This window comes from Micromonospora sp. RTBAU3-60 (genome assembly GCF_054963695.1).
The window spans coordinates 1-53,242 of sequence record NZ_JBUEGB010000046.1; the positions used below are offsets into that span (position 1 = coordinate 1).

Annotated in this window: 40 protein-coding genes and 1 pseudogene; 6 read left to right on the forward strand and 35 right to left on the reverse strand. The window is 70.9% G+C overall.

The features are described 5' to 3' along the window. The 21 genes from ACY34I_RS29470 to ACY34I_RS29570 all read right to left on the reverse strand — a co-directional run. The coding region (locus tag ACY34I_RS29470; protein ID WP_462758315.1) for a hypothetical protein at positions 1-2,675 on the reverse strand (2,675 nt) is incomplete at its 3' end. Positions 2,676-2,777: 102 nt separating this feature from the next. Then, on the reverse strand, positions 2,778-3,107 hold the full coding sequence (locus ACY34I_RS29475; RefSeq protein ID WP_462758316.1) for a hypothetical protein: 330 nt from the start codon (positions 3,105-3,107) through the stop codon (positions 2,778-2,780). Next, positions 3,104-3,517 (reverse strand): YbaB/EbfC family nucleoid-associated protein, encoded by a 414-nt coding sequence (locus tag ACY34I_RS29480; RefSeq protein ID WP_462758317.1) that lies wholly within the window; start codon positions 3,515-3,517, stop codon positions 3,104-3,106. The genes ACY34I_RS29475 and ACY34I_RS29480 overlap by 4 nt, the downstream gene beginning before the upstream one ends. Positions 3,518-3,592: 75 nt before the next feature. Then, the gene (locus tag ACY34I_RS29485; protein WP_462758318.1) at positions 3,593-6,508 is read right to left on the reverse strand and encodes a hypothetical protein; all 2,916 of its coding nucleotides are present in this window, start codon (positions 6,506-6,508) and stop codon (positions 3,593-3,595) included. Between the two features lie 2 nt (positions 6,509-6,510). Continuing rightward, a complete protein-coding gene (locus ACY34I_RS29490; RefSeq protein ID WP_148804831.1) occupies positions 6,511-6,882 on the reverse strand; it encodes a hypothetical protein in 372 nt (123 codons plus the stop codon). Between the two features lie 232 nt (positions 6,883-7,114). After that, the gene (locus ACY34I_RS29495) at positions 7,115-7,402 is read right to left on the reverse strand and encodes a WXG100 family type VII secretion target (RefSeq protein ID WP_148804830.1); all 288 of its coding nucleotides are present in this window, start codon (positions 7,400-7,402) and stop codon (positions 7,115-7,117) included. 70 nt (positions 7,403-7,472) lie between these two features. Further along, a complete protein-coding gene (locus ACY34I_RS29500; RefSeq protein WP_462758319.1) occupies positions 7,473-7,787 on the reverse strand; it encodes a WXG100 family type VII secretion target in 315 nt (104 codons plus the stop codon). A gap of 120 nt (positions 7,788-7,907) precedes the next feature. After that, positions 7,908-9,239 carry a type VII secretion protein EccB gene (gene eccB / locus ACY34I_RS29505; RefSeq protein WP_462758320.1) on the reverse strand — a complete coding sequence of 444 codons (1,332 nt, stop codon included), beginning with the start codon at positions 9,237-9,239 and terminating at the stop codon, positions 7,908-7,910. A 1-nt stretch (position 9,240) separates the two neighbouring features. Continuing rightward, a complete protein-coding gene (eccD, locus tag ACY34I_RS29510; RefSeq protein WP_462758321.1) occupies positions 9,241-10,647 on the reverse strand; it encodes a type VII secretion integral membrane protein EccD in 1,407 nt (468 codons plus the stop codon). A gap of 376 nt (positions 10,648-11,023) precedes the next feature. Then, positions 11,024-12,445: an RNA-guided endonuclease InsQ/TnpB family protein gene (locus ACY34I_RS29515; RefSeq protein ID WP_462758323.1), complete on the reverse strand. Its 1,422-nt coding sequence runs from the start codon at positions 12,443-12,445 to the stop codon at positions 11,024-11,026. A gap of 127 nt (positions 12,446-12,572) precedes the next feature. Next, entirely contained in the window at positions 12,573-12,992 is a 420-nt protein-coding gene (locus ACY34I_RS29520) for a WXG100 family type VII secretion target (RefSeq protein WP_462758325.1), read from the reverse strand. 214 nt (positions 12,993-13,206) lie between these two features. Next, entirely contained in the window at positions 13,207-13,623 is a 417-nt protein-coding gene (locus tag ACY34I_RS29525) for a hypothetical protein (RefSeq protein WP_462758327.1), read from the reverse strand. Between the two features lie 259 nt (positions 13,624-13,882). Further along, on the reverse strand, positions 13,883-14,335 hold the full coding sequence (locus ACY34I_RS29530) for a WXG100 family type VII secretion target (protein ID WP_462758328.1): 453 nt from the start codon (positions 14,333-14,335) through the stop codon (positions 13,883-13,885). Between the two features lie 215 nt (positions 14,336-14,550). After that, a complete protein-coding gene (locus ACY34I_RS29535) occupies positions 14,551-14,961 on the reverse strand; it encodes a WXG100 family type VII secretion target (protein WP_462758329.1) in 411 nt (136 codons plus the stop codon). Between the two features lie 18 nt (positions 14,962-14,979). Then, entirely contained in the window at positions 14,980-17,133 is a 2,154-nt protein-coding gene (locus tag ACY34I_RS29540) for a hypothetical protein (protein WP_462758330.1), read from the reverse strand. After that, on the reverse strand, positions 17,130-21,104 hold the full coding sequence (eccCa, locus tag ACY34I_RS29545) for a type VII secretion protein EccCa (protein ID WP_462758331.1): 3,975 nt from the start codon (positions 21,102-21,104) through the stop codon (positions 17,130-17,132). Before eccCa ends, ACY34I_RS29540 begins: the two co-directional genes overlap by 4 nt. A 95-nt stretch (positions 21,105-21,199) precedes the next feature. Continuing rightward, entirely contained in the window at positions 21,200-21,700 is a 501-nt protein-coding gene (locus ACY34I_RS29550) for a hypothetical protein (RefSeq protein ID WP_462758333.1), read from the reverse strand. Between the two features lie 51 nt (positions 21,701-21,751). Further along, positions 21,752-25,240, reverse strand: a complete 3,489-nt coding sequence (locus tag ACY34I_RS29555; RefSeq protein ID WP_462758334.1) for a right-handed parallel beta-helix repeat-containing protein — start codon at positions 25,238-25,240, stop codon at positions 21,752-21,754. A gap of 4 nt (positions 25,241-25,244) precedes the next feature. Further along, the gene (locus ACY34I_RS29560) at positions 25,245-27,095 is read right to left on the reverse strand and encodes a hypothetical protein (protein WP_462758335.1); all 1,851 of its coding nucleotides are present in this window, start codon (positions 27,093-27,095) and stop codon (positions 25,245-25,247) included. Next, positions 27,092-28,351 carry a hypothetical protein gene (locus tag ACY34I_RS29565; protein ID WP_462758336.1) on the reverse strand — a complete coding sequence of 420 codons (1,260 nt, stop codon included), beginning with the start codon at positions 28,349-28,351 and terminating at the stop codon, positions 27,092-27,094. Before ACY34I_RS29565 ends, ACY34I_RS29560 begins: the two co-directional genes overlap by 4 nt. A gap of 87 nt (positions 28,352-28,438) precedes the next feature. Further along, the gene (locus ACY34I_RS29570; RefSeq protein WP_462758338.1) at positions 28,439-29,854 is read right to left on the reverse strand and encodes a glycosyltransferase family 2 protein; all 1,416 of its coding nucleotides are present in this window, start codon (positions 29,852-29,854) and stop codon (positions 28,439-28,441) included. 322 nt (positions 29,855-30,176) lie between these two features. On the opposite strand from ACY34I_RS29570, the gene ACY34I_RS29575 reads away from it, so the two are divergent. Together ACY34I_RS29575 and ACY34I_RS29580 are read left to right on the forward strand one after the other, a co-directional pair. Next, entirely contained in the window at positions 30,177-30,725 is a 549-nt protein-coding gene (locus ACY34I_RS29575) for a sigma-70 family RNA polymerase sigma factor (protein WP_462758339.1), read from the forward strand. A gap of 154 nt (positions 30,726-30,879) precedes the next feature. Continuing rightward, positions 30,880-31,905, forward strand: a complete 1,026-nt coding sequence (locus ACY34I_RS29580) for a sensor histidine kinase (protein WP_462758341.1) — start codon at positions 30,880-30,882, stop codon at positions 31,903-31,905. Between the two features lie 46 nt (positions 31,906-31,951). On the opposite strand, the gene ACY34I_RS29585 is transcribed toward ACY34I_RS29580, so the two are convergent. Both ACY34I_RS29585 and ACY34I_RS29590 read right to left on the reverse strand, forming a co-directional pair. Continuing rightward, positions 31,952-34,312: a hypothetical protein gene (locus tag ACY34I_RS29585; RefSeq protein ID WP_462758342.1), complete on the reverse strand. Its 2,361-nt coding sequence runs from the start codon at positions 34,310-34,312 to the stop codon at positions 31,952-31,954. 4 nt (positions 34,313-34,316) lie between these two features. Further along, on the reverse strand, positions 34,317-34,979 hold the full coding sequence (locus ACY34I_RS29590; RefSeq protein ID WP_462758343.1) for a response regulator transcription factor: 663 nt from the start codon (positions 34,977-34,979) through the stop codon (positions 34,317-34,319). 156 nt (positions 34,980-35,135) lie between these two features. Here ACY34I_RS29590 and ACY34I_RS29595 point away from each other — a divergent pair, with 156 nt between their 5' ends. Together ACY34I_RS29595 and ACY34I_RS29600 are read left to right on the forward strand one after the other, a co-directional pair. Then, on the forward strand, positions 35,136-37,322 hold the full coding sequence (locus tag ACY34I_RS29595) for an Hsp70 family protein (protein ID WP_462758344.1): 2,187 nt from the start codon (positions 35,136-35,138) through the stop codon (positions 37,320-37,322). A 120-nt stretch (positions 37,323-37,442) separates the two neighbouring features. Then, positions 37,443-38,282, forward strand: a complete 840-nt coding sequence (locus ACY34I_RS29600) for an SAM-dependent methyltransferase (RefSeq protein ID WP_462758345.1) — start codon at positions 37,443-37,445, stop codon at positions 38,280-38,282. Between the two features lie 5 nt (positions 38,283-38,287). Here ACY34I_RS29600 and ACY34I_RS29605 read toward each other — a convergent pair whose 3' ends face one another. The 3 genes from ACY34I_RS29605 to ACY34I_RS29615 form a co-directional block, all read right to left on the reverse strand. After that, positions 38,288-39,778, reverse strand: a complete 1,491-nt coding sequence (locus ACY34I_RS29605; RefSeq protein ID WP_462758347.1) for a helix-turn-helix transcriptional regulator — start codon at positions 39,776-39,778, stop codon at positions 38,288-38,290. Positions 39,779-39,872: 94 nt separating this feature from the next. Continuing rightward, a complete protein-coding gene (locus tag ACY34I_RS29610) occupies positions 39,873-41,171 on the reverse strand; it encodes an ATP-binding protein (protein WP_462758349.1) in 1,299 nt (432 codons plus the stop codon). Between the two features lie 457 nt (positions 41,172-41,628). Then, positions 41,629-41,838, reverse strand: coding sequence for a zf-HC2 domain-containing protein (locus ACY34I_RS29615; protein ID WP_148799776.1), 210 nt, complete (start codon positions 41,836-41,838; stop codon positions 41,629-41,631). A 364-nt stretch (positions 41,839-42,202) separates the two neighbouring features. On the opposite strand from ACY34I_RS29615, the gene ACY34I_RS29620 reads away from it, so the two are divergent. After that, positions 42,203-42,754: a sigma-70 family RNA polymerase sigma factor gene (locus tag ACY34I_RS29620; protein ID WP_462758350.1), complete on the forward strand. Its 552-nt coding sequence runs from the start codon at positions 42,203-42,205 to the stop codon at positions 42,752-42,754. A gap of 135 nt (positions 42,755-42,889) precedes the next feature. On the opposite strand, the gene ACY34I_RS29625 is transcribed toward ACY34I_RS29620, so the two are convergent. The 8 genes and pseudogenes from ACY34I_RS29625 to ACY34I_RS29660 form a co-directional block, all read right to left on the reverse strand. Next, a complete protein-coding gene (locus ACY34I_RS29625; protein ID WP_462758351.1) occupies positions 42,890-44,125 on the reverse strand; it encodes a histidine decarboxylase in 1,236 nt (411 codons plus the stop codon). Next, the gene (locus ACY34I_RS29630) at positions 44,122-44,835 is read right to left on the reverse strand and encodes a hypothetical protein (RefSeq protein WP_462758352.1); all 714 of its coding nucleotides are present in this window, start codon (positions 44,833-44,835) and stop codon (positions 44,122-44,124) included. Before ACY34I_RS29630 ends, ACY34I_RS29625 begins: the two co-directional genes overlap by 4 nt. Before the next feature lie 471 nt (positions 44,836-45,306). Next, on the reverse strand, positions 45,307-46,758 hold the full coding sequence (locus tag ACY34I_RS29635; RefSeq protein WP_462758357.1) for an APC family permease: 1,452 nt from the start codon (positions 46,756-46,758) through the stop codon (positions 45,307-45,309). A gap of 481 nt (positions 46,759-47,239) precedes the next feature. Continuing rightward, entirely contained in the window at positions 47,240-47,641 is a 402-nt protein-coding gene (locus ACY34I_RS29640) for a hypothetical protein (protein ID WP_462758353.1), read from the reverse strand. Positions 47,642-47,915: 274 nt separating this feature from the next. Continuing rightward, complete coding sequence (locus ACY34I_RS29645) at positions 47,916-48,407, reverse strand: hypothetical protein (RefSeq protein WP_462758354.1); 492 nt, start codon at positions 48,405-48,407, stop codon at positions 47,916-47,918. Between the two features lie 5 nt (positions 48,408-48,412). Continuing rightward, positions 48,413-49,054: a hypothetical protein gene (locus ACY34I_RS29650; RefSeq protein WP_462758355.1), complete on the reverse strand. Its 642-nt coding sequence runs from the start codon at positions 49,052-49,054 to the stop codon at positions 48,413-48,415. Next, positions 49,051-50,283 (reverse strand): globin domain-containing protein, encoded by a 1,233-nt coding sequence (locus ACY34I_RS29655; protein WP_462758356.1) that lies wholly within the window; start codon positions 50,281-50,283, stop codon positions 49,051-49,053. The genes ACY34I_RS29650 and ACY34I_RS29655 overlap by 4 nt, the downstream gene beginning before the upstream one ends. Positions 50,284-50,286: 3 nt before the next feature. After that, positions 50,287-51,509 (reverse strand): annotated as a pseudogene (locus tag ACY34I_RS29660) (nitric oxide synthase oxygenase). A 478-nt stretch (positions 51,510-51,987) separates the two neighbouring features. Between ACY34I_RS29660 and ACY34I_RS29665 the strand changes: the two are divergent. Beyond that, complete coding sequence (locus ACY34I_RS29665) at positions 51,988-52,371, forward strand: WhiB family transcriptional regulator (protein ID WP_462758359.1); 384 nt, start codon at positions 51,988-51,990, stop codon at positions 52,369-52,371. A gap of 8 nt (positions 52,372-52,379) precedes the next feature. On the opposite strand, the gene ACY34I_RS29670 is transcribed toward ACY34I_RS29665, so the two are convergent. Continuing rightward, positions 52,380-53,143 (reverse strand): IS5 family transposase gene (locus ACY34I_RS29670; RefSeq protein WP_462758360.1). Its coding sequence is split into 2 segments (ribosomal slippage): positions 52,380-52,846 and positions 52,846-53,143, totalling 765 coding nucleotides; the frame shifts between segments, so codons are not numbered across the junction. Positions 53,144-53,242: the final 99 nt, after the last annotated feature.

The following is a 53,242-nucleotide window of genomic DNA, read 5'->3' on the forward strand; positions in this document are numbered from 1 at the left end:
CCGATGGCCGGCCCGGTTGCCGCGACAGCCGGCTCGCCAAGCTTGCCGGGGTCGCCACTGACCGGTTCACCCCGCAAGAACACGTCACTCAACGAACCCGTGTCGCCGAGTCCAGGCTTGCCAGGCACCCCACCAAGCGACTCGTCCCGCAAGAACACCTCACTCAACGAACCCGTGTCGCTGGTGTCGAGGTTGCTGAACACGTCATCGCTGGAGACAGACGTGTCACTGCCACTGCCACTGGCGCTGTCGCTGGCGCTGTCACGGTCGCTGGCGCTGTCACGGTCGCTGGCGCTGTCACGGTCGCTGGCGTTGGCGTTGTGGTGGATCGGCATGTCGTCGACGCGGGAGGCAGCACCAGCCGGCACCGTGCTACGGGCGCTGGCCGCGTCCGTCGTGCCGGGCGTTCCAGCCGTGCCTGGCGTGCCTGGCATGCCGGGGGTGCCGGGAGTGGCGCTGCCGGCGGCCTGGGTGAGGACCTGGTGGTAGCCGTCCACCCAGTCCCGCTGGAAGGATCCGGCGAGAGTGTCGTGGTTGGCCGGATCGACGCCGTACTTTTCGGCCAGGGCGGGGAACTGGGTTTCTGCCAGGCTGGTCGCGGCTGCGATGTGCTGCTCAGGGCTTACCGGCACCGTCGGCACGTCGGTGCGCCGGTTTGCCGGGGTGTCCGCGAGGAACGGGATGGTGTGCGGTGCGGTGGTGTCGGGAATGGTCACGGCCGTGAAACGGGCGGGCAGGTCGGTGACCGTCTGTCGGACCACGTTCGCCACGGCGTTGACCTGCGCGGCGTCGGGACTGGCCACCACAGCGGGCAGCACGGCCGGCAGCACGGGGGGCAGTGCGGAGGTACCGAGGATCGCACGGACGCTTCGCTCCACCTGAAGCTCGACCGCCGCGCGCACGGCAGCGGACGGTACCGCCGCCCCGGCGCCTGCCGGCACGCCGGCGCCCCCCGACGTGCCAGCGGCCGACGACGTGCCAGCGGCCGACGGCGTGCCAGCGGCGAGGTACCGGTCGATGTGGTACTGGGCGGCCAGGTGCGCGCCCGCGCCCAGCGCCTCCCGGTCAAACGCCGCCGGCAGCGCGGCGATCACCTGCTCCGACCGCACCTCGTCCGGGATCTGCTCGCCCGCGGACGCCAACGCCTCGGCCATCCGGGCCACCGCCCGCTCCCGGACACCGGTCAGATACTCCTCGGTGAGCGCGGTGTCGGGCAGACCGACCGCAGACAGGAAAGCCCGAACAGCGGGATCACCCTGCCGGGCGTCGACCCACTCGGCGAAAACCCGCTCGACCGGCACGGCAAGCGCGGCCATGCTCTTTTCCGCCTGAGCCACCCCGGCCAGCAGCCCACCGTAGCGGTCCACAAGATCCTGCTGGAACCGTTGCCACTGCTCGACCACCGGCACACCAGCTGCCGCGACCCACTCCGGCGCCGGCGCGGCCGGCATCGACCACGACACCGACCACGACGGCACCGACAGGTCCAGGTTCGGCGTGGGCAGGTTCAGGTTCGGCGTGGGCGGCGTGGGCGGCGTGGGCGGCGTGGGCAGGTTCGATGCCGGCAGCGGCGGGGTGGGCGGCGGGGTGGGCGGCAGGGCCTGCGTGCCGCTACCCACAGCCTTCGGATCGTCGACCCCGGTCTGGTCCCCCGTGGACGGGTCCACACCCGGTGTCGACACCACCGGCAGGACCGGCCTTCCGTCCGACGTGAGACCGATGTGAGGCACCTGCACCTGGGGCTGTTTCACGCCGCGACCGGCCGCGCGACCGGCCGCGGCCCCGGCCGCGGCCCCGAGCGATCCCGCTGCCCCCGAGAGCGCCCCGGAAGTAAGGTCCGCAGGGAGATTACTGAAGTCGTAGTACCCCTCGACCATCAAGCTGGCACCGATACCGAAGAGCCCCTCCCCGAGGGTCTCCGTCACGGGCCGCGTCAGCACATCGGTCAACAGAATCTTGGTGGCATCCGACACGCCCAGCTTGCTGACAGCGCCGGCGACAGCGCCAGCGACCTTGCCCAGCGCCGGCCCGGCCACCGTGCTGAGGAACGCCACCGCCCCCGCGAACGCCGCCTGCTTACCGACCACACCCCAGTTCACCCCGGACTGCAGACCGTCGGTCATCATCGACACCTCGGCCAGCAGCGCGGAACCCGGCATGAACAACATCTGCATAGCCGTGCCGCTCGCCGCCGAGCGGACCAACGCCGAACGCAGGATCGTCTGGATGATCGACCGTGTCTGGGCGAGGCGTGCCGCCGCCCCCACGGGATTCCAGAACCACATCGCGAAAATGCTGGCGAACTCGGCCATCATGAAGGAAAACATGGCGACCGCCGTACGCTTGCCCCTCTCCGTCTCGAGGAAGAACTTCTTCTCCGCCTCGATCACGGCGAGTATCAGGTCGGCCGTCTCGGCCAGCTTCTTCACAAACGGAGCGGTCTGGGCCACGAACCGGTCGAAAACCTCCCCCTCCCCCGCCTCCCCGACCGCCTTGATCGTCTGCTCCAGCAACGGGCCCAGCACCGTACGCACCCGATGCTCCAGCACTTCGGCCGTGCCGATGTCATTCCACAACAGCGGCAGCTTCGCCCGGGACAACTTGAACCCGGTGAAGCCTTCCAAAACCCGCAACGCACTCTCGTCGAGCTCAACGGTCGAAAAGGCGCCGGCCAACGCGCAACGCTCCTTCCCCGCCCCGAATCAGGGCACCCCGCGCGGAACAGTCAGCCGCGCTGACCGCCACCCCCGCTTCCGACCATCTCGTTCCAGTGCGGATCAGCCGCGGTAACCGCCGCCGATCTCCGGGACCGCCTCCGTGTTGGTTGCCTCAGTGTTGACCCCGATTTGACGGGTGATGCCCACCTTCTCGCCCTGGAATCCGGCCGCGTTAGCCAGTTGGCCGAAGACCCCGAGCACCAGATCCCCGAGGAGGTGCAGCACGGCCGCGCGAACCAGCTGGCTCTGCTCGTCGTCCCCCGCCCACCGGCACTCGGCGAGGAGCTTTAGCGGGTCTATCGTCCCAACCAGCTCATCCCTGAAATCCCCCAGCAACTTCACCCGCTGGGCCAGGGCATCCCCGTTGAAGGTGATCACTTCTGCACTCATGACGCCGCCCTCCCCCGCTGCCGGTCATCCTTGCCGGAAGCCAGGCCGATGATGCCCTCGAAAAGTTCCTCCATGCTCGTGGCCGACCGCGCGACGTCGCCGAGCCCGGCATGGTCAGCCAGCAACTTGGCGGTACCGGCCATCGTCTTCCGCTCGGCGCCCTCGCGAGCGGTGCGCACCGTGGCCACGATCAGGTCGGCCAGCTCGGCCGGCGCGAGTCGCTGGTAGGCGTCCCCGTTGAAAGTGATCCGGGTCAGCTCGCCCTGCCCACCCACGGTCACCGACAGCAGCTTCTTCCTGTCCTCCACAGTGGTCTTCGACCGAGCCACGCGCCGGCGCACCCGGTCGGCCGCGGCCTCAGCCTCATCCAGGGCCGCCCGCATCTCGGCCAACAGTTCCTCGTCGCCCAAACTGCTCATCCCACTACCTCCTCTGCCATCTCACGGCTGGTCCGTAGCAGCCGGTTCACTCCGGCGCAACAATGTTCAACGGCCCCGGTACCGGCGGCGCTCGTCCGGGGTGCCGGGACGCTCGTCAGGCGTGTCGAACTCGTCGTCCTCGACCCGGGTGTCACGACCGCGCCGGCCAATCACCGCCGGCGCACAGTCGGGGTCGGTACCCCAGACCTTCTCGTCCTCCTTCAGCCAGGTGCTGCGCTGGCGATCGCGGTCCTTCCCCTGATGGGGGGCGCCGCCCATGCCCGGCATCATGGGGGGCATGAACGGCATACCGCCCGAGCCAGGCTGCGGCATAGCAGCGCCAGCAACCGTGCCTGTGGGCACGCCGCCACCCGAGCCGGCCCCACCCGGGCCGCCGACGGGCAGCCCCAACCTGTCCGGGCTCAGCGCCCCGGCCGAGCCGGACACGCCGGGCACCGACGACAGGCCGCCGGTACCGACCTGCACCCCAGGCATGTGCGGGAATACGGCCGCGCCGGGTTTGGTGACGTTGCCGAGCACCGGGGGAGTGATGCTCCCGCTCGCGCCCGGCGTGGGCAACACAGCCTTGCCGTCGACCGTGGTCGGGAACAAATTTCTGTCCACCGGCGCCGTCGGCCCGGTGTCAGGCCACTGCAGCCTGCCCGGCTCCCTCAGCCCCGGTACGGATCCGCCCCCGCCAGACTGCCCCGACGGGTTGGGCAGCCCGAGGTCCGCCCGCTGGGCGTCGCTGATCGGGATCCGGTCCAGCAGCCCGCCCTTCTGCAGCGCGGCAAGCTGATCCGGATTGAGCTGACCGAGCGTCTTCGTACCGTTCGGCGCCGCCATGCCGTTCTTTCGCAGGTAGGCGGCCTGCTCAGGACTGAGCGGCACATTGTTCAACAGCCCGGCCGAATCCAGCTGCCGCAACTGGGCCGGTGTCAGATCACCCAACGCCTGCGGCTCGGGCAGCCCGAGGTTTGCCCGCTGGGCGTCGGTGATCGGGGTCCGGTCCAGCAGCCCGCCCTTTTGCAGCGCGGCAAGCTGATCCGGATTGAGCTGACCGAGCCTCGTCGCGCCGTTCGGCGCCGCCATGCCGTTCTTTCGCAGGTAGGCGGCCTGCTCAGGAGTGAGCGGCACATTGTTCAACAGCCCGGCCGAATCCAGCTGCCGCAACTGGGCCGGCGTCAGATCACCCAACGCCTGCGGCTCGGGCAGCCCGAGTTTCGCCTGCGAACCGCTGGTCGGAAAGCGGCTGCCCGGGCCGCCGGTGAACGGATTGTCCACTCCGCCGCCAGCAGACGGCTTGACCGACTTGGAGATCAGATTTTGTGGAGAAAGAACGCCCGCGGCAGGTGGACCATCCGCGCCACCATTGGTGAACGGGTTATCCACACCGCCACCACCGGTAAAGACACCACCCGGGCCACCATTGGTGAACGGATTATCCACACCGCCACCACCGGTAAAGACACCACCCGGGCCACCATTGGTGAACGGATTACCCACACCGCCACCACCAACAAAGGCACCACCCGGGCCACCATTGGTGAACGGATTACCCACACCGCCACCACCAACAAAGGCACCATCCGGGCCACCATTGGTGAACGGATTATCCATGGCACCATTGGCGAACGGGTTACCCATGCCGCCGCCCATGTTCGCGAACGGGTTGCCCATGTTCGCGAACGGGTTACCCATGTTCGCGAACGGGTTACCCATATTCGCGAACGGGTTACCCATATTCGCGAACGGGTCACCCCAGTTGGCGAAGGGGTTACCCCAGTTGGCGAAGGGGTCTGGCATGTTCCCGAACGGATTGTTGGGGAATCCGTTTGGCATCGCCCCGACGTCGTTGGGCATCGGCAGGGGTGCTACCGGCTTCGGGTCGGTGATGCTTATCGGGTTTCGCGCATCGACGAACACCGACATGAGGATCTTCGCCGCGACCAACGCCGGCATGAAGGCTTCGAGGGCGTGGTTGGCCCACATCTGGCGCAGATGCTGGTCCAGCTTGTTCCACTCGGGGACGCTGAAGGCCTCGAACGGGTGGTAATTCACCCACGCCGGCGGCGTCCACAGGACGGGCTTATCTGGTTGTTCTCCTCCACGTGTTGGGTTTTGTTGCAGCTTGGTGTTGGCGTACTGCTGGCCCAGGTCCCAGGCGTTCGACTGGCCATCGTGCAGGTCGCCATACTCGAGAGTGCTCTCGTTGAACATTCTGGCGATGAGCCGGTACGGGTGCTGCCAGGTGCCGCTCGGGTAGATCTTGTACCACCTGTCGAAGGTGTCCTCCACCGCGTGGATGAAGTCCCACATTGCCTGCTCGACCTGGGACAGCGTCGTGTCCCAGATTTTGAACTGGGGATCGACGTCGACGAGGAACTTGTTCGCGCCCTGCACCCGACGGATCCAGGCCGATTCGGCGGAGCCTTTGAATTCGGGGTTCTTGACGTTCACCGACTTGATCTGGTCGGTCAGCGAACCCGAGATCCCCATCGCGTGGGTCGTCAGGTTGCCCAGGATCTCGCGAACGGACCCGATCGAGTCCGGGTCGAACGCCTTACCCGGTCCGGCCACCTTGGGCAGGTCGGCGATCAGGCGTTCCCACGCATTGCCGAGCCTGACGACCGGGTTGCCAGCGGCGTTGGTCACGTCCCCCGGGTTGGTGGTGTTGTGCGTCTGCCCCTGAGGAGTTTCGTTGTTGGTCACGCCCACCCACACCGTCAGCCGGGTGACGTGCTTCATCGCCCCGTCCTGCCTCCACTTGTAGAAGGTGACGGCGTCCTTGTCGTAAGCGGGCATGTAACCGCCGACACGGGTGTGGTGGCTGATCTGGTTGACCAGCCAGTAGCCGGGGCCCTTGATGGTCCGCGGTCGGTACTCGTTGTTGATGGAACCCGCGTCCCCGCCGTCTCCGCCGCCGAGTACCAGCCCCAGAATGCTCGCCAGGGCGTCCTCGAACGTCGCGGTGTTCGTCATCACTAACTCCCAGAAGTGGGCATGAAGTAATCGAACTGCTCGGCGCTCAACGTGCTCGCCTGTTCGACGGCATCGGAGTCGGCCAGCAGGAATTTGATGCCGTACTCCAGGATGTTGATTTCGCCCCGCGCGCCCTTGAAGCGCGCGGCCAGGCCCGCCCGAACGCCATCGATCCTCCCCGTCAGGCCCTCCGCCTCGGTGAAGCCCTTCCCGCCGAGGCGCAGCTTGAACGGCTTCGTGAAGTCGACCGTCGAATCCGGCAGGGAGCCGTACGGGTAGTCCTTGCCGTACATCAGGTCGATCTCATCGACCTGCTTGGTGTAGATGCCCTGCAACTTCCGCAGGTAGTTCTCGTTGATGACGATGTTCTTCATCGTGCATTCCTCTCGACGGAGTCGGCGCAGCGGGGACTCGGCTGCATTGATTCGGGGAATCCAAGGTCTGGGCAAGCCCATGGACAGCGGTGGGTCAGATGCACTGGTCCACCCGGTGGTGCTGCGGACCAGTGCATCTGACCCGGTATCGGCTCGGCAGGATTGCCGTCGCGTCAGTTTCGCTGGACAGGCATCAGATGCACTGGTTCAGGACACGGCGCCCAGCGGTCTCCTAAGTGAAGATGGCCGCGCCCTTGTTGTCGCCGAGGACGTAGTTCTGGACGATCTCCACAAGGCGAGTCTGGCCCAGTGCCAGGGCCTGCCGCATTTCCTGCTGGCCCTGGTTCCACAGCTGCTGAGCCAGCGCGTAGGCCTCCGGTGCCTGGCCGTTGTTGGCGTCGATGAACCGCTGCACATGCTGCTGGAGGTTCTCCAGCGATCGGTCGAGGTCGCTGGTTTCCCTGCGCATTTCCTCGGCGACGTTGTGTACCAGGGCGGGATTGATGGCATAGTTGGCCATCCTCGGCCTCCTTAACGTTCGTCGGTCCGGGTTTTGTCGGCCCGGGTTTCGTGGGCGGGACGTTCGGCGGTCAGGCTGCGGCCCAGCCGCCGGACCGCATGGCGTTGTCGTCTTCGGTCGTGGTGGTCAGTTGCGAGTACTGCTCCATGTTCTGGTTGAGCATGTTCAGGCCCTGCTGGACCTTCGCGAAGCCGGCCAGCCACTGGTTGACGGCCTCAAGGAACCTCCCCGCGGCCGCGTCGCTCTGCCACGCGGCGGCCAGGTTGCCCTGTGCGGCCGTGACGTTCCGATAGCTGTCGCTGGCCTCGGTCTGGGCCTGGGCGAACGCCATGACCATGCCGGTGATGGTCGCCTGATCGGCGACGATCCCGTTGAGGTTTGCCATGGCTCTCCTTCCTTGTCATCCGGCGCGCGTCGCCGGAGGCGGTGTGATGTGATCTCGCCAGCCGCGCCCGTCCGGTGGGTCAGCCGCGGGCGGCGGATGGGTTTGGGCACCTCGGCGGCCTCACCCCCCTTCCGGCCGGACCAGTGCCGGCCCGGCGGGCAGCATGGCGACCAGCGCGGTGGGCATGACCACCGCCTGGTCGAGGGAGTACCCCAGGGTGGTGACATCGCCGCCCATGATCGGGTAGGCGATGCCCCGCTCGTTGACCAGCAGGCCCTGCTGCCGCCACCGATCGGTGTCCGCGCTCGCCCGGGGCATCAGCAGTGCTCCCCCGCCCGGCGTCACCCGCACCGTCACGGCAGTCTTTCGGCCGCTGCCGCCGGTCGGCGTACCGGTCGCGGTGGCCAGGACGACCGTGGGTTTCTCGCCGGCCTTCCCCGCGAACTCCACGCAGGCCATGGCACCCTCGGGTGGGGATGGCGGTTCGGGCGGGGTGGCCGGAAGCGTGGTCAGCGGGCGCACCGGGCTGCGCTGGCCGGCGGCGACCAGATCGGCCGCGGTGATGGCGGTCTCCCTGGCCGAGCCCGGCGTGGCCCGCCGCAGCAGGTACTCGGTCTCGGTCAGCGGGGCCAGCCCGTCGGTGGTCATCAGGTAGTGGCCGACCGTGCCGTTGCCCATGTTCACGGCGAACAGCTGGCCGATTGACGTCGGCCGGCCGGCCACCCTCGGCCCGGCGCCGCCGGCCCCGGTCACCTTCGGCGGGCCGACCGTACCGCCCAGCGGGATCAACTCCAGCCAGGTGGTCGCCACCGGCACGGGAACAAGCAGCCCCAGCCCCAGCACGTCGGCCATCCAGGACTGGGGAAGCAGCAGCCGCCGCCCTCCCCACAGCAGGTAGGTCTTCCCGCCCGCGGTGACCGGCAGCGCCTGCCCGCCGCCGAGCGGCTCGCGGGCCGCCGGCACGTCGACGTCCAGGACGATCCGGCCGGTACCCCGGCTGCAGGCACGCCACACGCCCTGGTTGACCCGGTTGGCCGCGGGCAGGACCTGCGGCCCGGCCGGGGTACCCACCGCCGCGCCCCGCGGCAGCTCGGCGAGCTTGGACGAGGAAACGGTGACCGGGGTGAGCCGACCACCGGCCAGCAGGGTGGCCGTTGCCACGTCGTTGACCGGGCGCAGTTGGCCATTGATCAGCACGTACCGCGCCCCGGTCGAGGAGTCCACCACCAGCATCCGCGGCTGCTGCCAACTGGTCGAGCCCGATCCCGGCAGCAACGCCCAGATCGCGACCACGACCAGCAGCAGGATCCCGAACACGAGGCCCGCGAAGGTACCGGTGCGGTCCCGGCGGGTCGGTGACTCCGCAACCTCCGGCTCGGCCCGCACCAGCGCACCGGTCACCCGGGCCATCATGTACCGCTGGGCGTCCACCTGGTCCCGACGCGACGACATGTCAACCCACCCGCGCCCGGATCACGTCGATCAGGCCGGTGATGACCACGACGGTCGGCGCCAGGGCGGCCACCGCCGCGGTATGCGCCAAGTCGCCCATCCGGCCCCAGATCGGGTTGAACCGCCGGCCGACCGGGATCCGCGCGGCCAGCCCGCACACCACCACCATGATCAGGCAGCAGCCGATGGCCAGTTGGGCGGCGAGCTGACCCCGATCCGTGATCGCGGTCAGGCACCAGATCGAGATGGCGGCCAGCGCCGGGCCGGCCAGCGCCAACCGGTGCCAGGTGCTCGTCATCGGGCGGGTGACCAGGATCTGGGCGGCGGCGGCCAGCCAGGCGGCCAGCGGCGCGGCCCAGCCGGGCGCCGCCGCCAGCCACACCATCGCGGCCCCGGAGACCAGCCCGAATGCCGCGTACAGGGCGGTCATGAACTGGTCCGCGGCGGCGGCCTGGGTGAGCACCCCGGCGGCCGGTTCCGGGTCGATGTTCTCCTGCAGGTCCGCCGGTTCGGCGGGCGTCTCCGGCAGGGCGAACCCGGCGAGCTTGAAGGCGGCCGCCGGTACCGCCGGGCGCAGCGCCGTGGTGACAACGACCACGATCGCGGCGATCGTGGTCCAGTCCAGCGTGGCCCTGGTGCGCAGCAAGAGCGCGGCGACGACCAGCAGCCACGCCACCAGCAGGCCGACGGTGACCGGCCGCCAGCCGGTGCGCGGGAAGACGAACGCGGCCACCAGCAACGCGGCGACGGTGCCAGCGCTGGCAACCACGAAGATCAGCCGGGGTAGGAAGGCGCCGGCCGCGCCAGCCAGCGGGGAGTGCGGCGCCACCGCCTCCAGCACGGCGAGCACCGTCCCGGCCACGCAGGCGGCGCCCAGGATGCCGGCCGTCGCCCGGTCGGCCAGCTTGCGTACCACCGCGAAGCCCGCGACGAAGCACATCGCCGCTATCGCCGCGAGCAGCACCGGGCCCCGAGGCGCGCCCGGCCACATCCGCGCGGCGGCCAGCCAGGCGGCCAGCCAAGCGCCGAGCAGCAGCAGGGCGGTGACCCGCGTCGTCTGCGGCCGCCACAGCCCGGACCGCTTGCGGATGCCGGCCGAGACGCCATCGACAAGGTCGTCGTAGGCCAGCGGCGGAATCTGGTCGGTACGCGGGCGTACGTGGACGACCTCGCCGTCGAGCAGGTCGAGATCCCCGACAGAGCTCGACTCGTCGAGGGCCGGCCCACCCAGCCGCTGGACGATCCAGCCGCTGTGCTCCAGCCCACGATCGGCGAGATCCGGTCCCAACGCGCTCAGCAGGGCCGGCATCATGTCGGCCAACGGAATGTGGGTGGGCAGGCTCACGTCGACCTGGCTGGTCGGTCCGACGACCAGCAGCCGGCAGAGTTCCCCGCGCTCGGCGCTCATATCCCGAACACGCCTGCACTGTCACTGGAGTTCACGGATTTTTTTGGGCCCTCCCGCGGGTGGCCGCCCGCGCTCGGCCGGGCGGCCCGCAGCAGCCGGGCCGGGACCGTGCGCTCGCCGAGGAACCAGTACTCCCGGCCCGCTCTGGCCTCCGGTCCAACCGGAACCCGCCACCGGATCCCATCGATGAGCTGCTGTTTACTCCACTTCGGCCGACGGCCTGGCCTCGTGACCCTCGTCAGCAGGGGCCCCGCTCGGCCGCTGATCCATCTACCGGAGACCTCACTGCGTATCGACCACCGACCCGCCCACGACCCTGATCAGGGCCAACCGTCAGCCCCCGCTATGAAACACCTAGTGCGGTGTCCACTAACGTTCACCGGGTTTCCGATGCACTGTTGTGGATCCTCGCCGTGTGGGCGAGCGACTCCCCACCGGGTGGTGGTGGGGCGGGCCTCCGCGGGCCAACTGATCCTCTCGCCGCCACGGGTGGGCGGCGGGGGTCACGCCGGGACTGGCCGGCACCGGGCAGGTGCCGTCCGGCTCGACGGTGCGTGACCACCTCCGGCAGCACAACGGCTGTCGGGGTGGTGGGTCCGCCGCCCGGGGTGCGGGTGGCGATGATGGCGGCCGCGATCAGGTCGCGGTGCCCAGAAAATGCGCAGTGCGGGCAGGTCAGGGTCCGGCCGCGGGGTTTCGGTACCCGCCGTAGGCAGGCGGGGCAGGTGGAGGAGGTGCCGCGCTCGTCGACGGGGTCGACGGTGATGCCGGCCAGGGTCGCTTTGTCGGTGAGGACCTGCAACAGCCGGCCGATCTGCCATTGCCGTAGCCGCAGGTTGTGCCGCCGTCCCGCATCGATGTCCAACACACCGCGCGGGTCACCCACCCTGAGCACACCGACCCGCTGCTGCACCGCCCACGACACCACCGTGCGGGCGGCTTCGTGTTGGGCCTGCCGGACCCGGCGCCGATGCCGGCCCTCCACCAGCCGCGCCCGGCGGCGGTATTTCCGCCACCGCCGAGACCCTCGCTGGCCCGGCTTCGGTGCCCTGCAGGCCACAGCGCGGCGGCGGGTTTTGGTGTCGGCGAGGTGCATGCGGTGCTCGGCGCGGATCGCCCGCCCCGACACCAACAAGCCTTCCCCGTCACGGCTGGCCACCGCGTAGGGGTGGATGATCCCCAGGTCGACTCCGGCCACCCGGCCTGGGTCCGGTCCCTCGCCCGGCGGATAGGTCGCCACCGGCACCTCGGCGGTCACGTCGAGGAACAGCCGGCCACCCTCGCACAGCAGGGTGACCGAGCGGACCTGCTCGGCCGGATACGGCACCTCCCGCGCCAACCTGACCCACAACGGCGGCCTGCCCTTGGCCACCGGGATACGCACCCGCAGCCCGTCGAGGGTGAAGGTGCCGTGATGCCAGCGCACTGGCATCAACGCCCGCCGACGACGCGGGAACCGCGCCGACAGGTCACCGTCCTTGCGGGCTTTCGCCGCCGCGAACCACGCATCGGAGAACCGCCGCAGCACCGACCGGGCACCCGTGGTGTCCAGTTCGGCGAAGGTGCCAGGACCCGACGCGGACAGCTCCCGGCACAACGCCTGATAACCGGTCAACGGCACATCCCGGCGGCGGCGCCGCCACCCGTTGACCTCCAACACACACGCCCACACATCACCAGCAGAACGCAGCAGCCCGAAACACCGCCGCCGCTGCCCAGGAGTCACCCGCAGAGCCACGCGAGCGGTCCGATACACCACCCGCGGCGCGGCAGGATCCCGACGACGAGGCACAACCACACCCAACCCGACGGGTCCGACAATTTCCCGGGGTGGCCAACCCGGCAAACGTTACGGCCAGGTCGGTGCGCACTGGCCCGACGACGGCACCGTCCAGTTGCGGCAACTGGACGGTGCCGGCGCCAGGTCACGCACCGTCTGGAGATGGGACCCGCTTTTCGTAGGTCACAATGGAACTGACCGGAGTGCGGGGGACCCAGCCGTTGGCGGGACCGTCCGGGACACCGCCGGTCGCTACGGCCCAACTGCCGGCCTGCATGGCGTTGTCGTCTTCGGTCGTGGCGGTCAGTTGCGCGTACTGCTCCATGTTCTGGTTGAGCAGGTCCAGGCCCATCTGGACCGTGTTGAAGCCGGTCAACCACTGCCTGATGGCCTCAATGAACTTCGGCTCGGCCATGTCGCTCGACCACGAGGCGGTTAGCGCCTTGGTTGCGGCTACGACGTTCCGATAGCTGTCCTTGGCCTCGGTCTGGGCCTGCGCGAACGCCATGACCATGCCGGTGATGGTCGCCTGATCGGCGACGATCCCGTTGCTGGGGGTTGTCATGACTCTCCTTGTCTGTCATCCGGCGCGCGTCGCCGGAAGGCGGATGATGTGGCCGCGTGTACCGCGTCCGGCCGGTGGGTCGGGCCACGGCGGCGGATCGGTTGGGCAACCGGCGGCCTTACCCCCCTTCCGGCCGGGACCGTGCGCTCGCCGAGGAACCAGTACTCCCGGCGGGTGGTCAGGCAACGCCTGCGGTTAGTGAGCCAATTGGCGGTCACTCACCTTTGATCCGTCCGAGTGGGGCCATCGGCATTTGGACCCTCTGGGCCCTGCCGTACAGCAGGCCGTCCCCTGCAGCCCAACTGCCGGCCTGCACGGCGTTGTCGTCTTCGGTCGTGGTGGTCAGTCGCGCGTATTGCTCCATGTTCAGGTTGAGCATGTTCAGGCCGTGCTGGACCTTCTGGAAGCCGGCCAGCCACTGCTGGACGGCCTCAAGGAACCGATGCACGGCCACGTCGCTCTGCCACGAGTTTTGCAGCGTTATGCCTGCGGCTTGGACATTCGCGCTGCTGTTCTTGGCCTCGGTCTGGGCCTGGGCGAACGCCATGACCATGCCGGTGATGGTCGCCTCATCGGCGACGATCGGGAGTGTGATGCCTCGCGCGTCGTACCCGTACTGTTTCTCTGCCATGACTCTCCTTGTTCGTCATCCGGCGTGCCGTCGCCGGAAGGTGGGTGATGTGGCCGCGTGTACCGCGTCCGGCCGGTGGGTCGGGCTGCGGCGGCGGATCGGTTGGGCAACCGGCGGCCTTACCGCCCTTCCGGCGAGGAACCAGTGCCGGCCCGGCACTGGTTCCTCGGCGAGCGCACGGTCCCGGCCCGGCTGGCTCACAGCATGGCCTGGGCGATGGCGAGCCGCTGTCCGCAATCAGGTCACGCGATGCCTGCGGCTAGTGACTCATTTGACGCTCCTCGTAAACAGTTTTTTCCACCCAGCGCGGTTGCGCGGGGACGATCGGCATCGGCTGCCTGGGCGTGGGCGTGACCGGGGCGGGGCCATCTGGTGTGGCCCAGGCGCCGGCCTGCATGGCGTTGTCGTCTTCGGTCGTGGTGGTCAGTTGCGCGTATTGCTCCATGTTCAGGTTGAGCATGTTCAGGCCGGGCTGGACCTTCTGGAAGCCGGCCAGCCACTGGTTGACGGCCTCAAGGAACCGCAGCGAGGCCGCGTCGCTCACCCACTGGGCGGACAGAGTGCCCTGTGCGGCTGTGACGTTCCGATAGCTGTCGCTGGCCTCGGTCTGGGCCTGGGCGAACGCCATGACCATGCCGGTGATGGTCGCCTCATCGGCGGCGATCGGGAGTGTGATGCCTTGCGTGACGTACCCGTACTGTTTTTCTGCCATGACTTTCCTTGTTCGTCATTCGGGGCGCTGCCGGCGGAAGTCGGGTGATGTGGCCGCGTGTACCGCGTCCGGCCGATGGGTCGGGCCGCGGCGGCGGATCGGTTGGGCACCCGGTGGGCGGTCAGCCGTGACGCCGCCCGGTCGGGTCCGGTCTTGGGTTGTGCCACGCGGATGCGGCCAGCGGCTACGCCCGTCAGGTCACGCAATGCCTGCGGTTAGTGAGCCGGGTGACGGTCGAGTGGAGTCGGCGGCCATTGGACACGATTGCCGCTGACGAACTGGTGGTTGGGCGCTGTGGCCCAGCTGCCGGCCTGCATGGCGTTGTCGTCTTCGGTCGTGGTGGTCAGTTGCGCGTACTGCTCCATGCTCTGGCAGAGCTTGTTCAGGCCCTCCTGGACCTTCTGGAAGCCGGCCAGCCACTGGTTGACGGCCTCAAGGAACCTCTGCGCGGCCGAGTCGCTCTGCCACTGGGCCCGCAGAGTGCCCTGTGCCTCAACGACGTTCCGAAAGCTGTCGGCGGCCTCGGTCTGGGCCTGGGTGAACGCCATGACCATGCCGGTGATGGTCGCCTCGTCGGCCATCAGGCCGAACTCGCCGCCCACGACCCCTCTGTTGGGGGTTGCCATAATGACTCTCCTTGTCTGTCATCCGGCGGCTGTCGCCGAGAGGTCCGTGATGTGGTCGCGCCCGCCGCGTCCGTCCGGTGGTTCCGGCACCCGCTTTGGCGGCAGCAGCCGGGCCGGGACCGTGCATTCGCCGAGGAACCAGTACTCCCGGCCTGCGGTGACCTCCGGTCCGGCTCCGCCAGCGTCGCCGGAGCGGGTGCCGGAACCGAACCAGGTGGCCGGTGTCGCGGCACGATCCAGCAGCGCCTCCGCCTCGGGCGGCAGCACCACCACGTCGAGGGTCCGGTCCTGGTTGCGTCGCCGATCGGTGACCGACGTGACCGGGCCGAGGTCGACGGACAGGTACCCGAACGCGAGCAGCAGCGCGGTCCACGCGGTGTCCGGCTCGGGCAGCCCGCGGACCAGCGGAGCGACCGCGGTGAGGCACAGGTCCCCGGAGCGTGACAGGTGCTGCCAGCGCAGCAGGTCCACGCAGGCGACCAGCGTCGGCAGCGGGTCCGGGTCGGGGCAGGCGACCGGCGGCTGGCCGTCGACCGGCGGCAGCCAGCTCAGCTCGCTGTGCCCGCGTACCGCCGGTGCCGGCTTGACCAGCTCGGCCGCGCCGATGCCCAGCTGGGCCAGCAGCCAGTGGTGCACCCGCCCGGTACGCATCGCCGTGACCGCCCAGGTCCAGGAGGCCGGCTCCCCCCGCCACCCCGACGCCCCCGCGACCGGCGGGCCGGCCTCGGCCTGCGGGTCCGACGTGCGCGGCGGGTCCGACGTGAGCGGCGGGTCCGACGTGAGCGGCGGGTCCGACCCGGCCGGCTGGGGGGCGCCGGCGGCGTACAGGTCGCGCGGGTCGCGCAGGTAGTTGTGCCGCGCGCCCTCCAGCCACAATGCCAGCGCGGGATGCCCCGCCGGGGCGAGGATCACGTCGTTGAGGACGATCTCGTCGGTGAGCGCGTGCACCGTGAACCCGTGCGCCGACGCGGCGACCCGGTCGAACAGTTCCGGCAACCGGGCCGGCCCGTCGGCCTCCGGCGGCCCGTGCCACCGGCCACGGAACAGCCGGTACCCACCGTCCGCCGGGCCCTCGGCCCGCTCATCCGGCGGGCTGCCGGCCCGCTCATCCGGCGGGCTGCCGGCCCGCTCATCCGGCGGGCTGCCGGCCCGCTCGTCCGGCTGGAGCGCGCCGTCCGGGAGGAAGTGCAGGTCACCGTCGGCGTAGAGGCCGCCGAACCGGTGTACCACCTCGACCCGCAGGTGGTCGCTGGCCGCGGCGAAACCCTGCGGCAGCCCCCGGCTCAGCTCCAAAGCGTACGGGGTGTGCAGGGTCATCGGCGCGTTCGCGTGGAACAGTTCGGCCACGCTCACCAGGTGGATGCCGTGGGTGCTGGCCCAGGCCAGCAGGGCGCGTACCGGGGCCAGCGGATCGGGCCGGCCGGCCCGCGCGGGCGGGGTGGCGCGGGCCGCGTCGAAGCGGGCCCGCGGGATGTCCGTCCACAGCACGAAGTCGACCTGGCCGGCGTAGCTGTCGGCCGCTGCGCCGTAGTTGGCCCAGAAGCCGTTCGACTCGGGCAGCGGCCGGCCGAGCCAGATGCCGTGCACGATGTGCGGGATGGCGGTGGTGTCGGGCAGCGGCGGCGTGTGCTCCGGTTGGCCCCAGAGCCGGGCGGCGCCGTCGCGCCGGAACGTGCTGACCCGGCCCGCGTCGGCGGCCAGGGCCGCGGGCGCCAGTTCGGCGGCTCTCGGGGCCGGACGCGTCATGCTCACCCGCCGCAACAGCGGCGCGACCAGGTGCGGGGCGAGACGGCGGACATCGGTGCCGGCGAGGAACTCCGGTGCCGGCGGCAGCTGGCGGCAGCCGAAGATGTCGCCGCCGATCCAGTGGCGCGCCAGGTTCTCCTCGGCCGTCCAGGTGTACAGGCTGGGGTAGGTCATCCGGCGCAGCCAGGCCAGCAGCGCCATGTCGCACGGCCAGGTGGTCGGCGCCGCGGACGGCCCGGGCAGGCAGGCTGCGGCCCGCAGCCGCCGCGCCAGTTCCACCGCCGGCTCGGGCACTGCGGCCCGCTCGGCCCGCTCGGCCCGTTCGGCCGGCTCGGCCCGCTCAGCCGGCTCGGCCCGCTCAGCCGGCTCGGCGGTGCGGGCCGGTGGGGTGGGCGTACGACGGGGGCGGGTGGCGGTGCGGGTCATCGGCTGGCCTCGGTGGTTACCGCGGGCTCGGGTGCCAGAGCCGTCTGGATCAGCCGGCTGCCGCGCCGGGTGCACAGCAGCGCCCGGCCCGGGGGCAGCGGCCGCGGCTTGGTGCCACCCAGCAGCGGACCCTCCGTCCGCGGGCAGGACAGCGCCACGTCCGGAGTATTCAGTTCCTGGATGCGCCGCAGCAGCGGGTCCATCGACAGCCGCATCGCCCCGGCCGCAGCCCGCGCGACGACCACGTGCAGGCCGATGTCGCCGCCCTGGGGCAGCAACGGGATCAGGCCGGCCAGCGGATTGTCATGCCCGGCGAGCAATTCGTAGTCGTCGACCAGGACGTACAGCTCGGGGCCGGCCCACCAGTCGCGGGCACGCAGTTGCTCCGGGGTGATGTCGGAGTCGGGCACCCGCGGCTTGACGCCGGCCACCGCCTCAGCCGCGGTGTCCCGGGTGCTGTCCGGCGAGACCGAGTAGCCCAGCCGGTAAGCGGCCGGTACGTCGTCGAAGAGCTGCCGCCGGTAGTCGACGGCCATGATGCGCGCCTGGGCCGGGGTGTGGCTGGCGACGATCGCCCGGGCGATGACGCGCAGCAGGTTCGTCTTGCCACTCTCGCTGTCCCCCAGCACGGTCAGGTGCGGCATCGCCCGGAAGTCGTGCCACACCGGCGCGAGCTGGTCCTCGTCCACGCCGAGCGCGATGCGGGCGTCCTGCGGCGCCGGCAGCTCGGCCATCGGCAGCAAGGCCGGCAGGGTGCGTACCGCAGCGGCCCGTTCGCCGGTCCAGCTGTCCGCCACCGCGGACACCAGGTGTTCGGTGGCCGCGGCGATTCCCTCGGCCGACTGGACGCCGTCGATGCGCGGCAGCGCGCCGAGGAAGTGCAGCTTCGCGTCGGTCAGCCCGTGCCCCGGCCGGCGGGGCACCTGGGCCGCCGCGCGCAGGTCGATCCCGGACTCCACCGGGTCGCCCAGGCGCAGTTCGAGGCGGGTCCCGATCTTGTCCCGCATCGACATGTGCAGCTCCGACCAGCGGCCCATGGAGACCATCATGTGTACCCCGTAGTTCAGGCCGCGGGCCGCGATGTCCCGGGCCATCTCCTCGACCGGCTCGAACTCCTGACGCAGCACGAACCACCCGTCCACGACCAGGAACACGTCGCCGAACCGGTCCTCCGGGATGCGGCCGTCGGCCTGCGCCTGCCGGTAGGCGTCCCGGCCATGGATGCCCAGGTCCGCGCAGCGGCGTTCCCGCTCGACCAGGATCGAGCGGACCTCGGCCACCGTGCGGCCCACCCGCTCCGGTTCGTGCCGGCCGGCCACGCCGCCGATGTGCGGCAGGCCGGCCAACCCGGCCAGCGAACCGCCGCCGAAGTCGAGGCAGTAGAACTGCACCTGCCGCGGCGAGTGGGTCAGAGCCAGCCCGCACACCAGCGACCGCAGCAGGGTGCTCTTGCCGCTCTGCGGCCCGCCGGCCACGCCCACGTGCCCGCCGACCCCGGCCAGGTCCACCACGAGCAGGTCGCGTATCTGCTCGAACGGCTTGTCGATGAGACCGACCGGTACCTGCAGGTACGCCTGCTGGCCGGCGTCGATCGGACGCAGCCCGTGCTCGGGGTCGGGCAACAGCGGCGGCAGCACGTCGTCCAGGGTCGGCGCCTCCTCCAGCGGCGCCATCCACACCTGGTGTGCCGGCGGACCCTGGTCGACCAGCCGGTCCACCAGCGCGTGCAGCACGGTGGTGCCGGTGTCGACCGGCTCGTCCGGCGCCTGGTCCGCTGGCGGGCGCGGCATCGGGATGGCGGGTGCGGCGGCCCGGGCGGTGAACGGGACGACCTGGCTGGCGATCACCTCGCGGTGCAGCCTGGTGCCGCGTACCCGGTGCGGGCCGGACACGTACGCGGCCTTGAACCGGGTGATGCTGGTGACGCTGGAGCGCAGGTATCCGTTGCCCGGATCGCCCGGCAGCTCGTACGCGTCGGGCACGCCGATGACCGCCCGCGACTCCATCGCGGAGAAGGTACGCAGCCCGATGCGGTACGACAGGTGGCCCTCAAGCTGGTGAATGCGCCCGTCCTCCAGCCGCTGCGAGGCCAGCAGCAGGTGCACGGCGAGCGATCGGCCGAGCCGACCGATCATCACGAACAGTTGGATGAAGTCGGGGTTGGCCGCGATCAGCTCGCTGAACTCGTCCACCACCACGAACAGGGTGGGCAGCGGGTCGAGTTCGGCACCCTGGGCGCGGGCCTTCTCGTAGTCGCGCGCCGAGGTGAAGTTACCGGCCCGGCGCAGCAGCTCCTGCCGGCGTACCAGTTCCCCTTGCAGGGTGGTCTGCATCCGGTCGACCAGCGCGGCCTCGTCGGCCAGGTTGGTGATGAGCGCGGAGACGTGCGGCAGCCGGTCCAGCCCGACGAAGGTGGCGCCGCCCTTGAAGTCCACCAGCACGAAGTTGAGGGTCTCCGAGGAGTGGGTGGCCGCCAGGGCCAGTACCAGGGTGCGCAGCAGTTCGCTCTTACCCGACCCGGTGGCGCCGATGAGCATGCCGTGCGGCCCCATCCCGCCCTCGGCGGACTCCTTGATGTCCAGCTCGATGGGGGAGCCGTCGGCGGCCACCCCGATGGGTACCCGCAGCCGGTCGGCGGGCGTGCGGGCCTGCCACCGCTCGCGCGGGTCGAAGGTGTCCAGATCGGTGATGTCCAGCAGGTCGGGCAGGTCGAGGACGGCGCTGAGCCCACTGGCCGGCTGCTCGCCGGTGACCTTGGTGGCGTGCCGGGCCATGATCCGGGCCAGCGTCCGCAGCCGGGGCACATCCAGGTGGTCCGGTGCGGCGAGCCGGGTGCGCACCTCCCGGCCCACGTGGTCCTTCTCGATCATGTCCACGTCGGTGGCGGACACCTCCAGGTTGAGCACATTGTCCCCGTCGGCGAGGCCGCGGCCGTCGAAGTCGACGAGGACGGCGTTGCGGTACCCGGAGACGGTCAGCCGGGCGCCCGCCGGGATGACGCCGCCGTCGCAGACCACCACGACGAACGGTTCCTCACGGGACGGCTGGGCGTCGTCCTCGTACCGGGAACGGGCCGCGAACTCCGCACCCAGCAGCCGCTCCACCTCTTCCAGGGTGGCGCCGAACAGCCGTACCGGCCCGGCGGTGTCGACGTCGGTGGCATGCTTGGCGTGCGGCAGCCACTTGGCCCACTCCCACCGCGCGGCCTGCTCGGCGCCGATGCACAAAGCCAGCCGCAGCTCATCCGGGGCGTGGAAGGTGACCAACTGGGCGAGCATGGCACGCACCATGCCCAGCGCCACGTCCCGGTCGCCGCTGATCCGCACGTGCGCGAACCCGGGCAGGCACAGCGCGACGGGCTGGTCGGGCACCGTCGTGTACGCCTTGATGAACCGGCGCAACGCCTTGGCGCACACCGGTTCCAGGTCCTCCACCGGTTTGGTCTCCATCGGACTGATCCGCACCGCGAGCCGCTGGGCGCCGGTACCGACCCGGATCTCGCCGAAGTCCGGATGCGTCGGCCGGCGCTCCCACAGCCGGCTGGTCATCGCCAGCGACCACAGCGACTGCGGGTCGGGGTGCCGCCAGGCCAGCGCGGCCTGCTGTTCCGCCGCGTAATTGCGGACCTGCCCCCTGGTCTGGGACAGGTAGCGGAAGTAGTCGCGCCGGTCGCCGTTGATCTGCTGCTTGCGGTTGCCGGAGTGCATCGTCATTCCGAACACCGCCATGGCCAGCATGCCGCCGCCCATCATGACGAGCATCACGATGCCCATCGGGCCTCTGAACGAGTTACCCAGCATCATGAACATGAACCCGCCGGTCATCAGCAGGCTTGGCAGGATCATCCCGAGCGAGCGGAATCCAGCGTGCTGGACCTCCGGGACGACCGGCGGCTCCTGCAGGGTGATCTCGCCGTGCGGCAGCTCGGGTCCGTTGCGGCGGGCCGGCCGCCGGAAAGGTCTAGTGCTCACATCCATTACACGGCTGCGAGCCGGAAAGAGTTGACCGGTACCCGGGATCGATATCCGGGTACCCCGTCAACCGCCGATCAAGGGGCAGCGGGCGATCATAGCGACCGTCTCCTCAGGGGAGTTCCCGCCGACCTCGGGTCGCTGTACGAACGCTGCCTCTCCTGCAATACATCGGGACTGTCCACCGATGGGAGCACCATCGATGCCGGCAGCTCGGGCAGATTGACCTCGACAGCGTAGGGCGACCCGCCCACTCCTTCCGCAGGGACACCCGCGAAAGCCGGGCGGGTGAGCAGCAGCTTCAGGTCATCGTGGCCACGGTCACCGGTCCAGAACACGTCTTTCGTCGCTATCAACCGCTGGAATTGGTCGCCGTGCCTGATGATCTCGCCCGCTTCCACCGAAACGTTCGGCCGCCAGACGCCGTCACCGCGGTTGTGTTCGAACCGCAGCATCCAACGCCTCCCACTCGCTGACGTCGATGCCCCCAACTCTCCGATGAACAGCTTCTGCACGTCACCGGAGAACACGATCCGCTGTGCGAAGAGGGACTCCTTGCTCACCACCATGATCCGCCACGCACCGCTCAGACTCACTGCCGGCATTGTCAGGCACCTTCTCTCTTGACCACGTACACGTAAAGCAGGTCAGGCCGCGATGGCCGCCCGCACGTCGGCCGCGTACAACTGGCGCATCTCCTCGATGGTCGGTGCGGCGGCGCCGCGCAACCGGTTGGCCTGCTTGGTGATGGTGCGTTCGAGCAACTGGCGGGCGTACCGGCCGTTGCCGAAGGTCTCGTCCCGGGCGAGGCTGTCGAAGTGCTGGTACAGCAGGGGGATGCTGTCGTTGCTGAAGTCGAAGCCGCCGTCGCGGGCCAGCGTCTGCAAGATGGACACCAGCTCCGAGGCGGTGTACGACTCGAACGGGATCTGCCGGCTGAACCGGGAGGCCAGCCCCGCGTTGTTGGCCAGGAACCGGCGCATGTCCCCGGTGTACCCGGCCGCGATCACCACGATGTCGTCCCGATGGTCCTCCATCAGCTTCACCAGTGTGTCGATGGCTTCCCGACCGAAGTCGTTGCCCTGGCCGGTCAGCGCGTACGCCTCGTCGATGAACAGCACGCCGCCGCGCGCCCGGTTGAACACGTCGGTGGTCTTGACGGCGGTGTGCCCGACGTACTCGCCGACCAGGTCGGCCCGGGACACCTCGACGAGCTGGCCGGTGCGCAGCACACCCATCGCGCTGAGCAGTTGCCCGTACAGCCGGGCCACGCTGGTCTTGCCGGTGCCGGGCGGCCCGGCGAACACCAGGTGCCGCGAGATCGTGGGAGTGGGCAGACCGGCCCGGGCCCGGGCCTCGGTGGAGGCGATCAGGTCGATGACATCGGTCACCTCGCGCTTGACCGCGTCCAGGCCGACCATCGAGTTCAGCCGCCCGAGCAGGTCCTGGACGGCCTGCGCCACGCCGGCCGACTCCGACGGCCCGGCCGCCTGTTCGCCCAGGTCCTCGGGCAGCAGCCGGGCCAGTTCGAGGTCCGAGGCCTGCGGGGTGCTCGACAGCCGGTACGCCTGGCGCCCCAGCATGTCCTCGAAGACCTGCCGGGCCACCCGGGCGTTGCCGAAGGTCTCGTTGCGGGCCATGTCGCTGAAGTGGCGCACCAGGGCCTGCCGCGTCTCGTACTCGAGCGCGTAGTGGTGGGCGCGGCAGAGCCGCTCGACGATCTCGGCGAGTTCGTCGTCGGAGTAGCTGTCGAACTGGATGGTGCGGGCGAAGCGGGACTCCAGGCCCGGGTTGGCGGCCAGGAAGGTGCGCATGTTCGGGGTGTACCCGGCGACCACCACGACCACCTCGTCCCGGTGGTCCTCCATCAGCTTGACCAGGGTGTCGATGGCCTCCCGGCCGAAGTCGTGGCCGCCGCCGCCCCCGCCGGTCGAGAGCGTGTACGCCTCGTCGATGAACAGCACCCCGCCCAGGGCCTCCTCGAACCGGGCCGTGGTCTTCACCGCGGTGCCGCCGACGTGCTCGGCGACCAGGTCGCTGCGGGACACCTCGACCAGTTGCCCGCTGGCGAGCACCCCGAGGGAGGCCAGGATCCGGGCGAAGATGCGGGCCACAGTGGTCTTACCGGTGCCGGGCGGCCCGGCGAAGACCAGGTGCCGGGACATGGGCGGTACGTGCAGCCCGGCCTCCCGGCGACGCTTGGCGATCTGGTTGAGCCCGACCAGGGTGGCCACCTCGTGCTTGACCCCGGCCAGGCCGACCAGCCCGTCCAGTTCGCGCAGCAGCGCGGCCACCGGCCCGTCCGCTTCCCCGCCGCCACCCGGCGTCCCGGCACTCGGCAGCCCGTCATCGGGCGCGCCGGCACCGGGACCGGGACCGCCGTCGGCGGGTACCGCGGGACCGGGTGGCCCGACGCCGGACGGCGCGGGGCGCGGGGCGCGGGTGCCGGACGGGTTCCCGGGCGGGGCGACGCCCGGCCCGGCACCTCCGGTCGGGGCGGGAACGGATCCCGGGGCGCCGCCGGCCGCCGGGGCGTCCGGTCGCCCGGACCCGGGCACCGGAAGAGAAATCGGACGTCCATTGTGGCCGGTGTCGATGTCAGACAGTTCGACCGCGGCGGTCGGACTCGGCGCGTCCACGGCGACGCCGCCGTTGCCGCGCACCACCCCGCCGCGAAGCCGCACCGGCGCATCGGTCTCCACCACGACACCCGGGCCCTGGTTGCCCACGATCTCGCAGTCCGTCGCGGTGACGGAGCTGCCGGCGCCGGCCCGGATCCCCGGGCCACGGCTGCCGCTGATCCGGCTGCGGGACAGGGTGACCGCGCTGGGGCCACCGGTCACCACGCCCGCCCCGCCCGAGTCCTCCACCGCCACTGAGGACAGTGTGGGACGGGCGGTTCCGGCCACCTCCACGCCGACCCGACAGCCGGTGAGCCGGGAGTTGGACAGCACGGTGGCCGCGCTGTCGGCGAGCTTCGCCCCAGCGGCCCGTGCCCCAGTGACCTGGCCGTCGGAGAACCGGCCGGCACCGCCGGTCGCGTGCAGGCCGTACCGGACGCCCTCGATGGACAGGCTGCGCAGTTGCGGGGCGGCCTCCTGCTCGATCGCCACACCGATGGGGACGTCGCGTACCTCGACCCCGTCCAGCCGCGCCTCCGACCGACCGGTCAGGAACACGCCCGCGTCGGCGCAGGCCGCCACGGCTCCCCGGGTGAGGTGTGGCGCCGCCGCGTCGTTGACCACCACCCCGGCCGCGCCGCAGTCGCGCACCTCGCAGTTGGTCAGCCTCGGCCGGGAGGTGCCCCGGCAGTCGAGGCCGTGGCCGCGGGCCCGGATGATGAGCGTGTCGGAGAGCGCGGGCGCCGACTGCGCCATGGTGACCACGGCGTGCACCCGGGTGTCCAGGATCTCGCAGCGGTCCAGCACCGGGGCCGCCTCGTCGCTGGCCAGCAGCCCGACTTCGCCGCCGAGCACCGTGGTCCCGTCCAGGTACGGCCGGGCGGCCTGCTGCGCCACGACGGCGTACTGGCCGACCTCGTCGATGCGGCAGCTCTCCAGGCGCGGGGCGCTGGCGCCCACGGCCAGTAGCGCAGCCTCCGCGATCCCGGTGAGCGTGCAGTCCCGGAACACCGGGGCGCTCCGCCCGGACGCCAGGATCGCGTACTTGGCGATGTCGTGTACGCGCACGCCGGTGTACTCGCCCGCGCCGGCCTCGTGGGCGATGCCTGCCCCGCCGGAGTTACTGATCGCGCCGCCACGCATCGCCACGGCGCCGCCGCGCACGTGGATCGCGGCCGGCGCCGTGGCATCGATGGTGCACGCCTCCAGGCGAACCCGGCCGGCGGCCACCTGGAACAGCGGCATCCGCTCGTCGCCGCCGCGGATGGCGATGTCCTGGATCAGAATCTCGCCCCCGGCAGCCAGGATGGCCCCGCCCGGGGGTACCTCGATGGTGACGGTGCCCGGGCCGTCCTCGGCGACCAGGACGACATCCCGGCGGAACAGCGGCGCCTCGCGGTACACGCCAGGGCGTACCGCAACCGTGTCGCCGGGCGTCGCCGAGTCCAGGGCCCGGGAGATGTCGGTGAGGCAGCCGGTGTCCCTGGCCGACACCGACAGCACGCTGGTGGTCACGAATTTACTCCTTCATGTGGCTGTCGCCGGCCGGTGCGGGCTGGAGCGCGAACGGGCGGTCGTCGGCCGCGAAGCCCAGCGGCCACGGCAGCGGCGCGGGCGCCGCGCGTTGCGACTGTGCGGCGAGCGCCTCGCGCAGCTTGCCGGCCACCCGCTCGTCGAGCCGGCGTTCGTGGTGCCCAAAGACGATCTCCCGCAGCAGCACGCACGGCGCGCCGTCCGGCGCCTCGTCGACGCCAAGCACCGCGAAGCGGGTGCCGGCGGCGAACATGGCCCGCCCGGCCCGGGCACCCGGCCCGCCCGGGACACCCAGGTGGTCCAGCCGCCGCGCGGTGGCCGACCAGATCGCGTACCGGCCCGTGCCGCCCTCGGTGCCGCCGTCCACCGACACCGCGGTGAACGCCGGCTCCACCAGCAGTTCTCCGGGACGGTACCGGCCGGTCACGTCCAGTCCGGCGGGTACCGCGGCGAAGACGGGGCCGCCGGTGGCCGGCAGTTGTGTTAGCCCCGCGCAGCCACATCGGGCCAGCAACTGGACGTCCTCGTCGGGCGTACCCCCACCGCGCAGCGCGCCGTTGACCCGCTCGCCCACTCCGTCGAGCAGGGCCAGCACCGCGACCAGCCCGGCCATCATGTCGTGCGTGCCGACCGCACTGCGCAGCCCTGGGTGCAGCGACAGCGCCCGGGTCACCGTCCGGGAGTGTGCCTGGAACTTCCAGTCCAACACGGTACGCAGCCGCTCCCGGTCCGCCTCGTCGGTGCGCGCCCGTACCCCGAACCACGCCGCCCCCGGCCGGTCGGCGCGTGGCGTCGGCTGCGGGCCCTCGCCCGGGCCGTTCGCCGGGGCATCGGTGGTGTCCAGGCCGGTCGCCGGTGCGGCAGGGGCGACGGTGGCCACGGCGGCAGCCGAGGTGGCAGCAGTCGGGGTGGCGACAGTCGAGGCGGCGGCCAGCGGCCGGCAGGTGTCCAGCTCCAGCCGGAGCGGTGGGAACTCGGGCAACACCATGCGCCGGACGCTGAGGTCAGGCCGGGGCACCTCGATCATCGGAACCGACAGGGCGCGCACCCCGAGCGCCGCTTCCACCCCCGAAGACATCACGGGCCCCGATTCCGGTGCCGCAGCGGGTGACCCGGTCGCCGCCGAGTCGGCGGGCGACGGGGCGGTCCCCGGATCGGTGGTCACTGGCGGCGGTGCCGGCCCGGGCGGTGGCGACGACACCGGGGACGGCGGCTGGCGGTTCCGATTGCGGCCGGGCGCCCCGCCGGTCGGGGTGTGGCGAACGCGTACCGGCCCCAGCGGGGGCAGCAGGCGACCCGCTGGCTCCGGATCGTCCCCGCCGTCGGGTCGCCAGCACCAGAACAGCCCGTTCGCGGAGGCGCGCCCGAAGGTGAAGCGGATCCCGGCGTCCGAGGCGTAGACCGGTGCCCCCAGGTCGACCGCGAGCTGGTGCAGTAACGGCCCGGCCCCGTCGGCCGGCGCGGGCCGCTGGGTGACCAGCAGCACCGGCCGACCCCGCCACCGGGGGCAGTGCCAGATCGCCTGGGCCAGGTCGGTGGCGGCCAACGGCCGGCCGCCCAGCTGGAAGCCGGACCGGCTGGCCTCGACCGCGAGCGCGAACCAACCCGCTGGGCCGAGGGTGACCGATCCCGGGGCCTCCCACGGCCCCGGATCGAGCACCGGTACCCGCGAACCGGCGCCCGGCAGGATGCGCGCCACGGCGGCACCCACCGCCTTCGACGCCTGGCGCAGGTACCGCGCCACGTGCTGCCCGCCCGGAACGCCCTCGGCTGGCTGGGAAAGTTTCCAGGACGACGGCAGGGGTACCCGCTGCCACGGGGCGAGCACCTCGGTCACGGCAGCACCGGCCGCTGCGTACCGCCGTCGGGTTTGGCCCCGGGCGCCGCGTCCGGCAGCCCCGGGTCCGCCGGTGCTACGCCGTCGGGCGATGGGACGTCGGGCGATGGGGCGTCGGTCGGTGGGTCGTCGTCGGCACCGGGTACCCGCCAAACGATCGCCTCGGCGTTGGGCCGGCACAGGTGCACCAGGGCACGGTGCACGGAGATCTCGTCCAGGGGCTCGGCGGGCTCATCCCCGGTCAGGTGCGCGGCCAACTGCGGATCCGGCGCCAGGCCGTAGTTCTCCAGGTAGTACGCGACCGCCTCGCTCCACAGCCAAACCCCGTCGGTACGCAGGTGCATCGGTACCACGTCGCCCCGGTCCGGGGCCAGGATGTCGGGCACCTCGCCGCTGCTCCACGCGATGACCATCCCCCCGCGCAGCGCGGCGAGCAGGTCGTCGCGTTCCTTGGGATCGGAGACCACCGGCCGGTTGCTGGCGAACCACGGGCCGCGTACCGGATCGACGCCGTCGAAAAGCCGGGCGGTGGCCACCGGCACGGCCGGCCGCGCCGCCCACAGCAGGGCGCCGGACGTGCGGGCCAGGGTCTGGTAGTACGGCGCGTCCGACCCCCAGCAGACCTCGACCTGGGCCTCGGCGTCCCCCGCCTCGACCATGCTCTGCCGCAATTGGACGCCGAGTGCGGGGAGGCCGACCATAGTGTCGTCGACGGTGACCACGGCCACCCGTACCGGGTCCTGCCAGGGCCGGGCGCTGGGCGGCAGCCGCCACGCCCGCCACACCGCGCGTACCGCCGGGTTTGCCGACGCCGCGGCCACCAGCGCCCGGTCCGCCGGATCGAGGGCGTCGACCGGGTCGGCGGTGCGGTCCTGCGGAAGCACCATCAACGCCAGGTCTTCCTGTGTGGTCGGCAGATCGGGCAGGAAATGCCACGGTGCCGGCGGGCGTTCTCCGCGCAGCTCCTCCAGCGCCAGGCCAAGGTCGATGTCCCCGCCGCTGAGTGCCAGTTCCTCGCGCAGCGCCGCGATCTCGTCGGCGTCCAGTTGCAGCGGCTGGGAGACTGCCTCGAAGGCGACCGCCTGTACGACGTCCAGCCGCCGGCCGGCGGCCAGCGCGTCCCGCGCGTCGGTCAGTACCCGGTCCGGCAGCGAGCCGGCCAACCGCAGCAGCAACGCGTGCATGCTCTCGTCACGGTCGTCGTCCCGTGTCGTCTCCGGTGCCACATCCAGGTCCGTGTCCACGTCCACGGTCACACCCCCCTCCTTCACCCCGTCCAGGGTCCATCTGTGAAACGCCCAGCGCGCCAGCAGGGTTCACTACTGCCACGGGCCCGGACGCGCCTACTTGTGCCGCCACCACGACTCGGTGCTGGCCCGGTCGCACTTCCGGAACTCCGTGCTGACCTGGCGGCCGTGCACGATCATTCCCGCGTACCAGGTGCGGGCCACGTAGTTGAACGGCCCCATGTCGAGCGGGCCGGCCTCCCGGGCGTTGGTGACGCAGAAGTCGAACATGTCTCGGCAGAACTCCAGCACCGTGTCCCGCCGGCCGCCGGTGAGCCCGCAGTTGAGCAGCGGGACACCCCGGTTGTCGGACAGGAACTGCAACAGCTTGGCGCTGCCGCCGTGGTGGTACAGCATCCACGGAATGCACAGCGGCGCCGGCTCGTCGCCCACGTACAGCCGGTCGTCCATCTCCGGGAACGGATCGCGCAGCATCTCCACGTCGGTACCGTCGACGCACCACACCTGGTCGATTTCGGGGTGCTCGCGCAGGTACCGCCACCAGCACAGCCAGCGGTGGAAGTACGGCGAGCTGACCTCCCCGCCCGGCGCCACCCGGACGTGCGTGACCAGGTCGGTATCCGGCTCGTCGAAGCAGTCGTGCAGCACCACCAGCCGCCGCCCGTGCCGCTCGACGGAGCGGCGCAACTCGGCCAGGTCGGCGTAGTTCGGTGTCCAGGTGGTGCCGCGCTGCGGGTCGGGCTGCGCGGTGAGGTACGTGGTCAGCACCACGTTCTGGGCCGCCGCCGCGCCGACCGGCCGGGTGCGGAACTCGCGGTACTCAACCGAGGTGTAGCTGGCCTCCGACCGGGTCTTGAGGTTGCGCACCAGGTGGAAGCGCTCGATGTCGGACACGCTGGAGCCGACGTTGGTGCGCTCGTCGCAACTGAAGATGAGGTCTCCGCTGCCGACCACGTCGGCGAACCGGAACGAGGTCAGGCCGGCGTTGTAGATCCGGTTGGAGAGGTCCACGTGCTCGTACCCCCACCGGCCGTACCGGGTGTCGTACCCACCCACCCGGTCCAGCACCCGCCGCTCGAAGTAGAGCATGCAGCCGCGGGGATGGGTGTACGCCCGATGCTGCTCGTCCCGGTAGATCTCCACCGAATCGGTCAGCCGGCCACGCGCGGTGTCGGTGAACATGTAAATCAGATGCGGCTCGGGACTGTCGACATATGGCCGTTCCCAACCGTCCACGACCGGCCAACAGTCGTCGTCGAACAGGAACAGGTGCCTACAGCCCCGCTCGACCAGCAGCTCCAGGCACTTGTTCTTGGCCCGGGCGATGCCGACGTTGCTGTCGAAGCGGAACGTCGCCTCCTCCACCGGCTCGTCGCTGGCGTCGTCGACCACGACGATCGCGGCGCCGCTGGGCGCGTACTTGCGGATCGCCTCCAACGCGGTACGGAACACGTCGCCCCGGTTGTGGGTTGTGATCCCGATGCCCACCGCCGGAAAGTCCGTCTCCTCCATGCCCACCTCTTCGGTTGGGGCGCCACGGCGCCGTCAGTCAGGGGCCGCCGGCGCCCGGCGCAGTACCGGCCGTCGCGGCGACGCCGGACGACCGTCGCCGCGTGCCCCTGCCGAGGCCGGGCGCGAGATCGTCCACCTGTGGCACGGCTTCGCGGCACCGCCGGGTTCACCGGTCGACACGCGAACCAACGGCGGCGCGGCGCCGGCCGCAGGCACTGGCGCAGGGCGTAGGGATAACCCTCCCCAACCCGAGGGGTGACACCCCGCAGGAGCAGGGGCCGCACCATGTCGAGCGACCGGCCCCCGACGGCACTGTCATGGCATGGCCGAACGGGTGCACAGCAAGCGACACAGCAGCGCGCTGGAAAGCGATTCCCGCCTGCGCGAACTGATCGACACCTACCAGCAGCCGCTGCTGAGGTACGCGCAGCGGTTGACCGACGGCGACACTGGGCGCGCCGAGGACGTGGTGCAGGAGGCGTTCCTGCGGGCGTGGACCCACCTGGACCAGCTCACCGCCGACCGCGGGTCGGTGCTGGGCTGGCTGCGCCGAGTGGTGCACAACCTGGTGATGGACGGGTACCGCATGAAGAAAGCCCGGCCACCCGAGGTGAACATCGACAACGCCACCGAGGTGGCCACGGCGGACCCGATGGCCGGCGTGCTGGACTCCCTGCTGGTCGAGCAGGTGCTGCACGGGCTGTGGCCGGAGCACCGGGCCGCGCTGGTGGAGACCTACCTGAACGGCCGGACCGCGGCCGAGATCAGCGCAACGCTCGGGGTACCGGTCGGCACGGTCAAGAGCCGGGTGCACTACGCGCTGCGGGCGGCCCGCAAGGCAACGAACACCCACCTGCTCTGCGCCGCGTGAGCCCCTAGCCCGATCGAGGCGGAAGGCCGTCGCGGCCCACCAGCCGGGTCGGCCCGGCCTGACCGAAGCCGCCTACAGTGAAACAATGCGCCGCTCGACCCAACGATCCGACGGACCCTCTCCGGGGCCGGGCCCGTCGGACAAGGTGGCACAGGTGGTCGACTCGGTGCACGGCCTGCCGGGTCGGCCGCTGCCGGGAGCGCAGGCCGAAGCCCTGGCCCGGGCGCTGGGTGGATGCCTGGAGGCCGCCACCGTCACCATCGCGCTGTGGCTGCCCCTGCCGGCGGGCCACGACGCGGACCCGGCGGCCGAACACACCGTGCAGGAGTACCGGTGGACCGCCACCGGCGCCGACGCGGCGGTACCCGTGACCGGGGCGGCGCCGATCCGGCTGCGCGACGGCGAGCAGGTCCTGGCCGACCTCGTGATCGAGCCGCCGGCGGCGGCCGAGCGGCTGCGCCGGTGGCCCGAGCTACACGCGGTGACCCGCCTGCTGGTCAGCGACATCCAGGCCCAGCTGATCACCGGCAGCGCCGAGCGGCTGATCGGCCAGAGCGACCTGCTGCTGGCCGACGCCCGGCTGCGGGCCGCCGGCGAGATGGAGCACCAGCGGCACCAACTGGAGCGCGACCTGCACGACGGCGCCCAGCACCACATGGTCGCGTTGCAGATGTCGCTGGCCATGGTGGAGCACCAACTGGCCGCCGGCAACGCCGCCGAGGCGGGCCGGCACCTCGACCGGCTGCGGGAGCTGCTGGCCAGCACCGAGGAGGTGCTGCACAGCACCGCGACTGGCCTGCTGGCACCGTTGGCCGACCACGGTCTGGTGACCGCGTTGGCGGCCCGGCTGGGCACGCTCGACACGGTCACCCTGGACATCGACCCGCAACTGGCCGGCCATCGGTACCCGCCCGAGGTGGAGACCACCGTCTACCTGGCCTGCCTGGAGGCGGTCAGCAACGCGCACAAACACGCCCCGGGCGCCGCGGTCACGCTGGCGCTACGTACCTCCCCTGGAGGGCTGACCTTCGAGGTGGCCGACACCGGGCCAGGCTTCGACACCGACGGGCGGATGCCGCTGCGCCAGCTCGCCGCCCGCCTGGCCTCGGTGGACGGCACGCTGACGGTACGGTCTAGCCCGGCCACCGGTACCCGGGTCAGCGGGTTCGTGGCGATCTGAGCTTCCCGCCGGTACCGCCGGGCCGCCCGCCCGTGCCTCGCGCCAGTCACTCGACGCCGTCGGTGAGCAGCCGCTCGCACGCCCGTACCAGCAGCGCGCACGCACTGCGCCCGGCCGGTCCCGAGTCCGGCGCCATGGACTGGTTCCGCCAGAACACCAGCGCCCGGCTCGCGGCCTGGGTCAACTGCCCCGCGCCGGCGTCGCCGGCCAGGCCGAGCCGGGACCGCGAGTCCGGACCGTACGCGCCGAGCAGGCGCAGCGCCTCGTCGTGCCCGCGCGGCAGCCGGATCCGCCGGCCCTGCAACGCCTGCAACAGGTCCAGCTCGGCCACCTCGTGCGCTCCCGCGACGGCCGCCTCCACCGCCCGGCCGAACCGGTCGTCCAGCTGCCCCGCGGCCAGGCAGGCCACCAGCGCGCGCAACGCCCACCGGGCGGCCACTACCCCCGCCCAGGCGCGTACCCAGGTGCGCAGCGCCACCTCGACCGCGATACCGCCGCCCGGGGCCGCACGCCAGTCCACGATCGTGTCGCACATCGACCCCAGGCGCTGCGGTGAGCCCGCCGTCGCGGCGGTACCCGCCTCCAGCGCGCAGATCGCCACCGGGGAGAACCCGTCGCCGCCCGGCGACCGCAGGGCGGTCAGGAACTCCGACTCCGCCGCGCTGGCCGGCCTGGACAGCACCAGCACGACCGCATCGGGGGGCCCGTCGGCAGTACCCGACCAGCGGCGCAGCCGGGCCGCGAGGTCGGCGTCGACCCGGTCGCGATGGTGCAGCAGCCGCAGCCCGCGCAGCGCGTCCACGGGTCCTTCGACCAGGATCCGGTCCACCCCGGCCGCTGCGCCCAGCCAGGCGGCGCCGGACCGGCCGGGCAGCCGGACCGGCCGCCATGGCGGTGCCCCGCGAGCCGGGTCCAGCGTGACCCGCGGGTACGGCTGGTACTGGTAACCGGTCGGCGGGGCCACCCCGACCGATGGCTCCCATCGGGCGGCACCGGCCGGCCCGTACAGCACCGATACCAGCTCAGGTGCCGAGGCCCCGACCACCACTACCCGGGCCTGGCCGTCCTGCCGATCGGCCGCGACCCGCAACGGTGGGCTGTCCGCGGGCGCCTCCCGGCCGGTCACGAGCAGGGTCAACAGGCGGCGCGCGGAGGCGCCGACCGGCAGCTCGGGTGCGGCGTCGTTAGCCTCGCCCGGCTGCGGCCCGGCCGGCTCCGGCTCAGCGGGACGCGCGGGCTCCGGCCAGTCGCCGCCGAGCCGCTCTGGCAGCAGGATGTCCACCACGGTCGCCGCGCCCCGGCCGGCCCGTTCCACCCGCAGCCGGCCGCCCAGCGCGGCCAGCCGCCGGGAGTCGTCCCGCAGCGCCGCGGCGACCCGGGTCGGCTCGGTTCCGGTCCGCTGCGCGCGGATCGTCAGCACGCCGGCGGACCGGCCCAGTTCCAGGTACACCGGCTGCTCGCCGCCGCTGGCGCCGAGCGCGGCCGCCGCGGACGCACCGGCCTGATACAGCCCGGACTCGACCTCCCAGCCCTGGCGCCGGCCCAGTTCGCCGCTGAGGACCACCGGTACCGGCAGCGCCGCGGTGACCTCCTCCAGCGCCGCGCGCACGCCGGTACTGCGCAGCACCTGCGGGTACACCCCGCGGACAACGGACCGGAACTGCTCGATCATCTCGCCCAGCCCGGCCCGGATGTCGCCGGCGATCGCCGTGGCCTGCGGTGAGCCGGCGCGCAGCGCCCGCTCCAGGTCCGCGGTGCGGTCCAGGATCGCCCGCAGCTGCCGGCCGGGCGTCGCGGTGACCGCGGTGGCGAGCCGGTCGCGCTCCACCGCCTGCACGGTGAGCAGCTCCAGCTGGGTCGCGCTGACCCGCCGTACCGCCCGGTCGACCCGGGCTCGCGCGGCGGTGCACGCCGCGCGGTGGCCCGCCTGGCGCAGCAGCAGGCCGACGCAGACCGCTGTCTCGCCCAGCGGCGCCGCCACGGCCAGCGGGTACCGGGGATCGTCCGGGTGTGCCAGCACCAGCGCCCCGTACCGGGCACCGCCGTCGGTTACGTCCGCGATCGCGACCACACCGGCCGCGCCCAGCAACAGGTCCGGGTCGGCTACCGGGTTCGGCAGCGCGGCCTGCGCCCAGCGCCGGGACTGCCACGTGATCGCGGGCGCCCACCGTGGGGTGCTGGTACCGGGTGCCGTCCCTGCCGGCAGCCAGAGCGCCGCATAGCGGACCGCGTGGGCCCGTGCGAGCTCGCGCAGCAGCGTGCGTAGGACCGACCGGTATCCGCCCAGCGGGTCCTGCGGCCCGGCCGGCGCGGGCAGCGCATCCGAGGACGCCAGCCGGACCAGGGCGGTGAACGGCCCGGCTGGGCGGGGTGGGTGCGCCAGCTCGCCGCCTGTGGTCCGGAGCACGGCCCTAGCCCGTCTGGTTCGAGCGCAGGTACGCGAGCACCGCCAGGACCCGCCGGTGGTTCGCGGCCGGCTCAGCCGGCAGGTCCAGCTTGGTGAAGATGCTCGCGATACGCTTCTCGACCGTCTTGACCGACAGGAACAACCCCGTCGCGATCCCGGAATTCGACCGCCCTTCCGCCATGAGCCGCAGCACGGCGCGTTCCTGCTCGGTAAGATCGGCCAGCAGACTACGTACCGGGGGACTCGGCCGGTCCACCAGGTTGGCGGCCAGCGCCGGCTCGATCACGATCTCACCGGCGGCGATGCGCACCAGCGTGTCGGCGAGCACGGCCACCCCGGCCACCTGGTCCTTGAGCCGGTACCCGATGCGCTCGGTGCCGATCTCCAGCAACTGGAACAGGTAGTGCGCCTCGGCGTGCTGGGACAGCAGCAGCAGCCCGACGTCGGGGTATCTCGCCCGTACGCGCTGGGCGGTCTGCAGACCGCCGTCCGCGCCTGGCGGCATCCGAATGTCCATGATGGCCACGTCGACGGGGGTATGTTCCAGTAACTCCAGCAGTCGGTCGCCGTCCTCCACGCAGCCGACCACCTCGTGCCCCGCGGCGGACAGCAGCAGCTGCAGCCCCTCCCGGAACAGCGCGCCGTCGTCGGCCACCGCAACGTCCACAGCTCGCCTCCCGACGTCAACACCGACGAATTGTGACCCCCGAAATCGGCGACGTATCGTGACGGCGCGATGTGATCTGCTTCGAGGTCGCCTACGTATTACAACTATGACCTCAAGCATCGTAGCGACTGTGGACTCGGCGAGGGGAATCTGAGTATGTACGGGTTGGGCGTCGACCTGGGCACAAGCTTTACCGCCGCGGCGACCGCCTCCGCCTGGGCCCTGGACATGGTGCCACTGGCTGGGCCTGCGGTCGTCACGCCGTCGGTCGCCTACCTTGACGAGAAGGGCGCGCTGCTGACCGGTGAGGCGGCCGATCGCCTTGGTCTGCAGGACCCCAGCCGGGCGGCGCGGGAGTTCAAGCGCCGCCTCGGTGATCCCACCCCGGTGATCCTGGACGGGGCGCCATACTCCCCCACCGCCCTGATGGCCGCCCTGCTCCGTTCCGTGGTGGACACCGTCAGCAAGGCGCAGGGCGGCCCGCCCGACCGGATCGTGCTGACCCACCCGGCGGTGTGGGGCCCGTACCGGCGCGAGCAGTTCGCGGCCATCCCGCACCTGGCCGGCCTGCCCCGCCCGCAGGCCGAGTCGGGGTCGGTGGCCGGGTCGGACGGCCCGACCGTCATCACCATCACGGAGCCGGTGGCCGCGGCCACGTACTACTGCTCCACCCAGCCACTGCCCCCGGACGGTCTGCTGGCGGTCTACGACCTGGGCGGGGGCACATTCGACAGCGCGGTGGTCCGCAACGGCCGAGACGGGCTGGAGACCATCGGGACCCCCGAGGGCATCGAATGGCTCGGCGGCGCCGACTTCGACCAGGCGATCATGGACCACGTCGACCGCCAGCTGGACGGTGCGATCACCGCGCTGGACCCGACCGATCCCGGTACCGCCTCGATCCTGGCCACCCTGCAACGCGACTGCATGCTCGCGAAGGAGGCGCTATCCAGCCGCGAGCAGGCGGATATCACCGTGTCGCTACCCGGCTCGGTCCGGCACGTGACCGTGACTCGGAAAGCGTTCGAGCAGATGATCACGCCGTCCGTGGAGACCACCATGGAGACGTTCCGGCGGACCCTGACCGCCGCCGGCATCACCCTGCAGGACCTCACCGCCGTGCTTCTGGTCGGCGGATCGTCCCAGATCCCCCTGGTTACCCAGTTGCTGCGGGACACACTGCGGCGGCCAATCCTGATCAACACCCATCCGAAACACGCGGTCGCACTGGGCGCCGCGATGCTCAGCACCGACACCCACACGGCACACGGCGCCCCGGCGCCCCGGCGGCCCAAGCGCGCCGCGCCGGCCACCACCGCGGTCCTGGCAGGCGCTGCGCCGATGGCGGCGGGACATGACAGCGGCGCGCCGGCCACCACCGCGGCCCGGACCGGCGCTGCGCCCACGGCGGCCGAACGTGACAGCGGCGCGCCCGCCGCCGCAGCCGCAGCCGCAGCCGTGGGCACGGCGGCACTCAAGCCGGGGCGCGGCGCGAAGCACCGGGCGCAGCCGCCAGCCAAGCCGGAACGCCCGGCCAGCGGCCCTGCCGGAGACACCCGCCCGGCGGCCGAGCCGAGCCCGACACGGCGGTGGCGGTCACGGCTCACCGACGCACGCTTCATCGTCGCGCTGATCGTGTCCTTCAGCGTGCTGGGCGTAGCGTTCGCGTTCGGGAACGCCCCGAGCGACCAGCCGCAGGTGCCCAGCGCAAATACCGGGACCAACGCCCCGAGCAACCAGCCGCAGAAGCCCAGCGCAAATACCGGGACCAACGCCCCGAGCAACCAGCCGCAGAAGCCCAGCGCAACGCCCGGGACCAAGACCCCGAGCAACCAGCCGCAGAAGCCCAGCGCAACGCCCAAAACCAACACCCCGAGCAAACGGCCAATGCTCAAACTGGCGGACGTCCAGGTACACAAACCGTCGAAGCTGGCTACGGTCCGCCCCGCGGTAGTCGGTGCCGAGCATTTCGTCGACCGGCCGCCCGTCTTCACCAGCCTTCCCGACCCGCTCACCGGAGCAGTGCTGATCCGCGGCGCCAGCGACGACAAGCGACTGACCTCCCCGGCGGACTACCTGGTCTTCGATGTCGCACGCGACGCCACCGTGTACGTCGCCTTCGACAGACGCGGAGCACCGGAGCTGTACAACTGGTGGCCGGCGTGGCTGAACCAGCAGGGCTTCAAACGCACTGACATGATCATCCCAACCAATGACAAGGACCAGCGCTACTTCGTCGTGTTCGCCAAAAAGGTGCCGGCGGGACGCGTCACGCTCGGACCGAACGCGGCGACAACCGTGTACTCCACCGGCTACATCACGCTCCTAACCGCTATTGGATGATGATTCCGCCACAAGGTTACTGAACACCCCTTACCGGACCGGGCTGCTTCGCGGAGCTGTCAGGTCACATCGGATCTGGACGAACCGTGTGGACGCTCTTGGGGAAGGACTCAGAAACAGATGACCACGCACAGCTCAGCCCAGTCGGACGGCATCGACCCCTCCGTCCCCACTGCTGCGGGCATGTACGACTACTACCTGGGCGGCAGGAACAATTTCGCAGCCGATCGTCAAGCCGCGAAAAAGGTGATCGCAGCGGCTCCCGAGGTGATTCTCATGGCCCGGGAGAATCGTGGGTTCATCCAACGTACGGTGCGATTCCTGGCCCGCGACGCGGGCATCCGCCAATTCCTCGACATCGGCAGTGGCCTGCCCACCCAAGGCAGCGTCCACGAGATCGCCCAGGCTGAGGCGCCGGACGCGCGCGTGGTCTACGTCGACAACGATCCGCAGGTGCTGGCCCGCTCGCGCGCCTTGGCACCCACCGAAGGCAAGACCACGAGCGTGATCACGGCGGACCTGCGCGACCCGGATGCCATCCTCAACCACCCCGAGACCCGGGCGCAGATCGACTTCGACCAGCCAATGGCCATCCTGTTGGTGGCCGTCCTTCACTTCATCGACGACGAAGCTGACCCGTACGGGATCGTCGCCCGCCTCCGCGACGCGATGGCGCCGGGTAGCTACCTTGTCATCAATCACGCCACCGCCGACCCCAGGCCGGACAACGCTGGTGGCGCCGCAGAGGTCTACAAGAACACCAAATATCCGGCTACCCACCGCACGCGTGATCAAATCGAACGCTTCTTCGACGGCGCACCCCTCATCGACCCCGGCCTGGTGTTCGTTCCGGAATGGCGGCCCGACATCGAAACCGACATCGCGCCGGAGGAGGTCTGGATCCTCGGCGGCGTCGGCCGAAAGCCGACTGTGGATCAACCTCGACCGTTGTCGCTTTAAAGGTCCTACTGCGATTTCGCCAGCTCACGAGCGATGTCGACCCGCGAATGGGCCCCGAGCGTCGCCAGGATGTGGGAGAGGTGGGTTTCCACGGTACGGCGGGACAGAAACAGTTGGGCGGCGATGTCCGGGGTGGACTGTCCTGCGGTGACGAGGTCGGCGATCTTCCGTTCCGTGGCGGTGAGGGATTCCCGGCCGATGGTGGGCCGGCGGCGCGGTCCGCGGCGGCCGCGGCGGATGCCGTGCGGTCGTAGGCGGGCGTCGGTGCGCATGATGTCCCAGGCCGCGTCGAGCGATGTGTAGACCTCGACCGCCCGCGCGTACGCGGCCCGCGCCGCATGCTGGTCGCCGCGTTCGGCGTACAGCACGGCGGCGTCCTCCAGTGCCTGCGCGCCGAACAGGGGGTAGCCGATGCGGTGGAAGGTGTCGGCGGCGGCGAGGATCCGCGCGGGGTCGGCCGCCAGCAGGCCCGCGCAGTACCCGGCCGCGGCGGTGGTGGCGGGAGACGCCTGCCCCTGGACGGCGGCGTTTGCCCGGGCCGCGGCCGCGGCGGTGGCGGTGGCGGTGGTGCGGTCGCCGCAGGCCAGCGCGAGGCGGACCACGTCGGCCAGCCACATCGGCGTGTCCGGGGTCAGTTGCGGAAACTCGCCGTTTCCCTCGGGATCGAAAACGGCCAGCAGGCGAGCCAGCGCCTCGGCGGGCCGGCCCTCGCGCTCGGCCGCCAACGCCCAGGCAACCAGCAGAAGGTCGGCGTACAGGCGCAAGCCGTTCCCGGGGCTCGTCAACTCCTCGACGCCGAAGAACTCTCGCTCGGCCGCCGGCAGGTCGTCGCGGTGAACCGCGATCAACGCCCGCACCCCGCGGCCGGCCAGCCGATACGTCATATCGGTCGGCAGGTCGGCAGCAGCCTGGAGCTCCGTCAGCGCCTCGTCCCACCGCCCTCGGTAGAAGCTGTAGTCTGCGGTCTTCGCCCGCAGATGTCCCAGCCGGGGCGGAGTGCCGGCACGTTCGGCGAACACCATGGCCTGGCCGAAGGCGTCGTCGGCCTCGGCGGGCCGTCCCAGGTTGTCCAGGCCACCCGCGCGGTTGATCAGCAACAGCAGCCGCAGGTCGGCGACGGGCGGCTCGTCCCCCAACACCGCCAACGCGCGATCGATGAGCGCCACCTGCGCCGCCACGTCCCGCCGCTGGTTGTGCTCGATGAGGGCCAGGGTGTGCAGGGCGTATCCGACCGCCAGCCGGTCACCGGCCTGGTGCCCCTCGGCCTCGGCTCGTGCGGCGGCCGCCCGAGCCTCGTCGAAACGTCCGACGCCGATAAGCGCAAGGGCGCGTAGGGCGTACAGCCGGGCGGTCCAGACCGCCGGCATTCCCGGCCGCTCCAGCGTGTGCTCGGCGACCTCAACGGCCTGCTCGTACCGCCCCATGCGCATCAGCACGTACCCAAGGGTCCAGGCCACCCGAGCGGCCACCACGGGATCGCGGCTGAAGGCCAGCACCGGACGAGCCAACTGCTCGACCTGCTCGTTGTCGCCAAGCTGCGACAGCGCGACCGTCAGGTCGGCATCCAGCCGTTCCCGGCGCGGATCGTCGTCAACCGCGCCGCGGACCCGGGTCGACGGCCACCCGCGGCGCCCGGTAGGTCAACCCCGCGGCTTCCCGGGCCACCCAATCGATCATCCACTCGTTGGCCGTCACCGGTCCGGCGAGCAACTGCTCGGCCACCCGCTCCACCGGCGCCCCCGCGCCGGCCAGCGCCCGAGCCGCCTGCCGATGCAACGCCGCCCGCAGACTCGCCGGCATCGCCTCGTACAGCGCCTGTCGGATCAGTCCGTGCCGGAACACCAGCCGATCCCCCGACGCCGCCAACACCCCGCCCGCCACCGCCTCCTCGACCACGACTATCAACTCGGTCGCCGGCTGCCCGGTGACCACCCCCAGGTCATCGACCGTGAACGCGCAGCCCAACACCGCCGCCAGCCCCAGCACCGACCGGGTCCGCTCCGGCAGGAAGCCGAGCCGCCGCCCGATCGCCTCCGACAACGACCCCGGCCACTCCCCCGCACCCGTCAACTCCGCCACTCCCGCCACCACGGTGATCCTCGACTCCCGGACCAACGCGTCGACCGCCTCGCGGGCATAAAGCGGATTTCCCCCCGCCTGCCCCGTCAGCTCATCCAACGCCCCGCTCGGCACCGCGCCCACCAAGTCGCTGACTACCTCGATCACCTGCGGTGTCGACAAAGCTCCCAGCGGCAGCACCGTCGCCCCCCGCTCCACGAGGTCCCGCCGCGTTGCGGCCACCTCTGGCCGGCGTGGCAGCGGCCGGCACGCCGTCACCAGCAACAACGGCATTTGGGCTGTGGCCCGACCCAACCGCGACCACGCCGAAAGGCTCGCTTCGTCCGCCCACTGCGCGTCGTCGAGCACCAGCACCACCGGCGTCACCGAACACAGCCGGTCCACCAACGCCAAGACCTGCTCGGCCAACAACGCCGCCACATCCCGCGGCGTCACCAGCTCCGACCTTCCCTCCCCCCGCAACAGCCCCGCTAACGGCGCGCGCAACGGATCCACCGAATCCCGCCCCACCCGCAGCGCGTCCAGCAGCACCTGCAACGGAAACGGCGGCAACAACTCGGGCGCGGACCCGCGATACACCGCACACCCCAACCGCGCCGCGTCAGCTGTCGCCGCCGAGATCAGTGTCGACTTCCCGATCCCAGGTTCGCCGTCCACCCACAGCATCCCGCCCCGGCCCTCGGTCACCCCCACAATCAGCTCGCGCAAGACCGCCAACTCGACATCCCGACCAACCAACGCCGAGGCAGGTGAACGCATGCCGCCACCATGTGGCGACACCGGCGTGACGTGAGCCCCGCTGGTGGCCAAGACTCGGACGCAAGACTCAGATACGCCACCCGGCAGCCACCCCCCGGTGGTCTGCAGCGGGCGGATGGACCCGACCTGACGCTCGCCCGCCGGCCGGATCATGGCGATCGTCGCCGTCGAACGCTAGCCGCGGGCAGTGCCCGCCTGCCAGGTGCGCACCAGCGAACTGGGCGACCATCGACTCGACGATGGCCTCATCCGGACGACCAGATGGAAGAAGCCCTCGACCTCGAGGAGGTTCGCGCGCCCCTGCTGAGCATGCTGGACCGGTTCCGCGACCTGCTGATCGAGGTCTACTTTCGGAATGGTCCGGGCCAAAGGCCGCCGAAATCTTGGGCGCTCCCGAGGAGCCCATCAAGTCCCGGACCTTCTACCCGCTACGCCACTGGAAGCGGCATCGCTGGACCGGGGACTCATTGGAAATGAGTGAGTAGCGCGTCACCCAGCACGGCCCCGTCTACTCGCCACCGGGTTGGCGCATGTCGTCCTCGGAGAGCAGGGCCAAGCCAGCAACCACGTCCCGGAACCCGTCGTACTCCGCGCGGCACCGCCGGCATCGCGCGATATGAGCCTCCATCACCCGAACCTCGTCATCGGACAAAGCATCCAACGCGAAGACGCCGAGCGCCAGCTTGAACGGATCATCCGAGCGCTCGGGCTGGCTCATTCGACCTCTTCCTGACCGTTGACGCGTGCCGACTTTCCTCGCTCTGATTACGCGCCGTAGGCACGGACGGTTCAGCCCAAAGTGGTTTGCCGGTCGTCCGCTGACTGATCCACCATCGGCAGGCCCTCGGCGCCTGCCGGATATCCATGGACCAGCGAGCCCCGGGCCTTTCCAACGAGCACAACGATGGGCGCGCTCGCCCGCGAGATCGCGCGGTGTATCACCGGCAGGCCAGTGGACACCGCACCGGCAACCCGGTGCGGTACGGGCACGGCCCCAAACATCCGTGAGCTACCCGATGTCTCTCAGTGCCAGACGAACGAACCTTGCCTTGAGAGCGGACCAGGTATGGAGGAGGGCAGCCATGGCGCTTGCGACCGGAACCGTCGCCGTCGGGGACCTAACCGCCGAGGAGCGGATGCAAGCCCTGTATGACGCCCATGCCAAACCGGTCTATTCGTTCCTCCTGCGGCTCACCTTCGGCCAGCGCCAAGCGGCCGAGGACCTGCTGCAGGAAACGATGATGCGGGCTTGGCGCAAAATCGAGGTCTTGAACGCGGACATCGCAACGCTCCGCCCCTGGTTGCTCACCGTCGCCCGACGAGTGGCCATCGACGCCGGTCGGGCCAAGCAGGCCCGACCGGAGGAAGTCGGGCTGGTCGACATGACGGTGCTGCCATCCGGCGATGACGCCATCGAGCGAATGCTCGCCGTTCAGACCATCAAGAAGGCGATGGCTCGGCTGACTCCAGAGCACCGAAACGTGATCATCGAAATCTACTATCGCGAACGGTCGGCCGTCGAGGCAGCCGCGGTGCTCGGGATCCCGGAGGGGACGGTCAAGTCGCGCACCTACCACGCGCTCCGCTACTTGCGCGCTGCCATGGGCACCGCCGCGAAGCGTCGGCCCGCATAGCCCGAGGATTGGGCAGCTGTGCTGCGACGCTGTGATGCCAGGGCCCACACAGCCGGCACGGCAGCCGCCCCTCCTGCTGGGGCTGCACGCCGTCGGGGATCTGCGGCACAGACAGTGGTGACACCGCGAGCCAGTCTAGGAGCCGCGGGCCCTAGCGTGCTGCCGGGGCACGGTTTGCGGTGGTCGACGCTGCCGCGGCACCCGCGCCCCGTCGCGTATCGCGGTGCGGATGTCGGTGATAAGAGCGTCGACCTGGCCGCGGGTCACCCCGGGCATGCAGATGGTGTGCGACCACTGCCCTTCGGTGGCCAGCAGCCATTTGCGGGTCACCGCCGCCGGGGGCGTGGCCAGCACGACGGTGAAGGCGCGCGAATGCCGCCAGGCGGGCCAGCCGATGTCGTCGAGCTGCTCGACGGCGTACGCGGCCAGGTCCCGAGCCCGGGCGGTCCGGGCGCGGTGCCCCTCGCGGCCGTGCGCGGCTATGGCGTACCACAGCAGCGCGGCGGCCTGCCCACACCGGGAACCGCTGACGGTGGTGTCGACGGTGGAAGTGTAGGCAATGTGCCGACCCGGCCCGCGGATGCTGTCACGCATCAACACCAACCCGCACGGGATCGGGGCGCCGAAGAACTTGTGACCCGACACGGCGACGCTGTCCACGCCGCTGCCCTCACCGAGGGTGAGTGACCCGTCGAGTGCGAGAGGTATGCCGGCGAGGGCAGCGTCGACGTGCACGTGCCGCCGGTCCACGCCCACCGCGCGCAGCACGACGTCGATGCGGACCGGGTCATCAACGGCCTCGGTCATCGTCGTTCCCGCGGTGGCCACCACCACCGCCGGGCGGTGCCGGCGCCACCCGACGAGCGCGGCGAGGTGCTGATAGTCCATCTCGCCGCGCTCGTCAACGTCGACCAGCTCGTGTGGGGCGCCGATGATGTCGAGGATCTTTCCGATCGAGTAGTGCGCCGCCTGGGAGTAGTAGACGACCGCGTCTGGGTAGCGGCGGTGCGCGGCGTGCAGCGCGGCGAGGTTGCCCTCGGTGCCGCCAGCGGTGACATAGCCCCACCGGTCATTGGCCGGCAGGGCCATCAGGTCCGCGCACCAGTCGACCACCGCCCGCTCCAGCGCCTTGGTGTGCGCGGTTCCGCCGGGATCGGACTTCGGGTCGCCGACGTTGTTGAACAGCCGCCCGAACAGCGGCAGGACCGGGGTGTAGTCGAGGTCGACCGCTCCGGGGAATCCGATGGCGGTGGGCTGCCCGGCGGCGGCCTGGTCGAGCAGCGCCTGGACCACCGTACCCGGGTCGGGGTTGACGGCGTGCAGATCGAGATCGGCGTCGGTCAGGACGGTGGGTTGCTCAGGTGCGCTCATGCCGGCCGCCCGGCGAGCAGGTGGCCGGTGAGGGTGCGGTGCAGCACGCCGAGCTGCACCCACGCCGCGCGCAGCGTCTGGTCGCCCTGCTGGGTGAGGTCGGCGTGCGGGTTGTACGGCCACCGGCGGCCGGCGTCGAGACTGCGGTTACTGGTGATGCCGTCATCGCCGAGGCGGCGGTGCGGGTTGCGGACCATGCGCAGCGCGGTGCCGTCGATCAGCAGAACCAGACCCTGGCCGGACAGGTCGAACACCGTCCTGGGACGCGGCGTGTCCAGAGGTTGGTTACGCACCGAGTGGGCGACCGTGTGCCATGGTCCCTCATCGCTGTCCAGGGTGGTCACGCCCGCGCCCACGTAGGCGGCGTCGCGGGGCATGTCCAGGTCCCCGCCGTTGACCATCGACCCCTCCGGTCCGCGGGGATCCCACCGCCGCCCCTGCTTGTTGGCGCGGGCGACGTTACCGGCGGCGGTGCGGGCCAGATCGTGCAGCACCCGGGGCAGGTCGTCGGACTCCGGACCGGCCAGGAACAGCCGGGTAGCGATCAGCAGCCGGTAGCGGTGGGGCATGTGCTGGTCCGGGGTGGTGTAGAACAACACCACGCCGTGCGGGCCGAGCGCGTTGCGCTTGCCGATCCGGTCGAACGCCTCATGACAGTGCTTGGCGTTCACACCGCGCAACCGGGACGCGACCTGCAACCGCAGATCCACCCAGAAGCGGTCCTCCGGGCCGGGTTCGTGGGGCTCGCCCGCAGCGGGCGGAGGCTGCGGGACAACCGGTGGCGGACGATGCGACGGTTCATCCGAACGCGGCTGCGACTCGGCCCCGCGCTGCTGCCACTGCGGTGGGACCTGCTGCGGGCCTCGCTCGTAGCCCGGCGGCCCGGTCCAACGCGGGCCGGGCGTGTCGACCGCAGGGACACTGTCGTATCCCGGCTGACCAGGCCAACCCGGACCTGTCTGGCCAGGCGGGGGGCCGGGGTCGTCGCTCGGGGCGCCGGTCCAGCTCGGGCGGGCTGCGGCCGCCTGCGGGATCCCGGCCGTCGGCGGCGCGTCGGCCGCGTACCGGACCGGCGGGCCGGCCGTCGGTTGCTCGGCCCCCGGCCACCCACGCTCGTCCACATCCAGCTGGTGCCGCTCGGGTGGCGGCGTCATCGGGTAGGTCATCTCCTGGCCCCGGCCCTAGAAGGTGACGCCGACGTCGTCGGGCACCGCATGGGTGTCCGGTCGGCCTTCACTGATGTCCTGGTACACCTGCGGCCGCGACCGCCGCAGCGCACCGGCCCACGCGCTCCCACCGATCGCGGCAGCCGCGATGATCAGAGGCAGCAGGTAGGGAGACAGCGACCCCGGCGCGGTACCCAACAGCGACCCCACGTTGATCACCATCGCGCCGAGGACTACCGCGCCCAGGACCACGCCGCACAGCGGCGCGACGACCGACGTGCCGACCCCCACATCGGACAGCAGCCCCCTCCGCGCGCCGATCGCCGCGACCGAGGCGGCCAGCAGCAGGCACAGCAGGCCGAGCGCGCCCAGCGTCGACAGCCAGGTGAACAGGCTGGCCACCGGGTCGGCGTGCAGCGCCGCGAAGACGACCACGACCACCGCGGCGATCCCGGTCTGAAGCAGCGACCCACCAACCGGGGCACTGACCCGGGTGCCGCTGCCCGAGCGGGCCAGCGCCGCCGGCAGCACCCCCTCGCGCGCCATAGCGAACGCGTAGCGAGCCACCACGTTGTGGAAGGCCAGCAGCGACGCGACAATCGCGAAGATCAGCATCATCTGCGCCAGCGGCGTCATGAACCCACCGAGACGCTGCTCCATCACCGCAAACGGCAGGCCACCGGCCGGGTCACCCGCGACCGCGGCCACCTTGTCCGGGCCGACGGCAACTCCCATAGCCCACGCCGCCACGGCATACAGGACGGTCAGGAACAGCACGCCGGCGAACACCGCGCGGGTCACCGCCCGGTCGTCGCGGCTCTCCTCGCCGAAGCTCGCGGGCACATCCACACCCATCAGCGCGGCCAGGCACAGCGCAACCGCACCACCGATCCCGGGGACCCCGAGCCCGGAGATCGCGAACCCGTCCCACGACAGCGTGCCCCCGGCCGGGTCGGCCATCGCCGACGCCACGAACAGCACGATGATCACCAGCGAGCCTGCCAGGACGGTTGCCAGCACCACCGTGGACAATGCGACGGCTCGCACACCGAGCACCGCCACCAGGATCAGAGCGACGCCCGCCCACGCCCACCAGCTCCCACCGGCCGAGCCGGCCAAAGTGGCGCCGAGTAGCCCGTACAGGCTGATCTGGATGGCGTTGTAGGCCACCAGCGCGACCGCGCCGCCGGCCACACCCCACCGCCGGCTTATCCCCCGGGTGAGGATGGCGTAGTAAGCGGCAGCATGAGGAACCCGCCGTGACATCGCGGTGTACCCGACGAGCAGTAGCGCGACCACGCCACCGACGAGCACGAACACCAGCGGCACGCTGGACACCTGCGTGCTGGCGTAAGTGGCCACGATACCGCCGACCAGCACCACCATCGGTGCCGATGCCGCAGCGCCGAACACGCCTATCCCCCACGCGCTCAGCGTCCTCCGCGCCAGCGCCACCTGCACATGCATGCTCACCGCGCGCCTCCCCCACCACGAGTCGCCTCGTTCAGGCACGGCACGTGCTGGCAACCCGACCGGTCGTGCCGGCGCACATCAGCCTCGTTGAGCGGCACCACCAGCCACCGCGACGGGCGTACCGGTCCCGGCCGCCTGAAACGCTCGTCGACGCGGATGCGCCGCCGCACCCGGCCCTCCCGAGCGGAGAAGCCCACCAGGTCATGGGTGCCATCGGGCCACTCCCGACGGACCGCGTACCCCCACTTCAGCTCGGCTGCGACGGGCGGGTCAGCAGCTGACGCTCCTCCAGGGCGGATATTCCTCCCCCTGCCAGACAAACGGGGGTGTCTGAAGTGGACGTCTGCGGCGGTCGGGCCGGCGTGGTTCAGCATGATGGGTTCCTCCGGAAGGGGCAGTGAAGCGCAAAGGGGGTGGGTTACCGACTGATCACAGGGGGTTTCAAGGTCACATTGCTGGAGATCGTCTTCATCGGCTATCCGTAGTCGCCTGGGAAGCGGTCTGTATCGGTGGCGCTCGTTGCCGATGTCGCCAGCATCGGCGCCGCCTGTCGCTGACGGTATGAGTAGAGCCACGCCCGTACGCCGACCAGCCCGACGTGGTGGTCGCAGCAGGGCACTCTCCTCCTGACCAGGTCCGCTGCCGCCCGGTTCAGCTGCCGATCGGTCAGGTCGGCCCATCGTGGGTCGACCAGGTCGGCGTGCGCCTGAAAGACCTCGCCTGCATCCGTGTAACGGTGCCGGTGGCGGCGGACCTGCCCACCGCTGAGCTGGTCGGCCGCGCTCATCGCCGAGGCGGTCCAGTCCAGGTCGCCCGTCCCGGGTATCGGCACGAGACCGTCGAGGACCTGCTGTGCCAGGGGGGCCAGCTGCTCCAACGCTTCATTTTCCTGGCCACGATCGGCCGCTGGTGAAACAACCGCCAAGCGAGCCGGAGCGCGTAGGTACGGAGCAACGGCGGGCAGGGGGTCGCCCGGCAGCACGATAGTCGCGTGGTGCTGCTCCCCCGGCGCGCCGGCGACCACCTGCCCGGGCCGCCGCAGTGCTGCGTGGAAATCCCCGCTGTGGAGGTCCAGGACGAGCCAGACGGCACCTCGGTCGGTGACGGTGGCAGGCCCTCGCCACGGAGCCCAGGCGCCCTCGAACGGCCGTTCACGCGGCTCCCAGTCCTGATCCAGGTGGCGAATGGTGAGCGGTCGATGCATCGGGACTCCGGTCAAGGACGAGTCGGGACTTGTGCGTGACGAGTGGCGCCGGGCCGCCGAGAAGAGACTCCGGCTGGCTGGTTTCGCCGATGCCGCTCCAGTACAGCACCACGAGCGCGTCTGGCTCCGTGGTGAGGAGGGCGGCGAGCTCCGGCGGCACGGCGTGATCCGCCAGACGCAGGTAGGTGACCCTGCGGGGGGTGAGGAGTTCGGCCAGGAGATCGGCGACGAAGCGGCGGTCGTCCCCGAGGTGTTCGAGCCTCAGCGGCGCGTATGGGGGCCCGTACCTGTCGATGATCGATTGGGGCAGGTCGGCTGGACCGAGCTGGGCAGCGCCTTCGGCGAACGCCGCGGTGATGTCGAAGTGCCGGTTTGGCCCGACGGGCGTCGGGTCTTCAATCATCGTGTTCCCGTCGAGCCAGGGAACCGCGAAGAGCATCCCTGCTACTCCTTGATCGCCAGTTTCAGCTGTTCGCTGGCCTCCCCAGCGGCATTTGCGCTGGACCGCAGTTGCTCAGACTGATCGGCCAGGTACGACTGCCACTGCGACAGGTTCTCGTAAGCGGCCTGGCTGGCGGTCACCAGCGCGTCATACCTCGCTTGCAGATCCCGTAGTTGACGCTGGAGTTCAGTGACCTGCGGGCCGGCGTATCCGGTGATCTGGGTGGCCTGCTGGTGGGCGTGGGCGATGATGTCCTCGGCCTGCCACCGCGCTTCGGCGAGGATTTCCGCGCCCTCCGCGCTGGCGTCGCCGATTGTGCGGTTGGCTTCCTCCTGAGCGCGCATGGTCAGCTCGACAGCCATCGGGTCGACTGCTTGCGGTGCGATGCTCGGCAGGGTTCCGTAGCGGAGCATCTCGACCTGGTTGAGCAGGCCGCGCACCTCTCGTCCCCGACGGTCGATCTCGCCGCGCAACAGCGCGATCCGATCGTCAGCGAAGCGTGCCACCGCGGCCACTTCGGCTGCCGGGTACCACTGCTGGCGGCGGGAGCGGTGGGTGGCTACCAGGCTGAGGCGCTGGGTGACCTCGCCGGGCTGCGGTTGCTCCGCGTCCGGTGCAAGGTGTCGGGCACCGTGGTCAGTCATCGGACTCCTGTCCGGGTGAGGTCACGCGGCGTCGGCCCGGCCGGCGCGGACAGAGGTGGGTAGAGCGAGTGGTCGTAGCTTTCCGTCAAGATGCGGTCAGGGTCTGCACCGGCTGCGGTGAGGGTGGTGATCGTGGCCCGAGTCATCGCAGGAGACCCGCAGACGAGGATGTCGGCGTCTGCCCACGAGCCGAGCCGCAGGGCGGTGTCGACGGCGCGGCCCACCTCGCCGTCCCACCCCCACCCAATTTCTACGGTGGGGACGTAGCGGAGCCATTGCTCGCCCCGGGCGGCAGACCAGGCTGCTGCCGGCGCCGTCGCGGCCAGCTTCAGCAGCGCCTGGTGGTCGTACAGGTCGTCGGGTGTTTTACCCCCCACCACGAGAGTGGTGGGACGGCCAGAGCCTTGCTGGAGCTCTTCGAGGATGGCTCGCAGCGGCGCTACGCCGGTGCCGCCAGCGATCAGCAGAAGCCGTCGGTGGGGTGCGCGGTCGTACGACGACAGCGCGGTGCCCACGGGATGCCCCAGCAGGAGCGTGTCGCCGACTACCGCACGGCGCACCAGATGGGTGGAGAACCGGCCCGCCGCCCGGACGTGGAACTCGATCGTTCCGTCGGGGCAGGGGGCGTTGGCGGGTGACAGGTACCGCCAGGTGCGCATTGTCGGCACCTGTGTCGGCAGAGACTGCCCCGGCAGGTAGTTGCACAGGTAGTTCGGTCGGACGGTGAACACGCAGATGTCGGCGCTGCGGCGCTCCACGCTGGTCACCTCTGCCTGCCAGGACGGGGGCGCGACCCGTTCGGATTCGGCGGCGCCGGCGAGCATCAACTTCGCTACCGCCTGGTACGCCGCGGCCCACTCAGCCTTCAGGCTCGGCGTCCACCGTGGCCCGACGAAATGCTCCAGCGTTGCCAGGAGTGCCTGGCCGACCCAGATGTAGTGCCGCTCCGCCAACTGCACCGGTCGGCCCTCGTGGTCTGACCCGTGGAACCGCCGGTGATCAGCGCCTAGACGCTGCGCGAACGCCGTGAGCGCATCCGGGTCGTCGATATTCGTGATGATGTGCCCGAGCGCGGCGAGCAGCTTGTCCTCCTGGTACCGCATGTCGGCCGGGAACATGGTTCGGGTCTCAGGGGCGATAAGGAACAGAGCCGCGTAGAAGTATTTCGCTGCTTCGGGACCGGCGACGGCGAGTTCTTTCCAGCTCTGGCGCAGCGCTATGACGTCCATGTGTCAGCCCTCCTGCCGGCAGGCAAGATAGTGGCGCTCACGCAGAGTCGGCTCCGGAGAGTACGGCGTGCGGGCACCTGGCCAGAAATTCGGGTTAGGCACCCGGGTGTCGTAGTAGCGGTGGTGCACGGCGTGTAGGACGGCCCATCCGACCGACCCGTTGATCCACGACCAGTCGCCGTAGACGGGCCGGCCAGCCCGCTCTTCGGTGGCGCAAAGCGCATGAAGAGTTCCGATTTGGCGTGTGGGTTGGAGATCCGCGCACCGGCAGCGCGGAAGCTGTGCAGGACAGCTTGGTTGATGACCAGGGCGGCGTGCTCGCGCCACATGGTGGACTCGTCTCCGGTGTCGAGCCCCAGCCCCGCGGCCACTGGCTCCAGCTGGTTGTACCGGCCGACGTCACACATGTTGCGGGTGCCGATCTCATCGGCGAGGTAGTGCCCATTGAATGGGGCGCAGCTGTAGTCCACACCGCCGATGCGCAAGCGCATGTTGGCAATCACGGGGAGGGCGTGCCACCGGAGTTTGAGGTCCGCGAACCACGCGTGATCGGGGTGCGTCAGCGCGACCTCTCGCACCAGCTCACGGGGGACGTGGACGAGCGTAGGGTCCTCGGTGGCGGTCTCGATCACCCAGGGCAGCAGGTCGAACCTGCCGGGGGTAGCGGGTGGCAGCCAGCCGAGCTGCAGCGCGGCGTTGGTCATGCCCACCTGTTCGGGATCGCCGAGCACCCGACCGTTCAGTTGCCACCCGCAGTACCGGATCAGCTGGTCGTTCCAGACGCGGGCTCGTGGTCCGGTCAGCGGATGATCGGGGGCGAACACGGTGATGACGGATTGGATCCGCCCGCCGTTGTCGGCTACCCGGAGGTGCTCGGCCAGCTCGCTGGCGATGCTGTCAGTGGTGGTGACGGTGCGCCGGTCACGGACCTTCAGGCCGGCCCAGCGGGCTCGGCCAATGCACCGCACGGACTGCCGCCACGCCACCCTGGCGCCATACATCAGCTCGTCCGGTGTCTGCCAGTAGGTGCCGGTGGTGGCGATCTCGTCGAGCACACCGGCGATTCGATCGGCGACGTTGGGGATCTGTCGCTCTGTGTAGTAGGCGGAGATGAACTCCACGGCCTCGGTGGAGGGGACCTGCGCTGGGCCAGCTGAGGGTGGGGTGGTGTGGCTCACGGGGGCGCCCACCCGCCGGTCACCAGTGGCAACGCTGCCGGTCGTCAATGTTGGCTCGTTCCCGATCATTGGGCAGGTTCCGTCGCGTTCCCCGCGTGTCCCCCGCGTGATCGCCCAGCCGGCGGGCATCGTCGCAGTGCCACATCTCTCCCATCCCCGTTGATGTTTTGCCTCTGGTCTCTGCCATACGGCCCGCACCGGACGGGAGTTCACATCTTTGACCCAAGTCGGATCGCCGCTCGTAATACCGAGTGACGGCGAAAGACCAGGGCAGGGACGGCTTGGCAGGGCACTTGTCCGAGGCGTACCCGTGATCGGTCTGCGCATCTCGCGAACCCGCCACCCGTCGACGGCCTGTTCGACGTGGCCTTCGAGGCGGCCGACGACGGCGGACTGGCGATCGCGTGACGGCCGCTGTCTCGATGCGCGCGAGGTGGTGGACTACATCCGTGGGTTGGGTGAATCAAACCCCGACGTTCACGTGCTCACGGCCGATGGCGGCCACCATCTGACGCTGCACGCCGGCGTGGGGGAGGCGCTTGTCTGGGACACCGAATGGTGGACCGACAGTGGACCGGACCGCACGCGGGCGGTATACATATGCCTCGCGTGCCCCGTGCGGGAGCCCTGCCTGGCCGACGGGCTGGCCAGCGGAGACACCGGGGTGATCCGCGGTGGCATGCTGCTCCAGCGGCGCAGACAGCGGACCGAGGTGGTGCGGCTAATCTGCGCCCAGTGCAAGTGTTTGCCCGTTCGGTTCACCAGCACTACAGTGAGTCGGTACTGCGGCCGTCGATGTGAGGCAAAAGCGCGACGGCAGGCCGCCGCAGGTAGGCGCAGCCTCACCCGCGACCTGCAAAGGGACGGCCTTCCGGTCACCTGCGCCGCTCAAACCCCAGCCAAGGTTTAGGGCGCGTCTCATTTGGTGAGGCGGCGGTAGCAGATCAGGGTGCTGGCGATGGTGGCGAAGGCTTCGAAGTGATCGCCCTTGCGGTCGTAGCGGCGGACGAGGCGCCGGTAGCGCATCAGCCAGGACATGCAGGCTTCGACGATCCAGCGGTGACGGCCCAGGCGCGTGGAGGACTCGATGCCCTTACGGGCGATGCGTACCTTGATCCCCCGCCGCCGGACCTCGCGGCGCAGCTCGCGGGCGTCGTACGCCTTGTCAGCGTGCAACTTGTCCGGCCGCCACCGGCGGCGCCCGTTCGGTGTGCGGATCGCCGGGACGCTGTCGAGCATGGGCAGCAGCAGTTGGCTGTCGTGGACGTTCGCGGCGGTGACCAGCACGGCCAGGGGCAGCCCCTTCCGGTCGCAGATGACATGGAGTTTGCTGCCCGGTTTGCCGCGGTCGACCGGGTTCGGGCCGGTCAGATCGCCCCCTTTTCCGCCCGCACACTGATCGAGTCGACCACCGCCCTCGACCAATCGATCCGGCGGTCGGCGCCGAGCCGGTCCAGGATCGCCTCGTGCAGCCGCAGCCAGAACCCGGCCACGGTCCACTGACTGAGCCTGCGGTGAGCGGTCGCCCGGGTCACCCCGAACAACGCCTCCGGCAGCTTCCACCAGGAACAACCCGCCTGGGCCACGTACACGATCGCCGCCAGCACCGCCCGGTCGTCCACCCGCCGCCGACCGCCACCCTGCCGACGAACCGGCGCGGGCGGGATCAACGGCGCCGCTATCTACCACAGATCATCCGGCGCCCAAGTACGGATCATGGCCTCGTACACGAAAGCAGATCATGCCCCAGGCCAACAGCCATCCAAATGAGACACTCCCTT

Excerpts from the sequence above, each read along its gene's own strand:
- ACY34I_RS29475 (WP_462758316.1), bottom strand. The coding sequence starts at position 3,107 with ATGAGTGCAGAAGTGATCACCTTCAACGGGGATGCCCTGGCCCAGCGG.
- ACY34I_RS29485 (WP_462758318.1), bottom strand. The coding sequence starts at position 6,508 with ATGACGAACACCGCGACGTTCGAGGACGCCCTGGCGAGCATTCTGGGG.
- ACY34I_RS29490 (WP_148804831.1), bottom strand. The coding sequence starts at position 6,882 with ATGAAGAACATCGTCATCAACGAGAACTACCTGCGGAAGTTGCAGGGC.
- ACY34I_RS29495 (WP_148804830.1), bottom strand. The coding sequence starts at position 7,402 with ATGGCCAACTATGCCATCAATCCCGCCCTGGTACACAACGTCGCCGAG.
- ACY34I_RS29500 (WP_462758319.1), bottom strand. The coding sequence starts at position 7,787 with ATGGCAAACCTCAACGGGATCGTCGCCGATCAGGCGACCATCACCGGC.
- eccB (WP_462758320.1), bottom strand. The coding sequence starts at position 9,239 with ATGTCGTCGCGTCGGGACCAGGTGGACGCCCAGCGGTACATGATGGCC.
- eccD (WP_462758321.1), bottom strand. The coding sequence starts at position 10,647 with ATGAGCGCCGAGCGCGGGGAACTCTGCCGGCTGCTGGTCGTCGGACCG.
- ACY34I_RS29520 (WP_462758325.1), bottom strand. The coding sequence starts at position 12,992 with ATGACAACCCCCAGCAACGGGATCGTCGCCGATCAGGCGACCATCACC.
- ACY34I_RS29525 (WP_462758327.1), bottom strand. The coding sequence starts at position 13,623 with ATGGCAGAGAAACAGTACGGGTACGACGCGCGAGGCATCACACTCCCG.
- ACY34I_RS29530 (WP_462758328.1), bottom strand. The coding sequence starts at position 14,335 with ATGGCAGAAAAACAGTACGGGTACGTCACGCAAGGCATCACACTCCCG.
- ACY34I_RS29535 (WP_462758329.1), bottom strand. The coding sequence starts at position 14,961 with ATGGCAACCCCCAACAGAGGGGTCGTGGGCGGCGAGTTCGGCCTGATG.
- ACY34I_RS29540 (WP_462758330.1), bottom strand. The coding sequence starts at position 17,133 with ATGACCCGCACCGCCACCCGCCCCCGTCGTACGCCCACCCCACCGGCC.
- ACY34I_RS29570 (WP_462758338.1), bottom strand. The coding sequence starts at position 29,854 with ATGGAGGAGACGGACTTTCCGGCGGTGGGCATCGGGATCACAACCCAC.
- ACY34I_RS29575 (WP_462758339.1), top strand. The coding sequence starts at position 30,177 with ATGGCCGAACGGGTGCACAGCAAGCGACACAGCAGCGCGCTGGAAAGC.
- ACY34I_RS29595 (WP_462758344.1), top strand. The coding sequence starts at position 35,136 with ATGTACGGGTTGGGCGTCGACCTGGGCACAAGCTTTACCGCCGCGGCG.
- ACY34I_RS29600 (WP_462758345.1), top strand. The coding sequence starts at position 37,443 with ATGACCACGCACAGCTCAGCCCAGTCGGACGGCATCGACCCCTCCGTC.
- ACY34I_RS29615 (WP_148799776.1), bottom strand. The coding sequence starts at position 41,838 with ATGAGCCAGCCCGAGCGCTCGGATGATCCGTTCAAGCTGGCGCTCGGC.
- ACY34I_RS29620 (WP_462758350.1), top strand. The coding sequence starts at position 42,203 with ATGGCGCTTGCGACCGGAACCGTCGCCGTCGGGGACCTAACCGCCGAG.
- ACY34I_RS29625 (WP_462758351.1), bottom strand. The coding sequence starts at position 44,125 with ATGAGCGCACCTGAGCAACCCACCGTCCTGACCGACGCCGATCTCGAT.
- ACY34I_RS29635 (WP_462758357.1), bottom strand. The coding sequence starts at position 46,758 with ATGCATGTGCAGGTGGCGCTGGCGCGGAGGACGCTGAGCGCGTGGGGG.
- ACY34I_RS29645 (WP_462758354.1), bottom strand. The coding sequence starts at position 48,407 with ATGCTCTTCGCGGTTCCCTGGCTCGACGGGAACACGATGATTGAAGAC.
- ACY34I_RS29650 (WP_462758355.1), bottom strand. The coding sequence starts at position 49,054 with ATGACTGACCACGGTGCCCGACACCTTGCACCGGACGCGGAGCAACCG.
- ACY34I_RS29655 (WP_462758356.1), bottom strand. The coding sequence starts at position 50,283 with ATGGACGTCATAGCGCTGCGCCAGAGCTGGAAAGAACTCGCCGTCGCC.